A 57,671-nucleotide genomic window follows, 5' to 3' on the forward strand; every position below is an offset into this window, starting at 1 on the left:
TCCATCGCGATTGGAGCAATTAGCTCTACAACCATCTTGATGTTGTCGCCTGGCATTACCATTTCTACGCCTTCTGGTAACTCTACAGCACCAGTTACGTCAGTTGTACGGAAGTAGAACTGTGGACGGTAACCTTTGAAGAATGGAGTATGACGGCCACCTTCATCTTTAGAAAGTACGTATACTTCTGATTCAAACTTAGTATGTGGAGTGATTGAACCTGGCTTACATAATACTTGACCACGTTCTACATCATCACGCTTAGTACCACGTAATAATGCACCAACGTTCTCACCTGCACGACCTTCGTCAAGCAACTTACGGAACATTTCAACACCCGTACACGTTGTCGTTTGTGTTTCACGGATACCAACGATGGCGATTTCTTCACCAACTTTTACGATACCTGATTCTACACGACCTGTTACAACTGTACCACGACCTGAGATTGAGAATACATCTTCAACAGGCATTAAGAAAGGCTTGTCGATGTCACGCTCTGGTTCTGGGATATATGAATCTAGTGCTTCACCTAACTCAACAATCTTATCTTCCCACTCTTTTTCGCCTTGAAGCGCTTTTAAAGCAGAACCTTGGATTAATGGTAAGTCGTCACCTGGGAAGTCATATTCTGAAAGTAACTCACGTACTTCCATTTCAACTAATTCTAATAACTCTTCATCATCTACCATGTCACATTTGTTCATGAATACGATGATATATGGAACACCAACTTGACGTGATAATAAGATGTGCTCACGTGTTTGTGGCATTGGGCCATCAGCAGCAGATACTACTAAGATAGCACCATCCATTTGAGCAGCACCAGTGATCATGTTTTTAACATAATCAGCATGACCTGGACAGTCAACGTGTGCGTAATGACGGCTAGGCGTATCATATTCAACATGTGAAGTTGAAATAGTGATACCACGCTCGCGCTCTTCTGGAGCGTTATCGATTGCTGCGAAATCTTTAGCTTCACCACCATATACTTTTGCAAGTGTAGTAGAGATTGCTGCAGTTAATGTAGTTTTACCGTGGTCAACGTGACCAATTGTACCAACATTGACGTGCGGTTTAGTACGTTCAAATTTTTCTTTAGCCATCGTAGACCTCAAAATCCATAATCTAGGTAAAAACCTAATTTATTAATATTTAATATAAAGAAACTTTCTGATTTGATTTAATGGTGCTAATACCCAGATTCGAACTGGGGACCTCACCCTTACCAAGGGTGCGCTCTACCAACTGAGCTATATCAGCAACTGCACTAAACAATAGATGGAGCGGGTGGCGGGAATCGAACCCGCGTCATCAGCTTGGAAGGCTGAGGTAATAGCCATTATACGACACCCGCGTCGATCTTAACAAAACAGTCAGATTCGAGTCTTGAAAGTGGTGGAGGGAGCTGGATTCGAACCAGCGAAGGCAGAGCCGTCAGATTTACAGTCTGATCCCTTTGGCCACTCGGGAACCCCTCCGTTATTCTTTGTTTTTGCATTGGTGCCGGCTGCCGGAATCGAACTGGCGACCTACTGATTACAAGTCAGTTGCTCTACCAACTGAGCTAAGCCGGCACTGCAAAAAGAGGAGCGCATTCTATTTAATAGAATTGCACCTTGCAACCCCTTTTTGCTTTTAATTTCATTTTTTTGCAAAATAATTTTTCAAAGTCTATTTATCGTACACTTCTTGGATAAAATATCGTACCAAACCCTTAAAAAGTAAGGTTGGATCGATAATGACTTCAATTTTATCATCGATTATTTTTTTCATATGCAGCCCTAAAAGAGGGCCATCGCCGCCGGTAAAATAACATTTTAATTTTTTATTGGGTATTTCCATCAACTCAACAGCTTGTTTTATCGGTAATAACAAACTCAGTAAAATGCCATTTTTTACACATTCTTCTGTATTTAAGCCAAATTGAATTGAGTTTGTTAACTTTTTTTGCATGTGAATGGAATCCGTTTTAGCTAACAACGCTTTTTCACTGGTCTTTAACCCTGGAATAATCCAACCGCCTAAATGCTGCCCCAGTGTATTAATAGCATCGATGGTTAATGCCGTACCGGAATCTATGACTAAGCTCTGCTCATTAACTTGATAAGCGCCTAACATCGCTAGCCATCTATCAACGCCTAATCGAGTAGGGTCTTCGTAAGCAATCATCAATCCATTTGCGCTTTTTTGCGTCATTACTTGAATAACATTCTGTTTATTTTTAACAAACTGTTCAGCGAATGGCAGTAATAAAGCATCTTTTTTTACAGACGCGATCAAAACATAATCAAAATAGCCTTCAACCAATGTACTTTCTTCTATTAGTTGAATACTTTCATTAACAGCCCATTTAGCATATTTATTACGGGTGTTACCTTGGTCGATCATTAATATCTGTATATTCATTTTAAGCTCTATTTCATGCCTTATTTGCACGAACCGATATTTCGCCACCAATAAAACGTTCAACTTTGCCTTCATCTGTTTCTAGTAATAAGGCACCGCTTGGATCAATACCTTTTACTATTCCTGAGATCTCATTATTAGGCATCATTAATTTAACGGGTTGATTATAAAAGTAGTCAAGCTCAGACCAGCGTTCCAATTGATTATTTAAACCCTCATCACTAAAAACATGCAATGCGGCCACTAAATTACTGATGATTGTTGAACACAATTGGCTTCTATCAATATAACGACCACTAAATTGCGACAAACTAATCCATTCTTGTTCGATTTTATTACTGGCATCTATAGAATCTGCTTGCATATTGACATTCAAACCAATGCCCATGATCACGCGACAACTGGTATCAAAAGCCCCTTCTAACTCAACTAAAATTCCACCTAACTTTTTACCTTGTAAATAAATATCATTTGGCCACTTCAATTGTGCTGGGTAGCCTAGTTCAACTAATGTTTCAGCTAAACTAAGACCAATAGCAATGCTTAACCCCGAAAGCGCTGCCACAGGTAAATTAAGCTCGACACCTAATGACATATACAAATTTTGACCAAAAGGAGATACCCATTCGCGCCCTCGCCTACCTCGACCAGACACTTGCTGCTCAGTTATTGACAGCAGCATTTTATTGGCGCTGGCTAATCGCGATTTAACATTATCATTGGTCGACCCTGTCACAACATGGTAATCAATATCAATGTAATCTTGTAAAGCTCTTTTAATAACATTTACATCGAGCAGCCTAATGTGTTTTGCAAGTTGATAGCCTTTACCTTTTACAGAAAAAACCTTAATACCTAATGTATTAATATGTTTGACCCACTTAGATATAGCCGCTCGACTCACTGCAAAATGTTTAGCTAATGCATCACCCGAATGAAACTCGTTATCCGATAACAACGCTAATAACGCTTGCTCAATACTCGTCAGTTGACTCATTACAAAACACTCTCTGGATTAATCTCATCAATGGCATTAAAAAACCTAACCTCAGGCTCTAAAAGTATGCCAAATCTTTCAGACACGCTCGCTCTAATATGTTTTGCGAGCTCAATTACATCGCAATAAGTAGCCGCGCTTAGATTAACCAAGACCAAGGCTTGATCTACATGTACAGCCGCATCATTAACCGCAAAGCCTTTTAATCCGGCTTGGTCAATTAAATAACCAGCCGCAACTTTTACCTGATTATCATCGGCAGCAACAGGGTAAGTTGGTAAACTTGGCCAATGAATTTTTAGTTTTTCAGCTTCAACTTTACTTATTATCGGGTTCTTAAAAAAGCTCCCCGCGTTACCCAATTTTTTTGGGTCCGGTAATTTAGCTTTTCTGGTCTCGCAGACACGATCATAAATAGCTTGCGCTGTTACCGGTTGTGAAAGTGTTTGTAACGGCCCGTAATTTAAGACAGGTAGCCACTTTTTAGGCAAGTGTAAACAAACCGTTTCAATAACAAAGGTATGTTTACGTGCATGCTTAAATATTGAATCACGGTAAGCAAATTGGCAATCATTAGCGAGTAACGTTTCACGTTGTTTATTTACCAAATCAATACCGATAACAGCACGACAAAACTGTGAAAATTCGACACCATAAGCACCAATATTTTGTACAGGCGCGGCGCCAACAGTTCCAGGTATTAACGCTAAATTCTCTAAACCATAAATGCCTTGCGCTAATAAACGCGTAACAACACAATGCCAATTAAGTCCAGCACCTAAATGTACATTGTAATAATCATCAAATTCTATCACTTCAAATAAATCATGCTGACAACTTGCAAGGGCGAACTTAACTTCATTTGTCACAAATAAAATATTAGAGCCTTCACCTACCACAACCAATTTTTCAGGTAAATCACGAGGTTGAGTATTCGCATCTATATTAACTATATGGTTGGCTTTAACGGCTAAACCAAAAGTATTGGGGATAAGGTTATTCATAGATCACAGTTATCACAATAAACATAAAATCGGCAGGCTGCAGATAATAGCAGTTAACCTCAAGATAAAACCAGCCGCTCCCTTCAGATTTACAATAAAGCAAACAGTGTATTGAAAACGGGTACGACTTTCATAATAAAGGTTCTTACTGGAACTTAAACTTTATTGTTAATGCAAAAACGAACTTAAACAATTCAACATTAAAAATTGCGTCAAATCATAAAAAAGGTGATAAATCGAAATTAAATTGGCATAAAAGCCAACTGATCATTAGAATACGCACGGTTACTAATCAATATTAAGAAATGAGCTTATTATGGAAAACATGCTGAGCGCCTTAGAAGTTAACTTTATGTTGTTAGCTTTAATTTTGGCCGTTACTTTTACTGTATTAGGTGTTACTGAAAAATCAGATACTGCAACTAAATTACTTGAACTACGTATTGAAAATGGCTTTTTTGCTGTTTCAAGCCTAGTGGCTTTTTTAGTCGTATTTTTAATGTAATACCCATAGAGGCAAACCCCGTTTGCCTCTAATACTTTAAACGCCTCATTTACCCGTCACGCCTTATTAATAACTTTGTTACAACTCTCTAACAGTTCCCCTAACGAGCAAACTAAACTCTTTATATATTTTAAAAAATCAAGCGCCAAAGCTTAAAAATAATTAAGATTATTTCACTCTCATGACAGAGATCACCTTGACATAAAAAAAAATTCAAATTGCTTAATAAATAGACTTTTCAGGTTAAAAAAAAAAACGTACACTACCCGCCCTTTTTCGCAAGTGGTGATGTTTTAACCAATTTCGGTATGCAAATAGCATCTTATAAATTAACTGCACCCGTTATTCTAGCGCCTATGGCGGGGATCACCGATCGCCCGTACCGACAACTATGTCGTGATATGGGCTGCGGTTTAGCAGTAGGTGAAATGCTATCTTCAAACCCTGAAGTTTGGCGAACAGAAAAATCACGCTTGCGTATGGAACACGCAGGAGAGACAGGGCTGCGCGCAGTGCAAATAGCGGGTTGTGACCCTGATCTAATGGCTAAAGCCGCTCAGCATAATGTTTCAAACGGGGCAGATATAATAGATATCAACATGGGCTGCCCAGCTAAAAAAGTTAACAAGAAACTTGCCGGATCGGCTTTATTGAAAGATCCCAAGTTAATTGAGCGTATTTTAAAAGCGGTTACGAATGCGGTAGACGTCCCTGTTACTTTAAAAATAAGAACAGGTTGGGATCCCGACAATCGTAACGGCATACAAATAGCGCAACTAGCAGAAAAATGCGAAATACAGTCTTTAGCCGTACACGGTCGTACACGCGCATGTTTATTTAAAGGCGAAGCGGAATACGACACCATCAGAGCAATTAAGCGTGCGGTAAGCATTCCTATTGTCGCTAATGGTGATATCAATACCGCAGAAAAAGCGGCTTATGTATTAAAATACACAGGCGCTGATGCGGTCATGATAGGTCGAGGTTCTCAAGGCAACCCTTGGTTGTTTAAAGACATCAATCAGTATTTGCTAACCGGAACACATGCCGACAAGCCAGAGCTGTATGAAATTCGCGACACCATGTTAAAACATGTAAAACAATTACATGAATTATATGGTGAAGGTAAAGGGTTGCGTATCGCTCGCAAACATGTGAGTTGGTATTGCGCCGCACATTCACTAGGCAGTGAATTAAGATCCAATTTTAACGCGATTGAAGATGCTCTAGAGCAAATCGATAGCCTTCATCACTTTTTTGACAATTAGATAAAACGAGAAGAGTAGCCACTATGTTCGACCAAAATGTAACTCCTGAATTAGTCACAGGGCCTTTATTGAGTTCAGAAGCCAATAACAAACCTTTACGTTCATCAGTTAAGCAAGCAATCAGTAATTACTTGTCTCAATTAAACGGTCAAGATGTAGAAGAGTTTTACGAGTTAGTATTAGCCGAAGTTGAAGCTCCGTTATTAGAAGAAGTAATGCAATATACACGTGGAAATCAAACACGAGCAGCATTAATGCTTGGGATAAACCGTGGTACTTTACGTAAAAAGCTTAAAAGATACGGCATGAACTAAGCCATTTCAGGCCATAAAAAAGTACCGAAAGGTACTTTTTTTATTTACAGCATTTGTATTACATAAGCCACTCAAAAGCAGACGACAATTTAGTTTTTTTGTTTCAAGCCTGTGGCTCTAATTTCACTATTTTTAAGGTATAAATAAACAATGGATCAAGCTCGACCAATTCGCCGTGCACTTATAAGCGTTTCAGATAAAACCGGTATTGTTGAATTTGCCCGTGAACTCGCAAATAACGGTGTAGAAATTTTATCGACAGGTGGTACTTTCCGCCTACTTACCGAAAACCAAATCAAAGCAGTTGAAGTATCAGACTATACTGGTTTCCCAGAAATGATGGATGGCCGCGTTAAAACATTGCATCCTAAAGTTCATGGCGGCATTTTAGGTCGTCGTGATATCGATCAAGATATCATGTCAAGCAACGACATTAAGCCTATCGACATTGTTGTTGTTAATTTATATCCATTTGCTGCAACCGTTGCTAATAAAGATTGTAAATTAGAAGATGCTATCGAAAATATCGATATTGGTGGACCAACGATGGTTCGCTCTGCCGCTAAAAACCATAAAGATGTAACCATCGTGGTTAATGCCTCAGATTATGATCGCGTATTAAAAGAAATGAATGACAATTCTGGCTCATTAACCTATCAAACACGCTTTGATTTAGCGATAGCTGCATTTGAACATACCGCTCAATACGATGGTATGATCGCAAATTACTTCGGTAAATTAACGCCTGATTATCACACAGAAAAAGCAGAAAATAGTGCATTCCCACGTACTTTTAATACTCAATTAATTAAGAAGCAAGATTTACGCTATGGCGAAAACAGCCATCAGTCAGCCGCTTTTTATGTTGAAAAAAACCTAACAGAAGCATCAGTATCAACCGCTAAGCAGTTACAAGGTAAAGCTTTATCTTATAACAACATCGCCGATACCGATTCAGCGCTTGAGTGTGTTAAACAATTTGAAGAACCCGCTTGTGTGATCGTAAAACATGCTAACCCATGTGGTGTTGCTATTGGCGACAACATTTTAGCGGCATACGAAGGTGCTTATCAAACAGATCCAACATCAGCGTTTGGTGGCATTATCGCGTTCAATAAAGAATTAGATGCAGAAACAGCTGAAGCAATTATTTCTCGTCAATTTGTTGAAGTTATTATTGCGCCTAGCATCTCACCTGCTGCGGCGCAAATTGTTGCCGCTAAAGCCAACGTACGTTTACTTGAATGTGGTGAATGGGCGGCAAGTGCAGGTCAAATTGATTACAAACGTGTAAACGGTGGCTTATTATTACAAGATAGTGATCAGGGCATGGTTACATTAGATGACCTTAAAGTGGTCACGAAAAAGCAACCAACTGAAGCTGAACTTAAAGATTTACTATTCTGTTGGAAAGTCGCTAAATTTGTTAAATCAAATGCGATTGTATACGCTAGAGGCGCACAAACTATTGGTGTTGGCGCAGGTCAAATGAGCCGTGTTTACAGTGCCAAAATAGCAGGTATTAAAGCAGCAGACGAAAACTTAACGGTTGCAGGTTCTGTTATGGCATCAGATGCATTTTTCCCATTCCGTGATGGCATAGATGCAGCAGCAGAAGCAGGGATCACCGCTGTAATTCAACCTGGCGGCTCAATGCGTGATGACGAAGTTATCGCAGCAGCTGACGAACATGGCATGGCAATGGTATTCACCGGCATGCGTCATTTCCGTCACTAAATAGCCATAACAAAAAAGAACAGCCTCGCTTTTCTTTTTTGTTTTATATCTAAGTTATTTCAATCTACTGAACCCCGTGTTTTGAAGTAACTTGGGTATATCCAAACATTTCAAATTTATATTGCAGCAAAACCACCTATCATTTGATAAACTTATCAGCCACCTTATTATAAAATGAGATCGCCGCGTGATAAAAACAACATTAACAAAAACGCTGTTAACGAGTGCCAGTTTACTTATATTAGGTTGCTCATACACCGCAAAAACAAATAACTCAACAAAACAATTACCAACAAACACGACTGCGCAAACAACGCCTGTAAATAAAACACAGAATACATCGCAATTAACAATGGCGATAAACAGCCCATTACGCAGCGACAAAAATAAAAACCGCGATCAATATCGTCACCCCGAACAAACCTTAGCGTTTTTTGACATTCAACCCGATATGACGGTCGTCGAAGTATCGCCTGGTGGGGGCTGGTATACCGAAATACTTGCACCATACTTGCAAACATCTGGGCAATTTTATGCAGCTCATTTTCCCGAAAATGCAAAGAGCAAGTACTACCAAAAGAATTTGAAAAAATTTAAGTTAAAGATGCAATCTAACCCCGCATACCAAAACGTAAATATTACCGAATTCGCCGCAGACCGAGATTACGACATAGCCCCAACGGGCACAGCCGACCGTGTATTAACCTTCAGAAATTTACACAATTGGTATATGCAAAAAAATACTCAAGGTTTACAACAAGCATTTAAAACATTTTACCGCGCTTTAAAACCCGGTGGTATTTTAGGCATTGTTGATCACCAATTACCAGAAGATCGTGATCAAGAAACATGGATAAAATCAGGTTATTTAAAGCAAAGTATCGCGATCGAGTTTGCAACCCAAGCCGGTTTTCAACTAGTCGGCATAAGCGATATAAACAGCAACCCCAAAGACACAGCCGATCACGAAAATGGCGTTTGGAGCTTACCGCCTTCTCAACGTGGTGGTAATAAAGAATTACTTAAAATAGGTGAATCAAATCGATTTACGTTAAAATTTATCAAACCGATTAATTAATTGAACAACAAATAATTTAGAGAACAGTAAATGAAAGTATTAGTAATTGGCGGCGGCGGCCGTGAACATGCATTAGCATGGAAAGCAGCACAATCAAATGACGTTGAAATCGTATATTTAGCCCCAGGAAATGCGGGTACCGCTATCGAACCTAAATTAGAAAACGTTGCAATTGATGTTGAAGACACAGCGGGTCTGGTTTCATTTGCCCAAGAAAACAAAATTGAATTAACTATTGTTGGCCCAGAAGTTCCTTTAGTTATTGGAGTTGTTGATGCATTCCAAGCTGCGGGTTTAACTATTTTTGGTCCAAGTAAAGCAGCCGCTCAACTCGAAGGCTCAAAAGCATTTACTAAAGATTTCTTAGCTCGTAATAACATACCAACAGGCTATTATCAAAACTTCACCGAGATTGAACCAGCCTTAGCTTATGTTCGTGAACAAGGCGCACCTATTGTTATTAAAGCCGATGGCTTAGCCGCAGGTAAAGGCGTTATTGTCGCATTAACATTACAAGAAGCTGAAGACGCCATTAAAGATATGCTTGCCGGTAACGCTTTTGGTGATGCTGGTCATCGTGTCGTGATTGAAGAATTTCTAGACGGTGAAGAAGCAAGCTTTATCGTGATGGTAGACGGTAAAAACGTATTGCCAATGGCAACAAGTCAAGATCACAAACGCGCCTATGATGGTGACGCAGGCCCAAATACAGGTGGCATGGGTGCTTATTCTCCAGCTCCGGTTGTGACTGATGTTATCTTCGACCGCATTATGAACGAAGTGATCATGCCAACGGTTGAAGGTATGGCGAAAGAAGGTAATCCATATGTGGGCTTCTTATATGCGGGCTTAATGATTGACGAAACCGGTACCCCTAAAGTTATTGAATATAACTGTCGTTTTGGAGATCCTGAAACTCAACCGATTATGCTACGCATGCAATCTGATTTAGTTGAACTTTGCTTATTGGCAACTCAAGGAAAATTAGATAACGCTGAAGCTAAATTTGATACTCGTGCATCAGTTGGTATTGTATTAGCTGCAGGAGGTTATCCTGGTGCATATAATAAAGGCGATGAAATCACGGGTATTCCAGACCAAGCAGAAGGTTTAAAAGTATTTCATGCGGGCACTAAAAATATCGATGGTAAAATCACCACTAACGGCGGTCGAGTTTTATGTGCAACCGCTTTAGGTAACACCGTAACTGAAGCACAAGAAGCGGCCTATAAACTCGTCAAGCAAATCAAATGGCAAGGCGTGCAATATCGAAACGATATTGCATACCGCGCAATTGCAAGAGAGCAAGAAGCCAACAAATAGCCTAAGATAGTGATATACCCGAGTAACGCTTAACCCGTGTTTTGCAGTGACTGGGGTATAAACCTAAACCTTAGTTAGGATGACGACATGCTGACAGTAGTTGAATTAATCGAACAAATAAGACCCAGTGTTAATGAAGTAAGCGTTGCCGATTTTAAAAAGCGGCTCAAGCAAGCAGGTGCACTCTTAATAGATATAAGAGAACCAAATGAGTTTGCCGCGGGCGCAATTGAAGGCGCGATCAATATTCCACGCGGTATATTAGAGTCTCAAATAACCGCTCTGTGTCAAAAAATATCAGTAACTGCACCTGCTGATGTCGATATTTTAATTTATTGTCGTAGTGGTGCTCGTGGTGTGTTAGCTGCCGAAAGTCTACAAAGAATGGGTTATAACCACGTAGTTAATTTAATTGGCGGTATTGTGGCTTGGCAGCAATAGTTTTATACGCAAGTAACTTGGGTATAACCATCGTCTGAATACATATTTCAAATAACCAAAAACCAGCGCCTGCTGGTTTTTTTATACCTAAAAATAAATGAAGCAATAAAACGACTATAAATCTGAATTTACCGTTAACTCACCGCTTAAAACGCTTTTTTAGTTTGCATTCGTATACACTCAAGCGCAAGTTGACTTTAAAGTTAACACCATAGAATACTAAACAAGAAAGTAATCTGGCCATTAATCACTAAGGGCAAAATAGATTCGAGTTACTTGAAGATATAGCAGGTTACACTACACACATAAAATTTAAGTTATAAGGTAAAATTAAACGTGACGATTTGGCAAAGGATACCACTCACATTAAAAATATTAGTTCCAGGTTTAATCGCGGTCTATTTAATTTCAACAATGAAACCCAAGCCAGAGCCCGATACAACGCCCCCACCTGAAAAACCAAAACCTAGCGTTAATCGTGTATATGCCTCGCCGGTTACTGAAAGCTTAACGATAACCGCACAGGGAACAGTAGAGCCACGACGAAAAATTGATTTAATAGCTCAAGTAGCAGGTGAAATTACACATGTTCACCCTGCATTTGTTGCTGGCGGCGCATTCAACAATGGCGATATATTAATAAAAATAGAACCCATCGAATATGAGCTAGCACTGGCAAGAGCCAATGCAGAATTAGCCCAAGCAGAAATGCAATTTGCGACCGAAAAAGGATTAGCTCGACAAGCGAAACAACAATGGCGCGATTTAAAAAATGAAGAAGCGAACCGCTTATTTTTGCGCAAACCTCAATTGGCGGCAGCAGCGGCTAATGTGGATTCAGCAAAAGCGAGTGTAAAGATGGCCAAACTCAATTTACAACGCACAACCGTTAAAGCGCCTTTTACGGGTCGAATTATTAATATACACGCTGATTTGGGGCAAATAATCGGCAAAAATAACGCCCTAGCTGAAATTATTGATACCTCTGTTGCACAAGTCACTTTGGCTTTACCTCAAAGTCATGCCGCTTTAATTAAATTACATCACCACCACGCCGTAACATCAAACAAAAAATCAAGCAAAACACCGGCACCCGAAGTATTAACAACCGTTACATTAAGCGCTCAAATAGGTGATCAACAATTTGAATGGCCAGGTAGCATAACCCGCTCACTGGCGAGTATAAACCAACAATCACGCATGTATTATGTCGTCGCCGAAATTCAGCAACCCTATGCATTTAAACAGCCATTACCCATGGGGTTATTCGTTACCGCACATATAAAAAGTAAACCATTAACTAATCTAATAAAATTACCCAAAGAAGCCGTATTTAAGCGTAATCAATTGTATTGGTTAAATAATAATATAGTGAATCAAAAGCAAGTTAATGTATTAAGCCAAGATCAATCTTATGTCTGGTTTCAAGACGAAAGCATCGAACCCAACACCGCAATTGTTGCCGACCGACAAGGCTATATACTACCGGGCGTTGAAGTACTTTCAGTCGCAGAAGCGCAAACGAAAGTAAATAAGATACAACCCACCGCAACGGCTGGAGAATAATATGCAAGGTTTAATCAATTGGTTTGCCAACAACACAGTAGCAGCCAATTTACTCATGTTGATGATCTTAATTGGTGGTTTTGTCGGCGTACAGACCGTTGAAAAAGAAGTTTTTCCTGCGCAAGAAATAAACATGGTTAATGTACAAATGAGTTACCGAGGAGCAGGACCTCGTGAAGTCGAACAACAAATTGTCGTGCGTATCGAAGAAGCCATCGCCGATCTAGTTGGTATTTTTCAAATACGATCAGAAGCTTATCAAGGTGGCGGTAGAGTCAGCATTGAAATCATTGATGGCTACAACATCAAAGATGTTTTAAACGACATAAAAGCACGGGTCGATGCCATTAATACATTTCCGAGCAGTGTTGAACGCCCGATTATCAGCCAAGTCATTAATCGCACACCCTTGATGTTTTTTACACTTTACGGCGATGCCGATCCACGAGTGCTAAAAGCAACAGCACAACAAATAGCCGATGATATGGCACTACTTGATGGCATATCAAAAGTCACTTATCGAGGCGCTAAAGCCGCAGAGATGAATATTGAAGTTTCAGAATTCAACTTAAAACGCTTTGACCTCACTTTTGATCAAATCGCCCAAGCAATCCGCAATTCATCACTCAATTTACCGGCGGGTAGCATTAAAACTAAGCTAGGCAACGTGCAAGTTCAAACACGAAGCCAAGCATACACCAGTGAAGATTTCGCACAAATCCCCGTTTTAAGTTTAGCCGATGGCACACAACTCAAATTAGGCGATATCGCCAATATTAATGATGCTTTTGCCGATCAAGATTTAGAGGTCAGCTTTAAAGGTAAAAAAGCGATCGACTTTCAAGCGTTAATCAGCGACCAACCAGACTTATTTGCCGGCACTGAAAACGCGCGAAACTACATCAAAGACCAACAAAAGATATTACCAGCCGGGTTAAACATTAATATCAATTATGAAATGCGTGAGCTATTCGATAGTCGGTTAAATTTATTAACCAGTAATGCAATGGGCGGTTTATTACTGGTCTTTATTATTCTGATGTTATTTTTACGCCCATTGTTAGCCATATGGGTTTGCGTGGGTATTGCGACCGCCTTTGCGGGTGCAATATGGCTCTTACCCTATGCCGGTATTAGCATTAACATGCTATCTATGTTCGCTTTTCTTATGGTGCTCGGTATCGTTGTAGATGATGCAATAGTGGTAGGTGAAAGCATTTATTCCGTTCAACAAGATGGCGTAACAGGCGCGCAAAGTGCCACACAAGGCGCTCAACGCGTCGTAAAACCGGTATTTTTAGCGGTTTTAAGCACTATGATATTTTTCTTACCGATGGCCGATGTGCCAATGGAAGTTGAACCTTATACCTTATCTATTTTCTACGTTGTGATTTTTTGTTTGTTATTTTCATTAATCGAATCACTCTTAATATTGCCTGCCCATTTATCCCATTTAAAACCTGAAAAACCAAGTCGCTTTAAATTGATTCAACAAGTCACGGCTGTTAGAAACTGGTTTTCAAATAAACTCCGTGCATTCGCTTACAACTTATATCAACCGGCATTAGTTAAAATGCTGAATAAAAGCAGCGCGACCATCACTGGATTTGTGATTGCTTTTGCATTATCAGTTTCACTCTATATAGGCGGTTGGATCAATTCCTCTTTTTTCCCACAAGTACCACAAAGCTTTATTATTGCCGATGTAACCTTACCCGAAGGGTCGGCCTATGCCGATGCTTTACGCATTGCTAATCACATAGAAAAAATCGCGCATGAAATGCAAACCGATGAAACATTAATCAAATTAAACGATGGCGGAAATTTTTTAACCGAAATAAAAAAAACCGCAACAACAAACAACGCTAATATTTTTGTTGGTTTAGCGCTTCCCGAAACAAGAACCGTTAGCGCAAAGCAAGTCAGTGAACGTTTTAGAGAATTAATAGGCCCTATACCTGAAGCTAAAAATTACTCACTCGCGTTTAGCTTTAGTGGAGAGGCCGCTGATATAACCCTAAATTTAAACATTAACTCTAACCTGCTTAGCGATCAGCAAGCCGCGGTTGAAGCGGTAAAAGAAACGCTAAGCGCTTACCCAGGCGTGATCAATACTCGCAGCAGTTTAGAATCAGAACGTATTGAAGTTGAATTAGCACTCAAACCTTATGCTGATAATTTAGGTATTAGTTTACAAGAAATAGCTCGCCAACTCCGACAAGGTTTTTTTGGTGAAGAGATCCAACGTATTCCACGTGGTAAAGAAGACGTACGCGTTATGCTCAATTACCCCAGAGCAGACCGCACTAATTTAGATTTGCTCAACACCATGCGAATACGCACTAAAGAAGGCATTGAAATTCCACTTGAAGAAGTCGCACAAATAAAATTAGTGCCCGGCTACACCCGTATTCAACGAGTTGATCGCAAGCGCAATATTACAATCACCGCCGATGTAAAAGAAGGACACGATGCCAAATTCATTACTGACGAAATGATTAAGCAATACCTCCCTAAATGGCAACGCCAATTTATTGGATTTACATTAAGCACAGATGGCAATTTACGCGCTCAAGCGAGCTTTGAAAGTGGCTTACTCAGTAACTTTTTATTCTCAATGTTTGCCGTGTATATTTTAATGGCGATAGCTTTTCGTTCGTATACCGAACCCTTTTTAATTTTAACCGCCGTACCCTTTGGTTTTATGGGTGCGATAATCGGCCATAAATTACTGGGTCAAGATATCAGTATGATGTCATTTTTAGGGTTTTTAGCCTGTGCTGGGGTTGTCGTTAACGATAACTTAGTCTTGCTAGACCGAATAAATCAACTACGCGCGGCAGGCGTTAAAGCTAAAGAAGCAATATTACGAGCAGGCCAAGATCGATTCCGTGCCATTATACTCACCTCGCTCACAACCTTTGTTGGCTTACTGCCCATCTTGTTTGAAAAAAGTGGGCAAGCACAATTTTTGATCCCGATGGTGATCTCATTAGGCTTTGGCGTTTTACTCGCTTCAACCGTCACGTTAATATTAGTCCCCGCTTTATATTGGCAAGGCCATAAAACCCATACCTTTTATAACCAACAACGTAAAAGTTTAGTCACTTGGTTTAGCCGGTATGAACAAAAAACAGAAAACAAAATAAGCAAACAGGAAGACGTATAATGTTTATTGCCACTGAGTGCAGCGTCTTGGAGTCACTTGGGTATTTATATAACAAGCATTTGATTATTAAATATAGTCAAAGCGATCGGGTTTTAGGGGCAGGTTTCTAGTTCCAGACGAAACCTAAGTACTTACATCCATGTAAGCAAAGCCGTCAAAGCTACCGCGTCCTGCTCTCGCCCCTTACCTGCATCCATGCAGGCAAGCTTCGAGACCCCATGAGCATATGCTCTATTATGTGATTGGGGCGAGTAAGCGCTGACAATGAACCATAAAACCTGAGCGAGAAGACTATAGAAAATGGCCGCTATCAGCGGCCATTTTTATAAAAGGCAATAACGAATCAATAAATACGTTAATTAATGAATAAGACCCGCTAAACTCAATAATGCGACCAAAGCCACACAGAATAAAACAGCGCGTTTAGCTAATTTAACTAACGTACAAGGTTCAGTTAGCATATCATTTTCAGGCGCTTCTACTTCTTCAGCCGCCACGGCAACTTGCGTTAAATAGTCTCGTGGTTCGATGGCTAGATCTAATAAATGTTTCATCCATAACGGAAATGCTTGACTAAAATTACCCACAAATAAATAGGCAAACCCAGCAATACGCACCGGAACAAAATCGAGTATTTTCATTAATCTTAAATTAACGTCATACGCTTGTGATAAGTCATCTTGCTGCGCTAAAAAATGATTCAACGTGCGTGAAACAACATACAAAATCGCACCACAAGGCCCTAACACAACAAACCAAAAAATAATCGCTAAGTAATATTTAAAGTTTATCCAAATCAATGTTTGGCCTAATGTTTCATTGGCTTTAGTTTGTTCACATCCATTACCTAGCGCGAGTGCGTGCATATCACAAGCTTGTAAATCGCCACGATTAGCCGCCTCTAAATAACGCTTATAACCCGCTCGCTGCTCTGTACAGCCCATGCAGGTATATAAAACAAAAATAGCAAATAACAAAGCAAACAAAGTTGCCCCAAGCCACATTTGAATAGCGCCAACTACCACAACAGGTATAAACACCCACAATAAGGTGTTTTGATTAACACGCGATGTAGATGACAAATTTAGGCGAGATTGGATGAAATCATTATAACGTTGATAATAATATTGATAATGCCAAATACCGGAGGCCGTATTTGAACGTTCTAAAAAAATAACGATTAGCAAGCTAAGCAAGATCATAATTTTCCTTGTTTAATACATAACTATTTATGAGCTGAAGATTATATACCTAAAGTTATAACAAAAGCGCCCGTTTTCAACGTTAGTTTTTTAATTATTGCCATGGTTTTAAAGTTGAGCAATGCGTGATTTATACAAACGCCAATCAAAAGCAACACCCGGATCGGTTTTTCGCCCTGGCGCGATATCACAATGCCCAACAATACGATCGAGTGAAATAGCCGGATACGCGCGCATAATCGCTAGAGTCGCAACCACTAACGCATCGTATTGTGCTGCGGTATAAGCAATTGAATCAGTTCCTTCAAGCTCGATCCCAATTGAGAAATCATTACAATTATTTTTATCGCCAAAAACCGAAACACCCGCATGCCAAGCACGTTTATTAAACGGCACATATTGGGTTATTTGACCATCACGCTGAATAAACAAATGACTTGAAACTTCAACACCTTGTAAATCACAAAAGCTAGGATGAGCCGTGCAATCTAAACTCCCCATAAATAAATCATTAACGTAAGGCAAACCAAATTGCCCAGCCGGTAATGAAATATTGTGGATCACCAATAAGCTGATATCGGTTTCTACCGGACGCTCATTGAAAAAGGACGACGCTTCAACTCTGGCGCTACTCAGTATATGATGTTGCTTATCAATTTTAGTTAACATGAGATCCTCAATAATGGAAGAACAATCACCTCAGCCTAAAGACAAAACCAAGGCGATGGGTCAATGGATGCATTATGCCGCGTGGATCGCCGGTTTACTATTATTAACCTTATTTTTTGATGACACGATCGAGCAAAAACATAACCCGAATCGCGCACCGCAAAGTAATAAAGATGCCTACGGCAATATTGAAGTTGTATTGCAGCGTAATCGGCAAGGCCATTACATAATGAATGGTTATATAAATGACACACTGGTTACATTTTTGCTTGATACGGGCGCAACCAATGTATCGATACCTGAGCACGTTGCACAAAAAATTGGCTTAGAATATGGTCGAGAGCGCCGAGTAAACACGGCTAACGGTAGCGTTACGGTATACCAAACTAACCTAAACACATTGCAACTAGGTGATATTGTTTTACACAATGTACGAGGCAATATAAACCCACACATGGACAACGATGCCATTTTATTAGGCATGAGCGCATTAAAACATCTTGAATTTACCCAACGGGGCGACACGTTAACCCTAAAATATTATTAGCTAATGCTTGGGCGCACCGCGCCCATGATTTACAATAACCGCATATAGCATCAAATAAACCAGTCAAAATGAATTTACAACAAACCAGAATTACGCAAGTTACCACCGCATTACAAGAAGACTTAAATGGCCTTGATGCACAATTAGATATTACAGCACAACTCATACCCGCCAACCACCAAGCAACCGCAAATTTAATCACCCGAGAAGCCTGTATTGTTTGTGGTACTGAATGGGTAGATGAAACCTTTAAGCAATTAAACAGCAAAACAGAAAATAAAGTGAGCATTGAATGGTTTGTCAAAGATGGCGATAGAGTTACCGCAGACACCTTGTTATGTAAATTAACCGGTTCTGCTCAAGTTATTTTAACCGGTGAACGCACCGCGATGAACTTTTTACAAACGCTATCGGGCACTGCAACGGCAACAGCAACTTATACCGACTTAATAGCGCATACCCAAACAAAATTACTTGATACCCGTAAAACAATCCCCGGCCTGCGCCTGGCGCAAAAATATGCGGTTAAATGTGCTGGCGGCGAAAACCACCGCATTGGTTTATATGACGCCTTTTTAATAAAAGAAAATCACATTGCCGCCGCCGGCTCAATTAGTAACGCGGTTAAACAAGCGCATATTATTGCGCCTAATAAACCCGTTGAAGTCGAAGTCGAAAATAATAATGAATTACAACAAGCAATCGATGCGGGTGCCGATATTGTTATGCTCGACAACTACAGCCCTAAAGATATAGCAGAAGCCGTTAATATCGCCAACAAGCAAATAAAAATAGAAGTCTCGGGTGACATCGATTTAAATACTATTGTTAGTTACGCCCAAACCGGCGTAGATTATATCTCGTGCGGCGCTTTAACTAAACATGTTAAAGCAGTGGATTTGAGTTTGAGGTTGGTTTAGTTACACTCAATATAAAGTTTCTGGGTATATTTTTAAATAGGAAATAAACATCATTGTTTATTTCCTATTTATTAAAACGGGATGACTACGCTATATTTACTTCGTCTCAGCTTCCAAGATCAATTTTTCCTCTCTCTCTGCAATTTTGTCTAAAGCTAACGTCTTATACTCACTCCAGTCATCTTTGTAGTAATAGGCTTGTGCTTTATCAATATTTTTAAGCGCATCGTCATATAATTCTAAATCAAGCTGAAAACGGATCGTCATTTCAAGCTCATTACGCCAAGGATACAATGAAAGAAATGCTTCACTATTAGCTACAAATTCCTTTTTTTGTTCAATATCTTGGCCAAGCCCACCTTCGAGAGAGCGGATATATTGTCGATAATAGGCTATATTTCGACTAAAAGGTGCTTCAAACCAAATATTATCCAACCATTGCGCTTCTAACTTACCCGTCGTTTTAAATGTATAAACATAACTAAAGCCCTGCCAAACAATAAACATAAAACAAACAGAGAGTAATGCCAAAGGTTTAAATATATGATTTACAGCTGATGGCATATTAATATATGACTTACTTGATGCACCATAAGCACTGGCTAACGCTAAAAATATAATAAAAAAAACATAATGCAACGCCGAAATATACATAGGAAACTCCACTAAGCTGTGGAACAAAACCGGAAAAAATAAACCTATAAATAGAAGTTGCTTAGAACGATTAACATCAAAAATCGTTTTTACTAAAAAAGCAAAGACCAGCAACAAACCAATTACACCTAAAACGCCAGTTTCAACCCACCTAAATAATACTTCATTATGTGGATGTGACATCATTTGATGATCCTGATAATACCAACGATCAGCTTTTTCCTCTTCTGTAATATTATACATAACATCAAGCATTGCTTTTCGGGTGGATCCAACACCATAACCCAAAATAGGAGCTGCTTTAATTATTTCGATGGAATCACTATAAGTTTGGAGACGTGTATTGGCACTTGTTAATTTATCTGCATGCTCAGTACCATAGTTACTTTTAATAAGAATAGCACCAACAACCCCCAATAGAATAAACAGCACATAAGTATTTTTTAATTTGATCTTCCTAGTGTTTATATAGCCTAACAGACAAACAACAATAAAAGTTATATACCCGGTTAATGATTCAGCAAAAACCAATACAAATGCTGTTAAAGTAAAACAAAGACAACTATAAACATTAAAAAGATTCCAGCCAGATTGTCCCATTAAACTGCGAAATCGTGCAGCTAAAAACCATATACAAGCAGCTTGTGTCGCTAAAAAAGATGATAAGACATTACGTTGACCAAAAGCACCAACAGGCACATGTACACCCATTCTAACCCAGCCGCTTTCATTATTAAGCTGTAGTTTAATTTGTAACAAACTGATCCCAACTTCAATAACACCGCCTAACAACAAAATACACAAAATAAAAAACAAGATATAATGTTTATGAGGCGTAGCAAATTGCCTAAATAAATAAAAGATAAAAAAACCAGCTAATATACCCAACAACAGTAAAGCGTGTTCATTCAGAACCGTTACATTAATTAAAGTAGCAACACAAAGAAGCCCGACACCTATTAATAAAAAAGAGTCTTGCTTATAAAGTATTCTTCCGGCAATGACTTGATGAATAAAGACTAAAATAAAAAAGCACAATGCGACACCAGACCAGGTAATAATGTTAACAAATATATTTAGGGCTGAACCGGAGAAGTTAGCTAAAGGAAAATGAGATAAAAGCCCTAAAGATATAATTAGTGGCAACAGTATAAGTTTTACTTTTTGAATTTGCTTCAACAAGTTGTTCCCTTAATAAAAAATAGCAACCCTTGTTTCATTAAAACAAAGTACATAGGGTCAATTATATTTCTTGTAGTTATTTTCGTTATAGACTAATCTTAAAATTAACGTCTGTCTAACTCAAACTCAAATAGTTGAACGGAAACAGGCGGAGTGTAAGAAAACATTCATCTTACACATGTAGTATCGCCCTAAATATTATTATTGGAGTATTATATAATGCAAAAATCACTAAACAAAGGTTTTACCCTAATTGAATTAATGATCGTTGTAGCGATCATTGGTATTCTAGCTGCTGTAGCAGTACCTGCTTATAATGATTATTTTGATTCAGCTCGTTCAACCGAAGCAAAACAACAAGCTGAAGCGTTAAAAAAATCAACATCTGCTTGTTTAGTAAAGCAACAAGCAATGGGTGTAGCTAATGCTAACGCTTGTGATTCAGGGGCTCAAGGTATCCCTTCTGCGGTTTCAACTGCTCTAGCGGGTTCTACAATTAGATGTGCTGCCGTTAATAACGGTGTTATTACAGTTTCATCTGAACGTGGGGCAGCAGCAACAGGTGCAGGCACTGCTGATTACACTATCACTTTAACACCAATTGTAAGTGCAGGTCAGATTACTTGGGCTAAATCTGAAATTGCAAGTAACATGACAGTTGAAAGTGATTCAGGCGCTGTAGCTGCAACTATCGCTAATACTTGTGCTCTTACAAAAACCGTTACTTTATAATTTTCTATAATTTAGTTGTTGAAGCGACTCCGGTCGCTTTTTTTGTATCTTTAACTAACTCGGTGTACATTATACAAAAGGAATAAACGGCTTATTTATAACAATGCAAAAAAACCTCATACATTCATTAACCAGTAGTGGTCAACTCAACGCTGTGTTGGCAGATAAAATCAGCCAAATGGAAGACGTTAAAACCGGTATCGACTTCATTCAAGCTTTATGCCGCTTAAATGACCATACAAATGAGCAGCAAATAGCCGAAAGCTTAAGTCGTTTACACCAAGTGCCTTATTGCGATATCAGCCAAATTGACCTTTCACAAATTAATAAAGAAAAGCTCAACGAAAAATTAATCCATAAACATCAATGTTTACCGTTATTTACTCGCGGTCGTATTCAATTTTTAGCCACCGTTAATCCGCAAAATTATGCCGCATTAGAAGACTTTCAATTTAGCACCGGCTTTTCTGCCGATTTTATCTGCGTGGAAGCCTCGCAACTGCATAAAGCGATCGACAGTATATTTGATCATGATGATGGCTTAGGGCTCTCTGATTTTGATGAAGAAGAACTTATTGGGGTAGAAGTTACCGAAGAGAAATCCCAAGACGAAAAAGACGCAGAAGATAAAGATGATGCGCCTATTGTTGTTTACATTAATAAGATTTTATTAGATGCCATAAAAAAAGGCGCATCCGATTTACATTTTGAACCTTACGAATATAAATACCGCATTCGTTTTCGCATTGATGGCGTATTACAAGAAGTCGCAAGCCCGCCGGTTAATTTATCATCACGTTTAGCGGCGCGCTTAAAAGTCATGTCGCGTTTAGATATTGCTGAAAAACGTAAACCACAAGATGGTCGTATTAAATTAAAAATATCTAAGAAAAAATCCATCGATTTTCGTGTTTCATCGTTACCTACCATGTGGGGCGAAAAAATTGTAATGCGTATCTTAGATTCATCCAGTGCCATGTTAGGTATCGATGTTTTGGGTTACGAAGAAGAGCAAAAGCAACATTATTTAAGCGCCTTAGAACAACCGCAAGGCATGATACTCGTAACAGGACCTACCGGTTCCGGTAAAACGGTATCTCTATATACCGGGTTAAACATTTTAAATACTGAAGAGCGTAATATCTCGACAGCAGAAGATCCGGTTGAAATAAATCTAGAAGGCATTAATCAAGTTCAAATAAATGTAAGAGCTGATTTAACCTTCGCCAATGCATTGCGTTCATTCTTACGGCAAGATCCAGATATTGTCATGGTCGGTGAAATTCGAGATTTAGAAACCGCCGAAATTGCGATTAAAGCAGCGCAAACAGGTCACTTAGTTATGTCGACCTTACATACCAACTCGGCCGCTGAAACCTTAACACGTTTGATCAATATGGGCGTACCTGCCTTTAATATCGCCAGTTCAGTATCGCTTATCATCGCTCAACGTCTTGCTCGTCGTTTATGTAAACACTGCAAAGTACCTGAAGATATTGTTCCGCCACAACAAGAATTAATAGATTTTGGTTTCAAACCCGAACAGTTGCAAGGATTAACCTTATATAAACCCGTAGGCTGTGATCTCTGTTCAATGGGTTACAAGGGTCGAGTGGGTATTTACGAAGTTATGCCTATTACCCCGGCTATTGGTAAAATGATCATGGAACACGGCAATTCAATTCAAATAGCAGAAAAAGCCACTGAAGAAGGCGTGGACAATTTAAGAATGTCAGGTATTCGAAAAGTTGTGCAAGGCATGACCAGTTTAGCTGAAGTTGCTCGAGTGACAAACCACTAAACGTAGTGCAGTAGTTCATATCACTAAACGCATAATATAAGCCGTTTAGAAAAAGAAACTGAAAACTAACAGTTCTATTAAATTACATTTGCTAATTCAAGCGTTTGGCTTTAGGGTTAGCGTTATAAAATATTCATATAATAGTGTTCATATATGGCGGCCAATAGAAAAAAGAAAAAGCCAAGTAATCAGCAAGATACCTATGTCTGGAAAGGCGTTAATCGCCGTGGAGATAAAGTTTCAGGCGACATGCTGTCTGATACAGCAGCATCTGCTCGTGCTCAATTACGCGCACAAGGTATTTTACCTTCTTTAGTTAAGAAAAAACCCAAATCTTTTTCATTAGGGTCAGATAAAGTCACTAGTGCTGACATCTGCGTTATAAGCCGCCAACTCGCTACCATGCTCAGTGCGGGCGTACCTTTAGTTCAAGCCGTAGAGCTAATTTCTAAAGGTCATGAAAACACCGCAGTAAGAAAGCTACTGAGTGATGTTATTACCGATATTGCAGCCGGTACACCTTTAAATGAAGCCTTGCGCCGACATCCATTACATTTTGATGATTTATATTGTGATTTAGTGATGGCGGGTGAGCAATCCGGTGCTTTAGAAGGTATATACGATCGGATCGCAACTTATAAAGAAAAAAGTGAAGCCTTAAAATCCAAAATTAAAAAAGCCATGACCTACCCTGTTGCTGTTTTGAGCATTGCGGGTATTGTTACGGTCGTTTTACTTGTTTTTGTTGTACCACAATTTAAAACGATTTTCTCTAGTTTTGGTGCTGAATTACCGGCCTTTACCCTTGTTGTTATCGGTATGTCTGAAGCATTACAAGCGCATGGCCCCAAGATATTGGTTGCCCTCGGGATCGGGATTTATTTCTTTTTACGCACATACAAACGCTCACGTAAATTACGTGATAGTTTGGATGGCTTGCTACTTAAACTGCCCATCGTGGGTATGATTTTAAATAAAGCGGCCTTAGCTCGTTTTGCAAGAACATTGGCAACCACTTTTGCGGCCGGTGTACCACTAATTGAAGCCTTAGATTCAGCCGCGGGCGCATCGGGTAACGCGGTATATCGTAAAGCCATTTTGAGTATTAAAAGTGAGATATCTGCCGGTATGCAAATGAATTTAGCCATGCGAAATACCAATTTGTTCCCGCCCATGGTTGTACAAATGGTGCAAATAGGTGAAGAATCTGGCGCAATAGACGACATGCTCAATAAAGTCGCCAATATATATGAAGCCGAAGTTGATGATGCGGTAGATGGATTATCTGCACTTATAGAACCCATACTAATGGCCGTTTTAGGTGTCATAATTGGTGGTTTGATTGTCGCGATGTACTTGCCAATATTCCAAATGGGTAAAATTGTTAGCTAATGATACTTGATAATATAAACTTAATGTTTGAGCAACACCCTACTAGTTGGGTTGTTACACTGGCTGTGATTAGCTTGATGATGGGCAGCTTTTTAAATGTGGTTATCCATCGTTTACCTAAAATGCTAGAGAAAAGCTGGTATTGTGATTGTCGTGAATTATTAGCCGATGAGTTATCGACTGATAAAGAAAGCAAAAACGCTAAATCAACTAGTAGTAAACCACGCCCGTATACCGCAACAGAAACGTACAACCTGGTTGTGCCCAACTCGACATGCCCAAAGTGCCAACAAGCGATTAAACCGTGGCAAAACATTCCAATTGTGAGTTGGTTATTTTTACGTGGCAAATGTGCTAGCTGCGCTAACCCCATTAGCATGCGCTACCCAGTTGTTGAATTAATTACCGGTTTAATGGGTGGCTTTGCAGCTTGGCATTTTGGCTATTCGTTTGCAGCCGTGGCGGCGTTAGTATTCACTTTTTGCTTGATTGCTATGACCTTTATCGATTTTGATACCATGTTATTGCCAGACCAACTTACCTTGCCCTTATTGTGGCTAGGGCTCTTGGTTAATACTCAAGCAACCTTTGTTAATTTAAACGATGCCGTGATTGGTGCGGTTATCGGTTATTTGTCGTTGTGGTCAATATTTTGGTTATTCAAATTATTAACCGGCAAAGAAGGCATGGGTTACGGTGACTTTAAGTTACTCGCGGCCTTAGGTGCTTGGATGGGGTATCAAGCGTTATTACCTATCATATTAATTTCATCTTTTGTTGGCGCTATTTTAGGTATTATTATTCTTAAAACCCAATCAGCAAATAAAGCAGAAGAAAATGAAAATGGCGCAACAGCTATACCCTTTGGCCCTTATTTGGCCATTGCCGGCTGGATTGCTTTTTACTGGCGTGATGATTTAATTCAATATTACGTTACTCACTTTTTATAAGCACAGAGAGCAATGTCGGCATTACGGATCGGTTTAACAGGCGGCATTGGCTCTGGTAAAACAGCTGCAACTCAAATATTTGCCGATAACAAGATATCAATAGTTGACGCCGATATGGTGGCACGTGACGTGGTTGATATCGGCACCCCAAGTTTAGATAAAATAGCTCAACGTTGGGGGCAAAAAATTCTTAATGCTGACGGCACACTCAACCGAGCAGAGTTACGTCATATCATTTTTAACTCCCCCACAGACAAACAATGGCTTAATGCCCTACTCCATCCCATTATCAATCAAACGATGCAGCAGCAAATAGCCAAAGCGAACTCTGCTTATGTAATTGTTGCAGTGCCTTTATTAATTGAAAATAAATCATTTAATTTGTGCGATAGAGTTCTAGTTATCGATTGTCCTGAATCACTGCAAATAGAACGTGCAATGCAACGCGACGGTAATACACAAAAACTCATTGAAAGTATAATAAAGTCACAAGCGAGTAGAACAGAAAGACAGGCTTTAGCCGATGATATTATCGAGAATGACACGTCATTAGCGCTACTTAAACAAAAGATCAATAAATTACATGAATTTTATTTATCAATGATCTAAACTCGGACTGTTCAAACAAGAGATCAGACAAGAAAATTAATGCGAAATAGGTTAATATTCACTCAGAGCCGCTAACACTAAATCAATAATAAGAATAAAGATCATCATGGTATTCACTAAATACGAATTTCCGTTAAACGAGAAAATCCGCACCTACCTTCGCATCGAACATTTAATGTTACGCATGCATGTGAATGCTCAAAATCTAAATGAAAAATCACTGATTAATTTTTTTGAAGCGTATTTCGCTATTTCAGAAGTGATAGAACGCGGAGACCTCCGTACTGACTTACTTAAAGATTTAGAAAAACATGAAAAAAACTTAGTCGCTTGGGCTCAACACCCAGATATTGATGATTCAGCCATAAGTGATTTATTACAACAAGTCATTGTCGCTACCGATGCTTTATCTAAATCGGGTCGTTTAGGCGCAGAAATCAAAGACGACAAATTTTTAAGTTCAATTCGTCAACGCTTTAATATACCAGGTGGCACTTGTTGCTTTGATTTACCGCACTTACATCATTGGTTAAATCTTGATGATGACAGTAAACAAGCAGACCTTGATAAGTGGTTAAAATATTTAGCCATTCTTGATCAAGTTGTTGGGCTTGAATTAAAATTTGTGCGTGAAGGCGGCAAAAAACGCCAAGAAGTAGCCGTTAATGGTAGCTTTCAAGACGCCACAGAAAATAACGAACTGATTCAAATTGAAATAGAATCAACAATGCAAACCTACCCAACAGTGAGTGGTAACAAGCACCGATATTCTATTCGATTTATGGAAATTTGTACCGAACAAGGCAAATCAGCTATAGATGACGATATCCCTTTTACGCTAACCTGTTGTTAAAAATACTAAATAAATCATGTTGAAAATAAACTGTCCAACCTGCCAAACTAAATTCACACTAGATTCAAAATCAACCTTTAAACCTTTCTGTTCAGAACGCTGTAAGTTAACGGATTTAGGTGAATGGGCTTCTGAAACGCGAGTTATTAAAGGTCAAACACAAAAACAAGCGATAATGGGTCAAGTTGACGAGTTTGATATTGAAGAAGAGCTACAACGTTTATCTAAAAACGGCGATGGCTTTTTTATTGATTAAACTCAGCCGAGTAAAAGCAGCCTAAGTTAAATAAACCTAAGTTAAAACACACTAACGTTAGCACTTTTTAACTTAGAGTGGATATCTTAAAGTGGTGTGTAATTAACGCTTGCGCTATCATAGGCCGCTTAATTTACCAATGGCAGTCAAACATGAACGCAACGGGCACCTTATATGTGATTTCAGCACCAAGTGGAGCTGGAAAATCGAGCTTAATTAAAGCCTATTTAACACAAGAACCAGATTCTGAAATAAGTAATATAACGAATGTTTCTGTGTCGCACACCACCCGAAAACCAAGACCCGGTGAAGAAAACGGCCAGCATTATCACTTTGTCGAACAAGCTGAATTTAAACGCTTGATCGCTGAAGATGCTTTTTTTGAATGGGCAGAAGTCTTTGGTCATTTCTATGGCACGTCAAAAAATGCAATTGAAGAACAGCTTGCTCAGGGCATCGATGTATTTCTGGATATCGATTGGCAGGGCGCGCGTCAAGTCAAAAAAATGATGCCAACGGCAAAAACTATTTTCATTTTACCGCCTTCAAGCGCCGAATTAGAGCAACGCTTAAATCAGCGAGGTCAAGACAGCGCTGAGATAATTGCACAACGCATGTCTCAAGCTAAAAGTGAAATGTCACATTATGATGAGTTTGATTATTTAATAATAAACGACGACTTTAAACAGGCTTTAGTTGATTTAAGTGCTATTTTGCGAGCTGAACGAACAAAACAAGCGAAACAAGCTAAAAAACATGCAAACTTATTAGCAGACCTATTGGCGTAATCGATTAGTTCAGCTAAACTAGCCAGTCTTATTTTAGACTTAATTTATGTAGCGGAGAATTCCATGGCTCGCGTAACCGTTGAAGACGCAGTAGAACAAGCAGGAAATCGCTTTGATTTAATTTTGACCGCAGCACGTCGTGCTCGTCAGATTGCTTCTGAAGGCAGAGAACCTTTAGTAGAAGCAGGTAATGACAAACCAACGGTTGTGGCATTACGAGAAATCGAAGCAGGTGTAATCAGCAACGAAATTATGGATGGTCATGATCGCGCTGAAACAGCACGTCAAGAAGCTGATGAATTAGCAGCGGTTGCAGCGATTGCTGGCAACAACTAATTTTATCCGTTATGAAAAAAACCGAGTGTTACACTCGGTTTTTTTATGCCTTGTAAAAATATACACGCCCGAGATTAAAAAGAAGCAATCGCAACTTTATCTCGTTTAACATCGGCTATATACTCAAATGTATGTGCGTATTGATAATCAATATTCAATACTAAAAGTGATTAAAAAACACCTCGGTTTTACCTAGATTATATTACGTTACTGCCTAACAGGCATAACCAATTTATAACGATAATATCGATACTGCGGAGCCCTAGTGCATTTATTTGAAGATTTACATGCGCAAGTTACTAGTTACCTTGCACCTGAACTCGTTAACCAGATCAAACAAGCTTATATTGTGGCGCGCGATGCACACACAGGACAAGAGCGAAGCAGCGGTGAGCCTTACATTACTCATCCAGTTGCCGTTACTCGTATTTTGGCCAATATGCACCTTGATCATGAAACGCTATCAGCCGCTTTGCTTCATGATGTTATAGAAGATACACATGTCACCAAAGATGACCTTGCCGAGCAATTTGGGCAAACGGTTGCTGATTTAGTTGAAGGTGTTAGTAAACTCGACAAAATTCATTTTAGGAATAAACAAGAAGCTCAAGCTGAAAACTTCCGTAAAATGATGATGGCAATGGTACAAGATATTCGAGTTATCTTAATTAAACTGGCTGATCGCACACACAATATGCGCACATTAGGCGCATTACGTCCTGACAAACGCCGCCGCATTGCTCTCGAAACACTTGAAATTTACGCCCCAATTGCGCACCGCTTAGGTATTCACGATATTAAAAATGAGCTTGAAAATTTAGGTTTTCAAGCAATGCACCCTATGCGTTATCGAGCATTAAACAGCGCGGTAAAAAAAGCACGGGGTAATCGCAAAGAAATAATTGAAAAAATTCGCTCTGAAATCAGTGAGCGTATTAAAGAATCAAACATAAAATGCCAAATTAAAGGTAGAGAAAAACACCTCTATAGCTTATATAAAAAAATGAAAAACAAAGAGCTACAGTTTGGTGAAATAATGGATATTTATGCTTTTAGAGTTATAGTTGAAAATATCGATACCTGTTATCGCACTTTGGGTGTTGTGCATAATCTATACAAACCGGTAGATATGCGTTTTAAAGATTACATCGCCATTCCTCGAATTAATGGCTACCAATCATTGCATACCAGTTTAATTGGCCCGCACGGTATTCCACTCGAAATCCAAATTCGCACCCAAGATATGGAAACCATCGCCGATATGGGGGTTGCGGCTCATTGGTTATACAAACAAGAATGCGATACCTCAGACACAACAGCACAAATAAGAGCCCGCCGCTGGGTGCAAAGTTTGGTTGAATTACAGCAAAATGCGAGTAGCTCATTCGAATTCATTGATACGGTTAAATCCGATTTATTCCCCGATGAAATATACGTATTCACGCCAGATGGTCGCATAATTGAATTACCTAAAGGTGCTACGCCGGTTGACTTTGCTTTTGCAGTGCATACAGATGTTGGCCACACCTGTATTGGTGCTCGAGTCGATCGTAAACCACACCCATTAAACTTAAGTTTACGCACCGGCCAAACCGTTGAAATAAAAACAGCCCCTGGTGCAAGGCCTAATGCCAACTGGCTTAACTTTGTTATTACCGCTAAAGCCCGATTAAGTATCCGAAACTACCTTAAAAACTTAAAAGGCGAAGAGGCCGTAGAACTGGGTAAGCGTTTATTAAAAGTAGCACTCGGTGATATGGAATTAAACAAAATTCCTGAAGCTCGTTTAGAGACTGTATTAGAAGAAGCCAAACTCAATACATTCCATCAATTATTAGCCGAAATCGGCTTAGGTAACTTAATGGCCGTGGTGATTGCCCAAAAGCTATTAGGTACATCGCGAGATGAAAATGATCCCACTAAACATAAAGTCACAATACGTGGTTCTAACGGTTTACTGGTTAGCTTTGGAAAATGCTGTCGACCTATTCCTGGTGATCAAATCATCGCTCACGTCAGTCCAGGTAAAGGCTTAGTTGTACACTTAGAAAACTGCCACAACGTTAAAGATCACGATGAATCGCCTTCTAAATACACTCAAGTTAGCTGGGACAATACATCAGAAGATGAATTCCCTGTTTACCTGCGTATTGAAATGCTCAATGTTCAAGGGGCATTGGCCAAAATAACGGCCGCAATAGCCCGTTTAGGCTCTAATATCATTAGTATGCATTCGGAAGAAAAAGATAGTTACTTGTATAATGTCGACCTCGTTACCACGGTAACGGATCGTGTACATTTAGCTCAAATACTTAAAAAAGTACGTCACATAGAAGAAGTTAGACGTATTTCACGCCATAAAAAATAATAGAGGTTTACATGTCTAAGCAAATTATATCAACCGATCGTGCACCAGCGGCTATAGGCACTTACAGCCAAGCAGTAAAAATTGGCACAACCGTTTATTTATCAGGTCAAATACCTTTAGAGCCAGAAACCATGGAATTAAACAGTGAAGACTTTGCAGAGCAAGCTGAGCAAGTTTTTAAAAACCTCGCAGCCGTTTGTGAAGCCGCAGGTGGAGAACTCAATAACATGGTTAAAGTTAATATATTCTTGCTTGATCTTGCTAACTTCGCCACCGTCAATGAAATCATGTCCAAACACTTTAAACAACCTTATCCAGCTCGTGCAGCGATTGGTATTAGCCAATTACCTCGCGGTGCAAAAATCGAAATTGATGGTATTTTAGAGCTACCTAGCACAAACTAAAATCAGGGTTCAATAAAAACGCAGAAAACCGCTTAAGGCGGTTTTTTTATATTCAGCCTAAATATTTATTTCTAAGTAACTCAGGTATAATTCTCACCAAGGTTAATGCGCTGATAACGTATTACAAACGACAATTATTTAAATAAACAAGATTTTGGTTAAACGTATTTATGACATCTCCACGTATTCAACGCATCAATCAGTTACTCGATAAACGTCAACCTGACCTGACCGTTTGTATGGAACGAGTGCATAAAGCTCATAATTTATCGGCCGTTGTTAGAACCGCCGATGCCGTTGGTGTTCACAGAATGCATGCCATATGGGCAAATGAAGATTCTCGTCTAGGTAATGCGACGGCAAGCGGTAGTCAAAACTGGGTTGATGTGGTTTCACATTACGATGTTGATAGTGCAATAAAAACCCTAAAAGCTGAAAACATGCAAATTTTAGCCACGCATTTATCTGATGACTCAGTCGATTATCGCGACGTTGATTACACCAAACCAACCGCAATCATGCTAGGTACTGAAAAATTTGGTATCTCAGAAAATGCGATCGCTCAAGCTGATCATTGCATCGTCATTCCTATGGTCGGTATGGTGCAATCACTTAATGTATCGGTTGCAAATGCACTTGTTTTATATGAAGCACAACGTCAACGCCAAGCGGCAGGCATGTACGACACTCCCAAACTGGCTAAAAGCGAACGAGATCGTGTCATGTTTGAAGGTGCTCATCCTATATTTGCCAATGCTTGTCACCGTAAAGGTTTACCTTACCCTGACATTAATGAATTAGGCGAAATAATAGCCAGTGATGAATGGTGGCAAAAAATGCAAATGGATAAATCGGCTTGGTAACCACTCAACCTTCAACAGGTTGCCTTACCTAAGAGGTACTCCCGCATCAGCAGATGTATAAAATGCATCCATCCGGTGCTCTAAAAGATGACCAGTCATCATGGTAGATAACATACCAATTTTTGGTTAATCAACAAATCCATGCTAACCTATAAAAAAGCATGGATAAATAAACAGTCTTATTATGAGTATAAGCAGCTTAGCTAACATTCCCGTGACCAACCTTTCTGGTGTTGGCCCTAAACTAGCCGAAAAATTAGCTAACCTGCATCTACATTCTATTGAAGATGTACTCTTTCATCTGCCTTATCGTTATCAAGACCGTACGCGCATTTACCCAATATGCGAGCTTATACCCGAAATATTCGCCACCGTTGAAGGTACAGTAGAAAAAACAGATATTGTTTTTGGTAAACGGCGCATGCTCACTTGCCGAATAAGCGATGGAACAGGCTCAATCACTCTGCGTTTTTTTAATTTTAATGCAGGTCAAAAAAATCAAATGCAGATAGGTAAGGTAATCAAAGCATTTGGTGAGGTAAAACGAGGTCATCATGGTTGGGAAATTATTCACCCTGAATACCGTTTGACGGAAGTTGAAAGCGGCACCGTAGAAGAACACATGACGCCGGTATATCATGCGACCGATGGTGTTAAACAAAACGTGTTACGTAAACTCACCGATGCGGCGCTCAAACACTTAAACACACAGACCGTTGAAGAGTTGATACCGAATAGCTTGTTACCTCAACAAATAACGCTCGTTGAAGCGATTAAACTTTTACATCGCCCACCCGCAAGCGTGTCTCTAGAAGAGTTAGAATCTGGCGAACATCCAGCGCAACAACGTTTAGCGATGGAAGAATTACTTGCCCATAACTTAAGCATGCTCAAGCTACGGCAACACAGTCAAAACCAACCGAGCTTAGCGATATCACTTAATGAGCCGCTAATAGATCAATTTTTGGCTGCATTACCTTTTAAACCCACACAAGCACAGCAGCGTGTCACCAACGAAATACAACAAGATATGCAAAACGCCTACCCCATGATGCGCTTAGTACAAGGGGATGTCGGATCTGGCAAAACATTAGTCGCATTATTAGCGAGCTTATCTGCATTAGCTCAAGGTAAACAAGTCGCTTTAATGGCACCGACAGAGATTTTAGCCGAGCAACACGTAATAACGTTTACCCAATGGTTAAAACCACTTGGCATTCAAGTCGATTGGTTAGCCGGTAAATTAACCGCAAAACAAAAACGCGAAGCACTTGCGCGAATTGCGAGCGGCGAAAGCAAAATGATAGTGGGGACTCATGCGCTTTTTCAAGCTAACGTCGAATTTGCCGATCTTGTTTTTATTATTGTCGATGAGCAACACAGATTCGGCGTGCATCAACGTTTGAGTTTACGTGAGAAAGGCACTCAGAATGGTTTAGTGCCGCATCAACTCATTATGACTGCAACCCCGATCCCACGAACCTTAGCAATGACCGCTTACGCCGATTTAACAACATCAATTATTGACGAATTACCGCCAGGTCGTACCCCCGTTAAAACGGTTGTTTTACCTAACACACGGCGAGCTGAAGTCATCGAAAGAGTGCATCAGGCTTGTTTAAACGAAAACCGTCAAGCATATTGGGTTTGCACGTTAATTGAAGAGTCTGAAACGTTGCAATGTCAGGCGGCTGAAGATACCGCTGAACAACTAAAAGAACAATTACCTCAGCTTTCTATTGGTTTAATACACGGTAGAATGAAAGCAGGTGAAAAGCAGCAAGTCATGCAGGAGTTCAAGCAAGGTAAAATGCATTTGCTTGTCGCGACAACGGTGATTGAAGTGGGCGTAGATGTACCCAATTCTAGCTTAATGATTATTGAAAATCCTGAGCGCTTAGGGCTAGCCCAGTTACATCAACTAAGAGGTCGAGTTGGACGTGGGGCAACCGCTAGCCATTGTGTACTAATGTATAACCCCCCTATTTCAAAAATTGCCCAACAACGCTTAGCGGTTATGCGTGAAAGCAACGACGGGTTTTATATTGCTGAAAAAGACCTAGAAATACGAGGACCAGGTGAACTACTAGGGACACGTCAAACGGGGGATATGCAATTTAAAATCGCCGATTTAGTTCGCGATAGCCAGCTTATTCAACCCGCCAGAAAACTGGCTTTATTGCTTATTCAACAATATCCAGATGCCGTCCCTCTCTTGATTTCTCGCTGGATAGGCGATCGCGCTATCTATTCTAACGCTTAATTTATAAAAATGAGCTCTCTACCCAAGTCACTGCAACATGCTAGTTCAGAGCACTTAAATCTAAATGATAATTATTTTCAATAAAACTTGATTTTATAATTGAGAGCCGCTAACCTAAACGCAATTGAGAATTAATATCAACAATAGAAAACTAAAAAGCGAAAGGATTTCGCGTGCTATTTACATAGATAAATGTGGTGAGTGCAGGTTCTCACTTTGGTTTACACAGGCTTTATGAGGCGTCTACTCATTAACGCCATAGCCATTTGAAAGTAAATAAAATAGGTTGTGTTATGTATGTAAATAGCAAGGAAAAGGAAACACACTTGAAATGATTCTTAAACCATCTCCGTGGCAAGCGACGCGTCTGAATGGCTCCAGGCGTCGGCGCTTTTTATTCAAGCAGCAGTAAACATTAACACTGCTGCTTTGCTTTATCGTTAAGTCATTAAACATAAAGCAAAACAGTCTCAACTGAGCTGCTAAGGACGGCGGCTATCTTCAAGTAACGCCAGTTAGGCTTGTACACCTAGCTGGCATGCTTTATCTCGCAATATTAACAGACTTCCTCCGTCAGAGGCTTTGCAACCACTAGCTTGTCAGTTAAACTTCACACCCGTTACTTAATCACTGTGTAAATCAGTGACTCTCCGTTTTATGATATTGGTTAAACTATGAAATTAAATCCCTCGCAAGATGAAGCCGTTAAATATGTTACCGGTCCCTGTTTAGTACTTGCGGGTGCCGGTAGTGGCAAAACACGTGTAATAACCACCAAAATTGCCCATATGATTCTAACCTGTGGCTATCAAGCAAAAAACATTGCCGCCGTTACATTCACCAACAAAGCGGCACGCGAAATGCGCGAGCGTGTTAGCCAGTCTCTACCTAAAGGTAAAGGTCGTGGACTCATTATTTCAACGTTCCATACCCTCGGGCTTGAAATAATAAAAAAAGAAATCAAAACACTCGGCATTAAAGCCGGGTTTTCATTATTTGATGCACAAGACAGCATGGCTCTTTTAAAAGAACTAACTGAAAAAACATTAGAGGGTGATAAAGATAAGCTGCGCATGTTACAAAGCCAGATCTCAAACTGGAAAAACGATTTAATATTGCCACCACAAGCACTCAAACACGCCGTCGGCCCTGATGAAATATTTTTAGCCGAAAGTTATGAAAAATATAATCGCTTACTTGCCGCTTATAACGCATTTGATTTTGATGATTTAATATTAGTTCCCACCTTATTACTTAAACAAAATGAAGATGTTCGTGATCGTTGGCAGCAAAAAATACGTTACTTACTTGTAGATGAATACCAAGATACCAACAGCAGCCAATATGAGTTGGTTAAACAAATTGTCGGCCGACGCGGTTTGTTTACCGTCGTCGGGGACGATGATCAATCAATTTATAGCTGGCGCGGTGCAAAACCACAAAATTTAGTTAAATTAGGTGATGATTTTCCGCGTTTAAAACTGATTAAACTCGAAGATAATTACCGCTCTTGCGGGCGGGTCTTGCATGCGGCGAATATTTTGATAGCCAATAACCCGCACGTTTACGATAAAAAATTAAAAGCGAATTTAGAATACGGCGAGATCATTCGCGTTCTCGTCGCCAAAAATGAAGAAAACGAAGCTGAACGCGTCGTCGCGGAATTGATTAGTCATCGCTTTATGAAGCGCACATCTTACAAAGATTACGCCATTCTTTATCGAGGCAACCATCAATCACGCGTTTTTGAAAAACTGCTAATGACTAACCGGATCCCCTACAAAATAAGTGGTGGGCAGTCATTCTTCGCGCGAGCAGAAATTAAAGACATCATGGCTTATTTGAGGGTGTTAGCGAACCCAGATGACGACAATGCCTTTTTACGCATTGTTAACGTACCCAAAAGAGAGATAGGCCCCGCTACACTCGAAAAGCTTGGGCAATACGCCAATATGCGTCATATAGGTTTGTTTGCTGCGAGTTTCGAGCTTGGTTTAGAGCAACACCTTAATGGTAAACGCTTAGTTAATTTACAACGCTTTACACGCTGGTTAGTCGAATTAGATGATCGTTCACAGCGAGGTGAACCCTTAGATGCAGTTCGTGACCTTATTAAGCAATCTGGGTATGAAGAATGGCTATACGAGACATCTCCTAGTGGAAAAGCAGCTGAAATGCGCATGAAAAACGTTAGCCAACTTTTTAGCTGGATCAGCGGCATGCTCAAAGGTGATGATGAACATGACCCAATGACGTTAAAAGAAACGGTTACCCGTTTAACGTTACGCGAAATGATGGAACAAAACGAAGGGGAAGATGAAGCCGATCAAGTACAATTAATGACGCTGCATGCCTCAAAAGGGTTAGAGTTTCCTTTTGTTTTTATTGTTGGAATGGAAGAAGGCTTATTACCTCATCAAGTGAGTATAGATGAAGGTAACGAAGAAGAAGAACGACGTTTAGCTTATGTTGGTATTACCCGAGCGCAACATGAACTCATTTTTACGATGGCAAAAGAGCGACGCCAATACGGAGAAACAATAAAAACGGAACCCAGTCGATTTTTACACGAACTACCACCAGATGATCTGGACTGGGAACTCACTAAACGCAAACAAACAGAAGAGCAACGTAAAGAAAAAGGCACAAGTCATATTGCTAATTTGCGTGCAATGCTAAAACCATAAGCGCCCTCAGGGTCAGTGTCGAGTGCACTGACCAACTCAACTGCCGATTGAAAATAACGTCCTTGCCCAAACTGACATCCTCGGTTTTGCAAACAAGTAAACTCTTGAGCGCTTTCAACCCCTTCAGCAATAACACGATAGTCAGCCGTTTTACCTATTTGTAACACAATATCGGTAAAATTTTGTATTTTTTCATCGACCGGTAATTTTGCAACGACCTGTTTATCAATCTTAACGAAATCGACCACCGCCGAAAATAAAATGTTCATAGAACCACTACCGGCGCCAAAATCATCTAGCGCAACTTTAACCCCAACTTTTTTAAGCAAAGCAAAAACCTGAATAGCAGAGGCATAATCAGCTAATGTATTTTCTGAAAACTCCAAAACTAAACGGCTATTATCAATATTAGCTTCATCAAGAAGCGCAACAACCGCTTTTAACTGTGAATTATTTTGTATAATTCGTCCGCTTATATTCACGGCGACTAACGTTTTTTCATCGGCAAAAGTGTCACTTTGAATAATCAGGATCGCGGCTTTAAGCGCTAACATATCAATATCAAAAATAACGCCAGTTTCTTCGGCTAACGCCATAAAATCATCTGGCAATAACAAACCTCGAGTGGGATGCTGCCAACGGGCAAGCGCTTCAACAGCCAGTAATTCTTGCTTTGAGAAATCAACAATGGGCTGAAAAGCAAATTCAACTTGTTCTTGTTTTAATGCACGACGCAGCTCAGTTTCTAACGATAACTTATCAACTAAAGCTTGGTGTAAACTTTCATCAAACACCACATAGCAACCGCGACCTAAATTTTTAGCTTCGTACATAGCCGCATCTGCGTCACGCAAAACGTCAGTTGAAGACGTATAGTTATGTAATGAGCTAGTCAACCCAATACTTGAACCGGCATATAATTCATTGCCCTGAATCGTAAAAGGCACCGTTAAAGCGTCAACAATCTGTGCTGCAATCGTTTCGGCATCTTTTAATGACAACGCAGAATTCAGCAAGATAACAAATTCATCACCACCTAGGCGCGCCAAAAGATCATCTTTTTGCAAACAACTCGCGATCCGTTGGCTCACTTGTACTAAAAACTCATCACCAACATGATGGCCAAAAGTATCATTTATAATTTTGAAGCGATCTAAATCAATAAACAAAACAAAATAAAGCGCGCAATCAGATTCGGAACACGTCACTATTTTATGGCGCAGAGCTTGACTAAAAAAAGCGCGGTTGGGTAAACCCGTTAACGTATCGTGATGCGCTTCATGGTATAGCTTAGCCTCGATTTTTTTACGTTCTTCAATTTGCAAAAACAAATCTTGATTTACATTATATAACGCTTGTGTACGCGCATTAACAATACGCTCTAGTTCTTCATTTGAACGAGTTAACGCTTGTTGCGACATGATTCTAAATATGGCTAAACCAATATGATTAGCAACATAACGAATAATTTCGATATCTTCTTTTTGATAGCGAATACCATGTTTATAACTTTGTACCGCAATAACGCCCGCAACTTTATCATCGATAACTAAAGGGGCACCTAACCACGCAGTAAAGCCCTGAGCTTGTAACTGATGTAATTCTGTGGGCTCATAAGCCACTTCACCTCGAAGATTAAATAACATTAAACGTTCATGATCAAACAACTGAGCCTCACCTGAACGAATGACGAATTCAATCATGCCATGTGCAAAGGCTCGCTGATTTGGCTTGCTTGTGAAGGTATCTTGATAATAAGGAAAAAATATATCGTGATTATCATCCGTTAATTGCGCTACATAAAAATTATCAGCATGAATGAGCCGCGCTAAGATCTCGTGCACATTTTTATAAAAATGGGCCAAACTTAGACTGGCACAAGATTGCTCACTAATTTCAATTAACGCATTTTGTACTTTTTCATAATGTTTACGCTGCTGAATTTCACTTTTTAACGCATAGTTAGCACGCTTGAGTTCGAGTGTTTGCCGCTGTATTTCAGATTCAAGCAATTGCTTTTGTTTAACTCGGTCTATCGCATGAATAATATGATCAGCAACAAACTGTAAAACATTGGTATCACGCGGGTTAAACGTAATAGCACAATCGTAAGACTGTATAACCAAAGCGCCGATCGCTTTATCATTTCTTAATAAAGGCACCCCTAACCAGCTATGTGATGCGGTACTCACTTGCGTGATTTGCCCTGACTCTAACAATTGTTTTTTATTTTCAGGGTTACAAAGTAAAGGCTTGTTGTTACGAACAACCCAACCGGTTAACCCGTATTCAAAGAGAGATGAGACTAAAAGATGATCACACGTCTCGTCTTGATGCTCATCTGAGAAGTAAGCAACTTTGATGTCTCGATTATCAGGGTCTCGAAAAACAATATAAAAATTAGGTACGGCCATCAGCTGAGTAACGATTTGATGCGCCTGAGGGTAAAAGTCATTAATATCAGTAACATGACTGGCAAGCTCTGACACTTGCATGAGTGCAGCTTGTACACTTTTAGCTCTTTTATACAATGTTGATACAAGCTTTGAACGAGATGCTCTTACAGGTAATTCCATTAGCCTACTAATTTTTATTATTATCGTTTGCAGCACGCAAATAAACATGACTAACTCATCAAACACCCTAAAAGAGTCAACCGTTTGTTATATTGCCATTATTTTGTCTTGTTATAGTATCGGCTAATACGGCATTAAATTTAACCCAAAATTAAACGGGTCACATTTTAAGCATATTAGACATATTTTTTAAACCATTTTGTGTCAACCAAGTCACAAAAAATTGAATTTTTTAAGATTTCAGACATAAAAAAAGCTGCCTAAGCAGCTTTATTACAAAACAAGATTTAATCTTGTTTATACACCTTCAAGCATATGCTCAATTGCGCCTTTTATTTCATCGTCAGAACAGTCCATACATGAACCTTTTGCTGGCATCGCATTAAAACCGTTTATGGCATGCTTAAGCAACACATCAAAGCCTTGTGCCTGACGTGGCTGCCAATCAGCAGAATTACCTGGTTTTGGTGCACCCATCACACCCGCACCGTGACAAGCAATACAAAAAGAATTATAAACATCAGAACCGGCTCTTGCTCCGCCCTTTTTTTCAGGCTCCGCACCGGCAATATAAACAGAGCCAACAGGCTGTGTTCTTTCGCTTACTGCTTTTTCGCTTAAATCAACTTCAGTAGCAAAAACACTGGCGCTGAATAAAGCTGCAACTAGGCTAGCTGCAATAAATTTTGATTGGCTCACTAAGATACTCCGTAACAAAGCTTTTAAAATTCTTAAAATCTCCCACAATTATACCTTAATAACTTCAAGATGCTAGAGAGTGTTTATTTTTCATCCCTTTCTATAGTCAAAGCGATCGGGTTTTAGGGGGAAGCAGTCAAGCTTCGAGACCCCATGAGCATATGCTCTACTATGTGATTGGGGCGAGTAAGCGCTGACAATGAACCATAAAACCTGAGCGAGAAGACTATATGTTGCAGCTCAATGTAAAGCTAACTATTTAAGGTTGTTCTCTTGCACCACACGATCGAACATCTTAATCACCCGATCGACACTGATAGCTTGCATTAAGTTTTCACCTTTTACGCGTTTCCCCCATTTGGCTTGCGCGGCCGAAACAGCAAATTGCGCTTGTAGCATCTGATGATAAACCTCAACGACATAATCTAAATAAAGATAAGGCCCCGTTCGAGCCGGGTTGCTGTGCGCGTACAAACCAATGACAGGAGTTTGTTGAGTCACCGCCATATGTGCAGGCCCGGTATCAGGCGCTAAAACTAAATCGGCTTCGCCGAGCAACGCAAGCAATTGCTTTAGCGTTGTTTGACCCACTAAATTAGTCACGGGTACTTGGCAGTTTTTTATAATAGCGGTCGCTAATGACGTTTCCATCGTCGTTGGCCCACCGCTTAATATCACGTTAAAACCTTGCTTAACCGCATGGTCAGCTAATTCGGCGTAACGTTCTGGCAACCAATTACGTTCAGCTTTGCTAGCCGCCGCAGCAATAACAAATAAAGGTTTGTCCGGCGATTTTTGTTCAGCAGCCCATGTTTTATCGGCTTGAGAAATGGGTATTTGCCACTTAGGCTGAAAATCAGGCACACCAATCGCGGCGGTAAATGCTTTAAAGCCATCATATACATGTGGCTGTACAACAGGTTTTATCGTTTTATTAACAGCCAAACTATGCAGCTCTTTGCTTAATGCGTTATTAAAACCTATTTTTTGCTTGGCTTTAATCACCATCGCTGCTAAGTTTGCTCGCAGAGCGACTTGCATATGTAACAACACATCGAACGTTTCCGGCAAATCGCGCCTTAATTTTTTATAGGCGGCGAGCCCCTGTTTTTTATTAAAAATAATAAACTTTACATTAGGTAAATCACCGATGAGCATCGCCTCAACTTGACCAATAACCCAAGTGATTTTTGCATCGGGATAATATTGCTGAATAGCTTGTACACTCGCCACCGCATGACACACATCACCAATAGCAGAAAGCCTGAGAATACAAATAGAGCGGTAAGAAGGTACAACACTAGACATAGAAACGTTTACGTTATGATAGTTTAAAATAAGCAGTATACCGACAGCCTTTAATTTTATCACTGCAGTTTATAAAAATAGTAGGTAAAATACCGTTATCCCTGATTTAGCAAAGATTGCAATCGTGCCAAGTATTTTACCCAAACAAGAAAAAGCTTACCTCATCACTGCGCAAGACAGCCCTGTCGACATTAATCTTGATTGGTTTAAACCATCGCATTGGCAAGCACAAAAAAAAATAACGGGTCATTCTGCAGGTCGAAATATTACTTATTTTTTTCAAGAAAATAAGACTCAATATGTACTTAGACATTACTACCGGGGCGGATTAATAGGTAAGATATTAACCGATGCCTATGTCTTTTTAGGCTTAAAAAATACACGCGTATATCGTGAGTTTGCTTTGCTAGAAGAAATGCAGCGACTTAATTTACCGGTCCCAATTCCAGTGGCAGCCAAAATAAGTCAAAACTTTCACCTCTACCGTGCCGATATCATTATGCAGCAAATACCGCATGCACAAGATTTATCACAACGATTATTAACCGACATACTCACAGATAATGATTGGCAAACGATTGGCACAACATTGGCTAAATTTCATAATGCTGGTATCTATCATGCTGATTTAAACATTCATAACATTATGATCGATGATGAAAAAAAAGTTTGGTTAATCGATTTTGATCGTGGGCAGAAAAAGAAGATTGCCACCCAATGGCAACAAGCCAATATGAGCCGACTTTTACGCTCATTTAATAAAGAAAAAATGAAAAACAGCCAGCTAAATTGGAATGAACAAGCTTGGCTTACATTAGAGTCAGCTTATTTTAACGCGCTAGTAGCGACTTAACTTCTTGCAAACATCGATCAACCGCACCTTGATTATGCTTAACAAACTGCAAGCCGGCTTCACCGCCTGTTTCAATTAAAGACGGGTTAGAAAACAAGATCTCAAGGTGTTCAGCTAGCTCGCCTTCATTGTGCACAAACTGTAATGCCTGTTCAGCATTAAGCGCTTCGGCTATTTCAACACAGTTACCATAATACGGCCCCATTAAAATAGGTTTACTTAATATCGCCGGTTCAAGCGGATTATGCCCGCCAATATCAACCAAACTACCTCCCACATAAGCAACAGAGGCCAGTTGATAAAATGGCATTGCTTCACCCATCGAATCAAGCAACCAAATACAATCGTTTGATGCCACGCTTTCGCCACTGCTGCGTGTTTTAAAGTTAATATTTTCATTAGCTAAATAACGAGCAACCTCACCAAATCGCTCAGAATGACGAGGCATCAGTAATAACAACGCATCAGGCTGAGTTTGCAGTAATAATTGATGCGCTTTAATAACCTGTTGATACTCCACAGGATGCACACTCGCCGCCATCCAAATTTTGCGTGGCGTTTCAACTAAATGACTCAACGCCTTTTGCTCGTGATCTAAGTGAGCTGAAACCGCAAGTTCAAATTTCATATTGCCCATGACTTCGACTTTAGGCACATTAAGCCATTTATAACGATCCGCTTCATTACTAGACTGCGCTCCAACCCAGTGAAGCTGACTAAACAAGGGATCAAACAAAGCGGGTTTAGCGGAATATTTTTTATATGATTTTTCAGTCATGCGGCCATTAACAATCATACAAGGTGTATTATTTTTAGCTAAAGCGGCAAACCAATTAGGCCACAACTCAACTTCAACAAAAATGGAAACACTCGGGTTAACTCGGTGACAAAAGCGTTTAACCGCCCCTAAAAAGTCAAGCGGCGCTAATAACTGCGTAACATCATGTGATGAAAATGCACGGCGAATTTCAGCCGAGCCGGCAGGTGTGGTGTTTGTCACAACAATGGTTGTTGAAGGAAAAGCCTTTTTAACCGCTTTTATTAAGGGAGTAGCAGCCTTGCTTTCACCTAATGAAGCACAATGAAAATGAATAACTTGCGTTGCGTTTTCAAACTTAAAAAAACCTAAGCGTTGAAAAAAACCACGAAAATAACGAGAATCTTTTAAACCACGTTTAATAAAATAAACTAAAACCAGCGGAAAAATTAAATATAAAAAAGCACTATAAAAAAAACGATTCAAAATAACGGCCTCATTAAAATAAGGCTGACATCATAAACCATTTAATACTTAATCTTTGATTATTAGTAATTAAATTTTGCATCCGACTTTGATCAACCCCAATTATCGAAATTTTAATATTTATAGCCTAGTAACTGAACGTCCTAGTTTCTTTGTTAATAGTTTAAGAACATTATTTCGCAGGGATGACAATTGTAGTCATCAGTATCGAAGAAAGAAACAGTATTATCATTAATTGCATGAGCAGCATCTATAAAATTTATTCCTAAAAACGCCGCGGAATGTCGAGTCGATTATTGAATAGACAGCATTTATCTAGATTGACAGCACAACAGTCAATCACAAACTTATTTTAAGGGGTTGTTTATTTTATGTAAATCTATACACTTCGCGTCGATTTTTATAATTAAGGAAAATATTTAAAATGAAAAAAACTATTTGTGCTTTATCGTTATGCATTTCATTTAATTCTTTTGCAGGTTGTTGTGATTGGGTTAAAAATTTAGAAGTTAAAGCTTATGGTACAACCTGGGATCCTTCTTTAATACATATTGAAACGATAAATTCCTCTCCGGTATATCGATTTTCAAACGGAGTTGTACTCGGTTGTTCTGCTGCTCAAGCGGGGCACTTCTATTATCCAAATATGGAAAATGCTCTTTCTGATAAAATAATTAAAGGGATAGCAGCAGCTTATCATTCAGGTAAAAAAGTAGATCTTTGGGTTACAAAATACGAGTATTGTAGAACGGAAGGTGCAAAAATCGAAGGATATAAAGTTCACGATTAATTAAAATTATTGAAACAGATAAAGAGTTCTTGGGAATTAACGAGAACTTTTTCAGTTAATTTTGAAGCGTAGTTAGAATTAAGGAAATAACAATAATGAAATACTTTTTTGCTTTATGCGTATTGTTTTCGCTATTCGCAGCTATTGAAGCAAAAGCTGAGTTTGGATCTCAACTTTATAACTTGTCACCTGAAATTAAAACGCCTGCAGGTTTTAAAAATCAAGATTTTGCTTTAATAGCCCCCCCGTTATTAGTTAAGAACCCTGAAAATATTAATCCATCATTGAAATCTAGAGCGCTACTTGAATTATATGCTTATGAGAAGGTTCCAGGCTATAGTGCTGTTTTTAATGTTCCTGCCCCTAAGGTTGAAGGGCTTCAACTCTCATTATCTGGTGGTGATTTCTCATATATTCGTTCTGATTATTTTGAATTAAATCCTAATATAGTACACCAATTCACACCTGAATTTTGGGGCGATGTAATAAGTATTCTTTGGTCTGCTACTTCTAACTTAGATTTAAGTGGGGGATCAAAGGCTCTCAAAGCTTTAGATTATGGTATTTTCAAGAAAGGAGATCATCACCCTAAATTAGAAGCAAAGAGAACTCCAGGTAAAAGTGGTGATAAAAACATTTTTTATTACATGGATCGAGGGTGGACTTGCACTCCTGATTTTATAGAAGAGCTTCTTCAGAGTTCAACATGTTTCCCACCTTGGGATGCTCCAAAAAACGATACCTTTCAGCTAGTGCGATTTTTTGTTGATTTTGATCCAAGAACTAATTACTACCGAGATCTCATATTGCGTGGTGAAGATCCATCTTTGAATCCTAAAATTGATGGTTCAATATCTACAAAACAAAAAATAGAAAATTTGGATAAAAAAATACCAACAATGCAAAGAGATGAAGCTTATTTCACTTATTTTTCAATAAGTGATTTGAGCAGTATAAGTAATTATGATAATAAAATAGGGGAAATTAAAACTAATAAAGGATGTTTGTTACAATTTGAGGAGAAAGGTTTTAAATCAAAATCCCTAAGCTACATTAATTTAAGTGATAACTCTAATACATTTGGTTTCACGCAATTCTCAGGCATTCCTGATTTGAGTGGTTTTTTTAATGTACCGCGAAGTAGTTTTGTTCCTAGAGAAGAACTTGTTAGCTCATTATTTCTAGATACATCCTTAGCTAACTTAGTAACCGGAGACACTAGCAAGCCATGCACTAAAGATTCATATGTACAACTGCATAAAAATAGCAATCTTACTGGAGAAGTGATTTTTATTCCGCCAACAGTTAACTTTGTGCCTTCACTTGATTCCTTTTCAAATTATAACGACCAAACACAGGGTGTTTCAATACCAGATAAAACATGCGTGCTTTTACATGCAGATAATGACTTTAAAGGTGCAGTTGAAGTATTTAATCGGCCTGGAAAGTTTGAAACTAAGCTTAAAAATAGTGTATCTTCTGTAAGTATATTCCCTTTTGATGGAATAAGCTCATATGCTGAGCAATCTAATATTCCATCAGCATGCTTTAATATTGAGCAGGATCCTAGGGAAAGAAACATAGCACTCTTAGATTTACTAACTACCATTATTCTATAATTTATTTCGGTTTGTTATGAAAATCAAGGTATAGAAGTGGGAGGGTTTAATATAATTCATCTTTATATTTGGATAAATATAAAGATGAATTATTCAGCTATAACCGACGTTTTCAAACAAAATAAAAAATCTATTTAGATGATAGGTTCGTTTGAGTTTAAAAAGCTCTATCTGATAGTTTATTTTTACAATCAAATAGTTAGACCAAGTTTTAAACAAAAGGTGCAGGAAATATTGATCAAGAAGGAAGGAACCAATTACTTTGTAATAGTAAATATCTAAGCCACTAGTCTATTATTAAAAGTGGGATTGTATTTTTCTTGGAACTAATCAAGACAATCTCATATTGCACGCCCTTTGTAATATTTACTTCGTGAGTTTGATTTACTAACTTCACAATCCGAAAACGATCAAATCAGATACTCCTTTCATTTTTATCTATATCATTTAAATTTAACTAAAGTTTTCAATGAAAAATTAATTTTAAGCTATTCGAAAAACACCGCTATGATAATATAGCATTCATAGTCAACAACAAACGACAATACGACATTCATGCAATACAAGATATTCATAATAAATTTACCCTCAAGCACCGAACGTTTAGCCCAAATAAAACAACAATGCGATGCTTTAGGTCTTCGATTTGATCGTGTTGATGCAGTCAGGGGAAGCGAATTACCCGCAAGTGAAAAAGCTAGATATTACAACCCCAACGTTAACAAACAAAAATATGATAAACAATTAAACGATGGGGAAATTGGCTGCTATCTAAGTCATGTAAGTTGCTGGCAACAAGTAGTTGATAACAAACTAGATTTTGCATTAATCTTAGAGGATGATGCGATTTTAACCACAAACATACCGTTATTCATACAAAAAATACAAACATTAACGCAAAATTGGGACTACATCAAATTATCGCATGGCAGTAAAACCAAGACTGTGAAGAACACACTGGCTTTAGGCGATAATCTAAGCTTACATACTTGTTTAAAATTACCATCAACAACAACAGGCCAATTTGTTTCTCAATCTGGAGCTCAAAAATTATTAGCTCATGCATTCCCCATTGCAAGACCTGTAGATGTAGATATACAGCACTGGTTTGAGAAATCATTAAAGGTATTTGTAGTGCGTCCCTTTCCTGTTTTAAATGGAGATTTTGGTAGTGAAATCAATAATGTAAAAGCTCGACTGTCTGAGCCTAAACGCCCGTTCGCTAAATTATGGCTTAAAATAAAATTTGAAAGCAAGTTATTACTTGCTCAGTACAGATTACCTCAATTACCAACTATACAAACAAAAAACAATGATTCTAAGGACTAAAAATGACAACTAGATCAGTATCACTAGTTATTACAAGCTGCAATCGATTTGACCTTCTTGAAGACACAATACGCAGCTTTATTGAATATAATACATACCCTATCTCACAATATATTATAATTGAAGATAGTCATAACGTTGATAAATTAAAAAAAGTCCTAAATAAATTTCCTAATATTGAATTTACCCACCTTTTTAACGATCCTCAATTAGGCCAAATGAAAAGCATAGATAGAGCTTATTCTGCTGTAACCTCTGAGTATATTTTTCATTGTGAAGATGACTGGGAGTTTTATCAACCTGGTTTTATTGAAAGATCATTCTCTGTTTTAGATACCGATGAGAAAATAATTACCGTCTGGTTAAGAGAACAAAATGATACCAATGAACATGCCATTGAAGCAGAAAAATTTACGACATCTGACGGCAGTTTAACTTATCAAATAATGCAGAGAAATCATAAAAGACGTGAAAAATCAGCACCTTGGCATGGATTCACTTTCAATCCTGGCCTTCGACGTCTAGCTGATTACAAAATATTAGCCCCTATCTCTCAATATACTGGCGAATTAACCGTTAGTGAAGCATATTTTAAGCTAGATTTTAAAGCGGCTATTTTAGAACATGGTTCGGTAAAGCATATTGGAGACCACCGAGGTATCAGATACAAACTTGATAAATCAAAATGGGCAAAAGACACTTCGGTACAATTAAGAAAAGTTAAAGCTAACATTTTAAAAATATTTAAAGTTTAGCCTAAGCCACTCTACTCTTTGTAAGCTATAAAAGCTAAATAGATAAATAGATAAATTAAAGGTAATTAATGAAACTCCCGATTAGTGTATTTATTATCACAAAAAACGAGCAAGAAAACCTAGAAAAGACACTTAAAAGCGTGCAAAGAATGGAAGAGGTTATTCTTGTAGATTCTGGCAGCACAGACAATACACTCGCCATAGCTAAAGAATATGGAGCCAAGATTTACCATCAAGATTGGCTTGGCTATTCAAAACAAAAACAATATGCGATGTCACTTTGTCAAAATGAATGGGTACTAAACTTAGATGGTGATGAAGCAATTAATGATGAAATAATTGAAAAACTCCATCAAATAATGCTAAATGATACCGCTGATAGTGTTAGATTGTGGCGAAACGATATTTTTATCGGTAAGCCACTTTCAAATTACAGTAAAAAACCCAATAATCACCGATTTTATAAAAAATCAAAATCCCACTTCGATCAAAGCCTATTAGCGCATGAAAGCGCAACAGTTAATGGTAAGGAAGTTTTTATCAATGAATGTTTTGATCACTATGGTTATGGTTCAATCAAATCAATTACAGAAAAAAATAACAATTACTCTTCGCTAAAAGCAAAAGAAAAATTTCAAAAAAGAAAATCTTTTTCGAACCTTAAACTTTTGCTCGTTTTACCTCTGACTTTTTTTAAAGAATACATCCTCCAAAGAAAATTATTTTCAGGTCGAAGGGGCTTTATTTTAGCCGTCATGGGCGCTTATTATGCGTTTATCAAAGAAGCAAAACTTTACGAGCATTACCAACAAAATATCGAAAATAAAAACAAAAATATATAAAAACCAATATTTACTAACAAATAAACCCATTAATCAACCCATAATATTGTTAACAATATATTGATTTTGTAACGCTTTCAGTAGAAGCCGTAAAGTAGTGTTAAGAAATGTTAAGCGGCCGAACTTTTTTTAATAATCATGTTCTACTCCCCCTGAAACCGCCAGAGAGCTTCATTGCTGAAGCTTGCTCAGGCTTTAAAATTCAGAGGATTTTTACATGTTTAAACCGTTCCACAATATTCAACGTCATGGTCTACGATGGTTAGTCACTCTCATTTGTTTTACTTTTTTAAGCGCTTGTAGCGACGATAGTACAGAAAGTGGCACATCGGGTTACTTGCAATTGTATAATGCATCAACCAATGCACCCACTCTATATTTACAAGTGGATGATTCTGTTTTAGCGGGTAGCCCCTATGGTGATACAAGCTCTTATTATGAATATGATTCGGGTAGTTATGAAGTCGAAGTTTTATGGCAAGACAGTGATGACAGCCTAGAAAGCATTAATACTCAAACAATCACTATTTCAGGCGATCAAACTCAACTACTTGTTGTTACGGGAGACATCAATCAACCCGATGTGCTGACTTATAACTACGGTAATGAAACACTTGACGATGTATTTAGCTTACGTTTTTTAAATTTAACCGCGCAAGACAACAGCAGTTTAGATTTATACATGTCAGCGGGTACCGATAGCTTTGCTGAAGCAACGCTACAAGGTTCATTTACTGTGCAAGCTTTATCCGATTCATTTCATTATGAAACAGACGATTATAAATTTTATATTACGGCAGCCGGTTCTGATGTTGTGTTATTTGAAACGGATGCAATTGAATTTCCTTATAACACTAAATACATAATTTCGATTATGCCTAACACAGGCCCAGGTGAATCACCCTATTCACTTGATCGCATTTCACAATCGTCCACGGTATTATCATTTGATGATATTAATTCAAGCGGTGCTTACCGCCTTTACAATGGCCTAGTTAATAAATCAATTAATACTTATATTGATACAATAGACGACACACCAGAAGTCGCTGCTTTACCAACAAGCGGTTTAAGTGAAAGCCACTCTCTGGCCTATGGTGATTACAGTTTAAATATTACCGATGCGGCAAACGACAGCGTGCTACTCAAAAACCATTTGATCACGTTAAATGCAAACAACGATAAAACCATTTTTGTATACGACGATACAGATGACGGGCTTTCAACTTTTATGCTTAATAACAACAAGCAAATAAGTTTGTATGATCACAGTGTACAAATAATTAACTTTTTACCTGAGTACGCGTCACTTGATCTATTTTTTGTTCGCAGCAGTGAAACAATTGATACCGCTGAATATCGATCGTTATCTAATAATTTCGCAACGGCTAAAAATATTATTTTACCCAATTCAACATTCGATATTTTCATCACCGTGGACCAAGGTGAAAGTCGATTATTGTTATTGAAAGAAAGCGTTACCTTCGATGAGGATTCAGGCCATTTATTCTTAACGATTGAAGAGCCTACTACCGGTGAATATTCATTAACCCTGAATAAACAATAAGCTCAATTAAATCTGTTGAGTTGATAACTCATACCAACTGTCGAGAATAATGGGTATCTGTATTGGTTAGTCAATAGTATTTTCCAATAACAAAACGCCGCGAAATACGCGGCGTTTTAGAGTTAATCCATTCGATTTTATATTGCTAACATATCAAGTTATAACTCTTGACCTGCATAGGCAATCAATTCATCCATCACTCGGCGCTTAATTTCTAATTGGTCTTCAGCAACTAAACCATAACGCTCCGCCAATAAAATATAATCAGCTGGCGTTAAAGACACCGTCAAACGAGGTCGTTTTGGACGTTTGTTATTCGGTAAACTTAAAATACTGCGAATTTGCTCAGCAGGCCCAACCCCCGCATCTAGCGCTTGCCGCCGAATAACATATTGTAATTTTTCATCCATATCAAAAGCCACTTGTGTCGCTTTTATCGCTTTGGCACTACTGGCCCATTTTTCTTTTTGGCTTTTATCCGACATCAGTTACTTTTCTCCTGGATACAGGCCAATAATGTCGGTAACAGGTCGATGAATGGTTAATATGACATCGGTTTCGCCGTCTTCCCACACTTCAACATCAACAGAAAACTTTTCATCGGCGCTGGATAAACCAAAATAATCAAAAGCAAGGCTCTGTCGGTCGTCATGCTCTGGCGGTTTAGCAGGTCTAAAGTCTTGTTTGTAAAAATACCCTCGCACAGCAGCAGCATGCTGAAAATAAACCGGCGCAACCCAATTCGAAAACTCAGTTAATTCCTCTTGTAACGCTAACTCTATGCGTGAATCATTTTCAAACATCAAACCAAATTGGTTTAAATCAAATAAAGCGCCAACAGAATCTCGATTCACCTTTAAACTAATATTTAGACCGTCATCATCATCTTTTTCATAAGACAAAAATAATTTTTCGGGGGTATTACCTTGTAAAACATATTCAATACTGTCACTACGCTCATATTGATACGTATTTACACTTTCGATGACAAAAGTTTGCTTACGCAAAAGTTCAGGTAAAGCAAATGAATCACTAAACTCTACGGCATCACCTTGTCGTAATTGACTAACATGTGTTACATGACGAATTTCGGTTTTATCGCGCCCCGAAAACAAACTTTTTAAAAATCCCATCTCAAGTTCCTTCAATGTACAGATACAACAAAGCCCCAATATATAATTGGGGCTTTAATTTTACAGTCATATTTTATCTAAAATACGATCCAACATACGCTATTCGCTAATGGTGGTTACTTTTTCTTCAAGCGAGCGAGCACTGCACTCGCATCAGACTGTTGAGAACCAATGCCCGCATCTTTCAATTTAGCTTCTAATGACGCATCGCCAGATTCAGCTTGCAAGGCTTCTGATGCTTGCATTCTGTCATCAAAATTTTGCTGCTTAGCTTTGATGCGCTCAAGCGATTCTTTAGCGTTAAGTAATTTGCTGTTACCAGAGACAAAATTGTCAGTAATAGCAGCCGTTGCTTTTTGCACGCTATCCGTCGTTTTCACCATGCTTAACTGACGCTTATATTCAGTCACTTGGCGTTCAGATTTCTTAATTAAATCTTTTAAGCGAACCACACTCGCCGAAAATTGATCATGTGCCGTTTGTTGATCGGCTAATTCAAATTCAAGCGCTGCAATTTTTTCTGCCACTTCAAGCGCTAAGGCTTCGTTGCCTTTTTCTAATGCTTGAGTTGCATAGCCTTCATGCTCTGCCACTTCACGCTTTAAACGCTCAACATCACGTGCTGTCGCCATTTGTTTAGCCATTACATCAGTTAAATCGCGTTTGGCTTTGGTTAAATGATTTTCTGCATCGCGAATTTCTTGTTCAAAGATGCGTGTTGAATTGGCATCAATAATCGCTTCGCCAGCTTCAGAAGCACCGCCACGTATCGCTGTTAAAATTTTCTTAAATATACTCATCGTTTATTCCCCAATTATTTTAAAAATTCTGACATATCATCAATAACATCAAGTGCATTTTCGCTCAGGACTAACAATTCGTGCTCAATGTCACTCATTGATGAATTAATTGATAGCGCACCAAATACAACATACTTCTCTTCGACTTTGGCAAATGATGAAAGCGGCATTGGAATATTCATTTCCAACATAGATTCAAGCATTTGGCTACGCTTGCCTTCTATAACCTCATCTTCGCCCCAAAGGTAAGTGATACATAAAACCTGATCATCCGTTACCGATACAAAAATAGGTAACTCTTCACGTCCTTCAACCGTAACTTGTAAAACATCGACCTCACCCGAAATAGGCTGGCAATCGAAGTTGTAACCGGAATTTGATTTATCGCCCAAGTCATTTAAATACTGCGCAATTGTGTGAATGTTCATAACTATCCTCAGTTGTTATTGATTTCAACATCAAAGACATAATATGTCATGGGTATTAAGATAGCACCAAGACATAATATGTCAAACTTTTTTTGTCATTCATTTTAAAATAATAAGTTTACTTTGTTTACAAAGCTATTCGCTTTAAAAAGCGGTGCCTATTTGTTGCCGCCATGCTTGGTAATGATATTTATACAAAACATGGCTACCCAAATCATTTACTTTTATCTGTTCAATTTCTTGGTAGTAATCATGCGGAAATACAAAAGCAGCTTGCAAGAGTTCAGGTGTGATCCATTCTGTTTGTTCCGGCATGGTTATTTGTTTTAACTTATCTTGCGGTGATTGTAATTTGCTCGCCAATGTCCACCCCCATTCGCCAAAACTTGGTACATTTTGATGATACTGCGATACATACTTAAACTCGGACGCTTTTACCGTTTTACCGATCGCTAAGAAAGCTTTTTTAGCGTGATAAGGCGATGTTGATTGGATCGCTAACATACCATCCGCACTCAATAACTGATTCAACCTTAAATAAAAATGGCGTGAATAAAGCTTATTTAAATCAGGATGATTAGGATCAGGTAAATCAACAATGATCGCATCATATGTTTTATGTTGTTTAAGCAGAGAGTCAACGGTGATAAACGCATCTTCAAAAATAATATTAACACGTGGATCCGCAAGAGCGCCTTGTGTTAAATGGTTAATATCATTAGCTAAGCGAGCAGGCAACCGTGTTTCGGGCTGTTTAAATAAAGTGATTAAATCGGGGTCTAAATCCACTAAAGTAATATGCTTAGGTTGCCACTTTAAAATCTCTCGCACCGCCAAACCATCACCACCACCAATGACTAAAACGTTATCTTTGCGTGCTGATCCCGCCATGGCTGGGTGAACTAACATTTCGTGATAAATAAACTCATCCTGACTAGAAAATTGCAACCGACCATTAAGATAAAAGTGATAAACAGGTTTTATTTCTGGACCTAATTTACGCTCGGTAAACACCAATTGCTGGTAACGTGTTTGCTGCTGATACACAACATCATCTTTATAGAGTGCATCAGTAAATGATTGCAACCATGTTTTACCCTGTAAACCAAGTGACACAATTAAAGCAAATAAACCAAAATGTAATACCAGTAGTATTCTGCGGTATTTAATATGTTTCCAAAACAAAAATAGAAAGATGAGCCCAGCTAACGCATTCACACTTGCGGTCCATGCGGCGGCACTGCTAATCTCCATGCTCATGAGTAGGCCAACCCATATAGCCGCGCCAACACCAGCCCCTATATAATCAGCACCGTAAATAGTGCCGGCATTGTGATCAAGATGCTCGCCATAAAGCCGCTCACGTACACGAGCTATAAGTGGAATTTCCATCCCGATGAATAAGCCTAATGCAACACCAGCTACATAAGGTAATTTCATCGATAATTGATTGAGCTTGCCCATCCAGCCGCCCATTGGTATGGCATCAGGCGGGATCCCAAACGTATCAGCTAAAATTTGCGGTAACGTATAAGTCCAACCTATCATAGCGGCGATAATCAAAACCGAACTAGAGCCCAGTACCGCAATAATAATCTCTAACCATATAAACCCTTTATAAGGATCTTTTATGCTGCGTGCGGCAAAAGCCCCCACCCCCATTGAAACAATCATTAAACCAATCATTGTAAAAACAGCAGATTCAAACGCACCTAATACTCGTCCGGCATAGTGCGATAATAAATACTCATAAACTAAACCACAGCCAGCTAACATGGCCATGACACCAATGAGCAAAGCATCTTTAATAAATAATTGGGTTTTAGCAGAAGGTGAAAACATGGAAGAAACTCTGTTCATAGAAAAGACGGCATTCATCTATAATTGAATGCCGTAAATTGGACTAAGCCATTAGTGCGCCTAAAAGCAAGGCAATTGATATCATTACGGCCATTTCAATCGCTGCAAGACCAATATTATCCTGCTGATCAATTTCTTCAGCCGTATTAATTCCCATTAATAAAACGGCCTTAGCAACACGACTAATTAAAAACATAATAAGCGCCATCGCAATCGAAATAACAAACCAACCGATCAAATTAGTCACGATAGCCGTAGGTTCATAAACTAAGAAATAACTTGCTGCTTTAACCGCTAAGGCCGTACTAATAAGATGCCCAGCATGACGTAAAGCAAGTGCAACCTGGCCACCTTTCAACGCTTCTTGTAATGAGTCGCCTTGATTATATTTAGCATATAAATTTTCACGCAGGCGTGTCACAACAACTAATAGAGCTTGGGCTACTACAAAACCAGAAATAACGGCAATAACCGTATACATATTTAGGCCTTCTACCCATAACAATACGGCTCGAATCACGATAGCCGTCGCGATTGTCGCCGCGGCATCAACAATAGCGACAGCCATGTTTTCTTGCTTAATTTGCGTATTTTTATCAAATTCATTCAAGGCTATTTTATCATGCAAAAAACGGCCTAATTTAATAAGCGCGATTCCTAATACCCCATAACTCAGCACTCCCACCGCTTCAGTTATATAGCTATTAGCTGTTTCCCCCGTGATAGCGCCCGTTAAAACAATACCCACGCCGGCAACACTACCCGCCATGCTAATACCAAAGGCATAATTATCTTTTTGTGATAATTCATCACGCGTATTCACGCCCATCCATAAACCCGCTAAGTAGCGCACTGCCGTCAATAATAAAACAGCGATGACCAAGTCAATCGCTAATAGCGTGAGTAATTCAGGACTGATATAAAAATGTTCGTTAAAAATGTTCATTATGATTCTCTATTCTTGTTATTTTCCACCAAAGCCACCACGCGAGCTACTTTTGCTACTTCGAAAACTCGAGTTGTTAGCAAAATTGCTAGACTTTTGGCTAGTGGTTGATTTGTATGTTGAAGTCGACTTAGTCGAAGGCGCGGTACTTTTATAAGTTGAAGGCTTAGCATAAGCACTTTGAAACGACTTAGCCGCTCGCTGCGAAGTTAAACTGCTAGAAGACACTCGACTCGCCCCCGTTTTACTGGTGGCATACGCACTTTTAAATTGACCCTTGCCTCGGTAATTTTTAGCTACACGTTGTTCTGTTTGCACTTGCTTTTTTATTTGTCCAGGCGATGAATAACGATAGCGTCCATAATCATGGTAATAACTATAATCTCGGCGGCTAGACCAATCGCTGTAATGAATGCGGCGGCGAGAATCAAACATATCACCCACATTACTAATCAACGCATACATGCCATACCATTCCCAAAAAGACATGCCTGAATTATCGGTGCGCCAATTTCCATAAGCCGGATTACCAACGAGCTGACTACCCGCACCAAAATCGGCTGCGCCATTGGCTTTTATGCTGGCTTCACGACTAATCGCATTAACACGAGCAAGTTTGCCTTCACTCAAATCCGCTAATACATTTAACGGATCTGATAACACGTCATTAAATAATTCAGGGCTCGCCGCTTGGTACAAGTTCTCTAACTCATGTAAACGTTCTTCAGGTACGCTAAAAGCAGCCGGGTTGTGCTTAGCCACTTGGAAGCGATCAACTAAATTAGTATAAAGCGGACCTTTTAGACCACTATCTTTCGCTAATTCTTGCGTAATTGTTTTCAACTCCGGACGGAGTATCTGCAATTGCGAGGCGTAATCACGAATTAGATTAGCATTACGAACTTGCCCATCTGATAATCGCTGTGATAATTTTTTTATTTGCATGTCTACTAATTCGATCTGTGTTTCTATTTTAGCTTGCAATGGATCACCACAACCTAAAAGCACAAATACGGGTAAAAACATGATTAACCATTTAAATACTGGCAATGCTATTGACCTCCCTTTAAAAAAACTCAAAATACTTGCTATTATTTTTATTGAGTATACCTAAGCTTCTACTAATAAGTAATTTATAAGCAATACAAATTACTCTCCAACACTACACAATGTCGTGTATTTTATAAAATGAAAATTGAGCGCTAACTATGACGATAACGGATAACACCCAATGGCGACCGAGTATTACCCAATGGTCAGCATTACCAGCCACTTTACAATCGCAAGCCGACTTGCCTTGGCAAGCATTAACTCAAGCTCACCCCGCATTTTTAAACTTACCCGCTTCACAAATAGATTTACTCAAATGGCATTTTTCAATGAGTCAATTTATAGCGGATTCTTGCATAAAAGCGAATAAATGTTTAATACCTTTACTCAATAATACACTGTCATCAGAACGCTTAGCCGACATTGAACAAGAGCTAAGCACTCAACTGCAACAAATTACGACAGAAGATGAATTACGAAAGCTCATTCGCCAAATTAGACGCGAACAAATGCTCATTATTGCTTGGCGTGATCTCAATGGTCAAGCAACATTAGATGAATCATTCAAACACATCTCAGGCTT

Annotated in this window: 51 protein-coding genes and 4 tRNA genes (1 of these 55 running past the window's edge); 33 read left to right on the plus strand and 22 right to left on the minus strand. The window is 39.0% G+C overall.

What is annotated here, in order from left to right:
• The 8 genes from tuf to murB form a co-directional block, all read right to left on the minus strand.
• Positions 1–1,109, minus strand: a 1,109-nt coding sequence (tuf, locus tag DPX34_RS09540) for an elongation factor Tu (protein ID WP_111978202.1), incomplete at its 3' end; no start/stop codon positions are given.
• Between the two features lie 81 nt (positions 1,110–1,190).
• Positions 1,191–1,266 (minus strand) — tRNA-Thr (locus DPX34_RS09545).
• A 19-nt stretch (positions 1,267–1,285) separates the two neighbouring features.
• Positions 1,286–1,360: transfer RNA gene (locus tag DPX34_RS09550), tRNA-Gly, on the minus strand.
• A gap of 39 nt (positions 1,361–1,399) precedes the next feature.
• Positions 1,400–1,484: transfer RNA gene (locus DPX34_RS09555), tRNA-Tyr, on the minus strand.
• Positions 1,485–1,504: 20 nt separating this feature from the next.
• A tRNA-Thr gene (locus DPX34_RS09560) sits at positions 1,505–1,580 on the minus strand.
• Between the two features lie 97 nt (positions 1,581–1,677).
• Entirely contained in the window at positions 1,678–2,412 is a 735-nt protein-coding gene (locus DPX34_RS09565; protein WP_157964680.1) for a type III pantothenate kinase, read from the minus strand.
• 13 nt (positions 2,413–2,425) lie between these two features.
• Complete coding sequence (birA, locus tag DPX34_RS09570; protein ID WP_111978204.1) at positions 2,426–3,409, minus strand: bifunctional biotin--[acetyl-CoA-carboxylase] ligase/biotin operon repressor BirA; 984 nt, start codon at positions 3,407–3,409, stop codon at positions 2,426–2,428.
• The gene (murB, locus tag DPX34_RS09575; RefSeq protein ID WP_111978205.1) at positions 3,409–4,413 is read right to left on the minus strand and encodes a UDP-N-acetylmuramate dehydrogenase; all 1,005 of its coding nucleotides are present in this window, start codon (positions 4,411–4,413) and stop codon (positions 3,409–3,411) included. Before murB ends, birA begins: the two co-directional genes overlap by 1 nt.
• A 316-nt stretch (positions 4,414–4,729) precedes the next feature.
• Here murB and DPX34_RS09580 point away from each other — a divergent pair, with 316 nt between their 5' ends.
• The 9 genes from DPX34_RS09580 to DPX34_RS09620 all read left to right on the plus strand — a co-directional run bounded on the left by DPX34_RS09580 (position 4,730) and on the right by DPX34_RS09620 (position 15,814).
• Positions 4,730–4,918, plus strand: coding sequence for a hypothetical protein (locus DPX34_RS09580; RefSeq protein ID WP_111978206.1), 189 nt, complete (start codon positions 4,730–4,732; stop codon positions 4,916–4,918).
• Between the two features lie 308 nt (positions 4,919–5,226).
• Positions 5,227–6,186 (plus strand): tRNA dihydrouridine synthase DusB, encoded by a 960-nt coding sequence (dusB, locus tag DPX34_RS09585; protein WP_111978207.1) that lies wholly within the window; start codon positions 5,227–5,229, stop codon positions 6,184–6,186.
• Positions 6,187–6,209: 23 nt separating this feature from the next.
• Complete coding sequence (fis, locus tag DPX34_RS09590; RefSeq protein ID WP_111978208.1) at positions 6,210–6,500, plus strand: DNA-binding transcriptional regulator Fis; 291 nt, start codon at positions 6,210–6,212, stop codon at positions 6,498–6,500.
• Positions 6,501–6,650: 150 nt separating this feature from the next.
• Positions 6,651–8,237 (plus strand): bifunctional phosphoribosylaminoimidazolecarboxamide formyltransferase/IMP cyclohydrolase, encoded by a 1,587-nt coding sequence (gene purH, locus DPX34_RS09595; protein ID WP_111978209.1) that lies wholly within the window; start codon positions 6,651–6,653, stop codon positions 8,235–8,237.
• 238 nt (positions 8,238–8,475) lie between these two features.
• A complete protein-coding gene (locus tag DPX34_RS09600) occupies positions 8,476–9,315 on the plus strand; it encodes a class I SAM-dependent methyltransferase (RefSeq protein ID WP_438938516.1) in 840 nt (279 codons plus the stop codon).
• Between the two features lie 30 nt (positions 9,316–9,345).
• Positions 9,346–10,638, plus strand: coding sequence for a phosphoribosylamine--glycine ligase (purD, locus tag DPX34_RS09605; protein WP_111978210.1), 1,293 nt, complete (start codon positions 9,346–9,348; stop codon positions 10,636–10,638).
• An 87-nt stretch (positions 10,639–10,725) separates the two neighbouring features.
• Positions 10,726–11,079 (plus strand): rhodanese-like domain-containing protein, encoded by a 354-nt coding sequence (locus tag DPX34_RS09610; RefSeq protein WP_111978211.1) that lies wholly within the window; start codon positions 10,726–10,728, stop codon positions 11,077–11,079.
• A 336-nt stretch (positions 11,080–11,415) separates the two neighbouring features.
• On the plus strand, positions 11,416–12,645 hold the full coding sequence (locus tag DPX34_RS09615) for an efflux RND transporter periplasmic adaptor subunit (protein ID WP_111978212.1): 1,230 nt from the start codon (positions 11,416–11,418) through the stop codon (positions 12,643–12,645).
• Between the two features lies 1 nt (position 12,646).
• On the plus strand, positions 12,647–15,814 hold the full coding sequence (locus DPX34_RS09620; protein ID WP_111978213.1) for an efflux RND transporter permease subunit: 3,168 nt from the start codon (positions 12,647–12,649) through the stop codon (positions 15,812–15,814).
• Positions 15,815–16,173: 359 nt separating this feature from the next.
• Here the strand turns inward: DPX34_RS09620 and ampE are convergent, their stop codons facing one another.
• Both ampE and ampD read right to left on the minus strand, forming a co-directional pair.
• A complete protein-coding gene (gene ampE, locus DPX34_RS09625; RefSeq protein WP_111978214.1) occupies positions 16,174–17,016 on the minus strand; it encodes a beta-lactamase regulator AmpE in 843 nt (280 codons plus the stop codon).
• Between the two features lie 108 nt (positions 17,017–17,124).
• Positions 17,125–17,685 (minus strand): 1,6-anhydro-N-acetylmuramyl-L-alanine amidase AmpD, encoded by a 561-nt coding sequence (ampD, locus tag DPX34_RS09630; protein ID WP_111978215.1) that lies wholly within the window; start codon positions 17,683–17,685, stop codon positions 17,125–17,127.
• A 13-nt stretch (positions 17,686–17,698) separates the two neighbouring features.
• Here ampD and DPX34_RS09635 point away from each other — a divergent pair, with 13 nt between their 5' ends.
• A complete protein-coding gene (locus tag DPX34_RS09635) occupies positions 17,699–18,232 on the plus strand; it encodes a retropepsin-like aspartic protease family protein (RefSeq protein ID WP_111978216.1) in 534 nt (177 codons plus the stop codon).
• Between the two features lie 68 nt (positions 18,233–18,300).
• Positions 18,301–19,152 (plus strand): carboxylating nicotinate-nucleotide diphosphorylase, encoded by an 852-nt coding sequence (gene nadC, locus DPX34_RS09640; protein WP_111978217.1) that lies wholly within the window; start codon positions 18,301–18,303, stop codon positions 19,150–19,152.
• Between the two features lie 96 nt (positions 19,153–19,248).
• Here nadC and DPX34_RS09645 read toward each other — a convergent pair whose 3' ends face one another.
• Positions 19,249–20,985 carry a PglL family O-oligosaccharyltransferase gene (locus tag DPX34_RS09645; RefSeq protein ID WP_111978218.1) on the minus strand — a complete coding sequence of 579 codons (1,737 nt, stop codon included), beginning with the start codon at positions 20,983–20,985 and terminating at the stop codon, positions 19,249–19,251.
• Between the two features lie 222 nt (positions 20,986–21,207).
• Here DPX34_RS09645 and DPX34_RS09650 point away from each other — a divergent pair, with 222 nt between their 5' ends.
• From DPX34_RS09650 to rep, 14 genes are all read left to right on the plus strand, one after another.
• A complete protein-coding gene (locus DPX34_RS09650) occupies positions 21,208–21,720 on the plus strand; it encodes a pilin (protein WP_111978219.1) in 513 nt (170 codons plus the stop codon).
• 103 nt (positions 21,721–21,823) lie between these two features.
• Positions 21,824–23,521 carry a type IV-A pilus assembly ATPase PilB gene (pilB, locus tag DPX34_RS09655; RefSeq protein ID WP_111978220.1) on the plus strand — a complete coding sequence of 566 codons (1,698 nt, stop codon included), beginning with the start codon at positions 21,824–21,826 and terminating at the stop codon, positions 23,519–23,521.
• A gap of 153 nt (positions 23,522–23,674) precedes the next feature.
• Positions 23,675–24,913, plus strand: a complete 1,239-nt coding sequence (locus DPX34_RS09660; RefSeq protein ID WP_111978221.1) for a type II secretion system F family protein — start codon at positions 23,675–23,677, stop codon at positions 24,911–24,913.
• Complete coding sequence (locus DPX34_RS09665; RefSeq protein ID WP_269815519.1) at positions 24,913–25,863, plus strand: prepilin peptidase; 951 nt, start codon at positions 24,913–24,915, stop codon at positions 25,861–25,863. The genes DPX34_RS09660 and DPX34_RS09665 overlap by 1 nt, the downstream gene beginning before the upstream one ends.
• A gap of 12 nt (positions 25,864–25,875) precedes the next feature.
• On the plus strand, positions 25,876–26,472 hold the full coding sequence (gene coaE / locus DPX34_RS09670; protein WP_111978222.1) for a dephospho-CoA kinase: 597 nt from the start codon (positions 25,876–25,878) through the stop codon (positions 26,470–26,472).
• Between the two features lie 106 nt (positions 26,473–26,578).
• The gene (gene zapD / locus DPX34_RS09675; RefSeq protein ID WP_111978223.1) at positions 26,579–27,325 is read left to right on the plus strand and encodes a cell division protein ZapD; all 747 of its coding nucleotides are present in this window, start codon (positions 26,579–26,581) and stop codon (positions 27,323–27,325) included.
• 13 nt (positions 27,326–27,338) lie between these two features.
• The gene (locus tag DPX34_RS09680) at positions 27,339–27,581 is read left to right on the plus strand and encodes a DNA gyrase inhibitor YacG (protein ID WP_111978224.1); all 243 of its coding nucleotides are present in this window, start codon (positions 27,339–27,341) and stop codon (positions 27,579–27,581) included.
• Positions 27,582–27,733: 152 nt separating this feature from the next.
• Positions 27,734–28,369: a guanylate kinase gene (gmk, locus tag DPX34_RS09685; RefSeq protein WP_111978225.1), complete on the plus strand. Its 636-nt coding sequence runs from the start codon at positions 27,734–27,736 to the stop codon at positions 28,367–28,369.
• Between the two features lie 63 nt (positions 28,370–28,432).
• On the plus strand, positions 28,433–28,705 hold the full coding sequence (gene rpoZ, locus DPX34_RS09690) for a DNA-directed RNA polymerase subunit omega (protein WP_111978226.1): 273 nt from the start codon (positions 28,433–28,435) through the stop codon (positions 28,703–28,705).
• Positions 28,706–28,970: 265 nt separating this feature from the next.
• The gene (spoT, locus tag DPX34_RS09695) at positions 28,971–31,073 is read left to right on the plus strand and encodes a bifunctional GTP diphosphokinase/guanosine-3',5'-bis pyrophosphate 3'-pyrophosphohydrolase (RefSeq protein WP_111978227.1); all 2,103 of its coding nucleotides are present in this window, start codon (positions 28,971–28,973) and stop codon (positions 31,071–31,073) included.
• A gap of 11 nt (positions 31,074–31,084) precedes the next feature.
• On the plus strand, positions 31,085–31,477 hold the full coding sequence (locus tag DPX34_RS09700; RefSeq protein WP_111978228.1) for a RidA family protein: 393 nt from the start codon (positions 31,085–31,087) through the stop codon (positions 31,475–31,477).
• Between the two features lie 170 nt (positions 31,478–31,647).
• Positions 31,648–32,340, plus strand: coding sequence for a tRNA (guanosine(18)-2'-O)-methyltransferase TrmH (trmH, locus tag DPX34_RS09705; protein ID WP_111978229.1), 693 nt, complete (start codon positions 31,648–31,650; stop codon positions 32,338–32,340).
• 184 nt (positions 32,341–32,524) lie between these two features.
• On the plus strand, positions 32,525–34,603 hold the full coding sequence (gene recG, locus DPX34_RS09710; protein WP_111978230.1) for an ATP-dependent DNA helicase RecG: 2,079 nt from the start codon (positions 32,525–32,527) through the stop codon (positions 34,601–34,603).
• A 674-nt stretch (positions 34,604–35,277) separates the two neighbouring features.
• On the plus strand, positions 35,278–37,290 hold the full coding sequence (gene rep, locus DPX34_RS09715; protein WP_111978231.1) for a DNA helicase Rep: 2,013 nt from the start codon (positions 35,278–35,280) through the stop codon (positions 37,288–37,290).
• Here the strand turns inward: rep and DPX34_RS09720 are convergent.
• The 3 genes from DPX34_RS09720 to DPX34_RS09730 all read right to left on the minus strand — a co-directional run bounded on the left by DPX34_RS09720 (position 37,254) and on the right by DPX34_RS09730 (position 41,873).
• Positions 37,254–39,866: a bifunctional diguanylate cyclase/phosphodiesterase gene (locus DPX34_RS09720; RefSeq protein WP_198673671.1), complete on the minus strand. Its 2,613-nt coding sequence runs from the start codon at positions 39,864–39,866 to the stop codon at positions 37,254–37,256. The two genes, rep and DPX34_RS09720, sit on opposite strands and share 37 nt — an antisense overlap.
• A 297-nt stretch (positions 39,867–40,163) precedes the next feature.
• Entirely contained in the window at positions 40,164–40,565 is a 402-nt protein-coding gene (locus DPX34_RS09725) for a c-type cytochrome (RefSeq protein WP_111978233.1), read from the minus strand.
• A gap of 255 nt (positions 40,566–40,820) precedes the next feature.
• On the minus strand, positions 40,821–41,873 hold the full coding sequence (locus DPX34_RS09730; RefSeq protein WP_111978234.1) for a glycosyltransferase family 9 protein: 1,053 nt from the start codon (positions 41,871–41,873) through the stop codon (positions 40,821–40,823).
• Between the two features lie 124 nt (positions 41,874–41,997).
• On the opposite strand from DPX34_RS09730, the gene DPX34_RS09735 reads away from it, so the two are divergent.
• A complete protein-coding gene (locus DPX34_RS09735; protein ID WP_111978235.1) occupies positions 41,998–42,726 on the plus strand; it encodes a 3-deoxy-D-manno-octulosonic acid kinase in 729 nt (242 codons plus the stop codon).
• On the opposite strand, the gene DPX34_RS09740 is transcribed toward DPX34_RS09735, so the two are convergent.
• Positions 42,704–43,969 (minus strand): 3-deoxy-D-manno-octulosonic acid transferase, encoded by a 1,266-nt coding sequence (locus DPX34_RS09740; protein ID WP_157964682.1) that lies wholly within the window; start codon positions 43,967–43,969, stop codon positions 42,704–42,706. The genes DPX34_RS09735 and DPX34_RS09740 overlap by 23 nt on opposite strands.
• Positions 43,970–44,393: 424 nt before the next feature.
• Between DPX34_RS09740 and DPX34_RS09745 the strand changes: the two genes are divergently transcribed.
• From DPX34_RS09745 to DPX34_RS09770, 6 genes are all read left to right on the plus strand, one after another.
• Positions 44,394–44,759 (plus strand): hypothetical protein, encoded by a 366-nt coding sequence (locus DPX34_RS09745; protein WP_111978237.1) that lies wholly within the window; start codon positions 44,394–44,396, stop codon positions 44,757–44,759.
• Positions 44,760–44,854: 95 nt separating this feature from the next.
• Complete coding sequence (locus DPX34_RS09750; protein ID WP_111978238.1) at positions 44,855–46,378, plus strand: hypothetical protein; 1,524 nt, start codon at positions 44,855–44,857, stop codon at positions 46,376–46,378.
• Positions 46,379–46,933: 555 nt separating this feature from the next.
• On the plus strand, positions 46,934–47,707 hold the full coding sequence (locus tag DPX34_RS09755; RefSeq protein WP_111978239.1) for a glycosyltransferase family 25 protein: 774 nt from the start codon (positions 46,934–46,936) through the stop codon (positions 47,705–47,707).
• Between the two features lie 2 nt (positions 47,708–47,709).
• Positions 47,710–48,462, plus strand: a complete 753-nt coding sequence (locus DPX34_RS09760; protein ID WP_111978240.1) for a glycosyltransferase family A protein — start codon at positions 47,710–47,712, stop codon at positions 48,460–48,462.
• Between the two features lie 68 nt (positions 48,463–48,530).
• Entirely contained in the window at positions 48,531–49,304 is a 774-nt protein-coding gene (locus tag DPX34_RS09765; protein ID WP_111978241.1) for a glycosyltransferase family 2 protein, read from the plus strand.
• Positions 49,305–49,521: 217 nt separating this feature from the next.
• Positions 49,522–50,871 (plus strand): DUF4397 domain-containing protein, encoded by a 1,350-nt coding sequence (locus DPX34_RS09770; protein ID WP_111978242.1) that lies wholly within the window; start codon positions 49,522–49,524, stop codon positions 50,869–50,871.
• A 158-nt stretch (positions 50,872–51,029) separates the two neighbouring features.
• On the opposite strand, the gene DPX34_RS09775 is transcribed toward DPX34_RS09770, so the two are convergent.
• The 7 genes from DPX34_RS09775 to DPX34_RS09805 all read right to left on the minus strand — a co-directional run bounded on the left by DPX34_RS09775 (position 51,030) and on the right by DPX34_RS09805 (position 57,088).
• A complete protein-coding gene (locus DPX34_RS09775) occupies positions 51,030–51,356 on the minus strand; it encodes a hypothetical protein (RefSeq protein ID WP_111978243.1) in 327 nt (108 codons plus the stop codon).
• A 3-nt stretch (positions 51,357–51,359) separates the two neighbouring features.
• Positions 51,360–52,004: a hypothetical protein gene (locus tag DPX34_RS09780; RefSeq protein WP_111978244.1), complete on the minus strand. Its 645-nt coding sequence runs from the start codon at positions 52,002–52,004 to the stop codon at positions 51,360–51,362.
• 116 nt (positions 52,005–52,120) lie between these two features.
• Positions 52,121–52,804 carry a PspA/IM30 family protein gene (locus tag DPX34_RS09785; RefSeq protein WP_111978245.1) on the minus strand — a complete coding sequence of 228 codons (684 nt, stop codon included), beginning with the start codon at positions 52,802–52,804 and terminating at the stop codon, positions 52,121–52,123.
• A gap of 14 nt (positions 52,805–52,818) precedes the next feature.
• Entirely contained in the window at positions 52,819–53,232 is a 414-nt protein-coding gene (locus tag DPX34_RS09790) for a YjfI family protein (protein ID WP_111978246.1), read from the minus strand.
• A 144-nt stretch (positions 53,233–53,376) separates the two neighbouring features.
• The gene (locus tag DPX34_RS09795) at positions 53,377–55,074 is read right to left on the minus strand and encodes a polyamine aminopropyltransferase (protein WP_111978247.1); all 1,698 of its coding nucleotides are present in this window, start codon (positions 55,072–55,074) and stop codon (positions 53,377–53,379) included.
• Between the two features lie 61 nt (positions 55,075–55,135).
• Complete coding sequence (locus DPX34_RS09800; RefSeq protein WP_111978248.1) at positions 55,136–56,038, minus strand: DUF350 domain-containing protein; 903 nt, start codon at positions 56,036–56,038, stop codon at positions 55,136–55,138.
• An 18-nt stretch (positions 56,039–56,056) separates the two neighbouring features.
• Positions 56,057–57,088: a hypothetical protein gene (locus tag DPX34_RS09805; protein WP_232824701.1), complete on the minus strand. Its 1,032-nt coding sequence runs from the start codon at positions 57,086–57,088 to the stop codon at positions 56,057–56,059.
• Between the two features lie 158 nt (positions 57,089–57,246).
• Between DPX34_RS09805 and glnE the strand changes: the two genes are divergently transcribed.
• Positions 57,247–57,671, plus strand: the 5' portion of a protein-coding gene (glnE, locus tag DPX34_RS09810; protein ID WP_111978249.1) for a bifunctional [glutamate--ammonia ligase]-adenylyl-L-tyrosine phosphorylase/[glutamate--ammonia-ligase] adenylyltransferase. The gene runs 2,488 nt beyond the window's last position; 425 of the gene's 2,913 nt are visible here — the first part of the coding sequence; the start codon lies at positions 57,247–57,249; its stop codon lies off the right edge, out of view.

It is taken from the genome of Algibacillus agarilyticus, assembly GCF_003286125.1.
GTDB classification, from domain to species: domain Bacteria; phylum Pseudomonadota; class Gammaproteobacteria; order Enterobacterales; family Alteromonadaceae; genus Algibacillus; species Algibacillus agarilyticus.

Excerpts from the sequence above, each read along its gene's own strand:
- zapD (WP_111978223.1), top strand. The coding sequence starts at position 26,579 with ATGGTATTCACTAAATACGAATTTCCGTTAAACGAGAAAATCCGCACC.
- DPX34_RS09785 (WP_111978245.1), bottom strand. The coding sequence starts at position 52,804 with ATGAGTATATTTAAGAAAATTTTAACAGCGATACGTGGCGGTGCTTCT.
- ampE (WP_111978214.1), bottom strand. The coding sequence starts at position 17,016 with ATGATCTTGCTTAGCTTGCTAATCGTTATTTTTTTAGAACGTTCAAAT.
- DPX34_RS09765 (WP_111978241.1), top strand. The coding sequence starts at position 48,531 with ATGAAACTCCCGATTAGTGTATTTATTATCACAAAAAACGAGCAAGAA.
- rpoZ (WP_111978226.1), top strand. The coding sequence starts at position 28,433 with ATGGCTCGCGTAACCGTTGAAGACGCAGTAGAACAAGCAGGAAATCGC.
- purD (WP_111978210.1), top strand. The coding sequence starts at position 9,346 with ATGAAAGTATTAGTAATTGGCGGCGGCGGCCGTGAACATGCATTAGCA.
- DPX34_RS09745 (WP_111978237.1), top strand. The coding sequence starts at position 44,394 with ATGAAAAAAACTATTTGTGCTTTATCGTTATGCATTTCATTTAATTCT.
- pilB (WP_111978220.1), top strand. The coding sequence starts at position 21,824 with ATGCAAAAAAACCTCATACATTCATTAACCAGTAGTGGTCAACTCAAC.
- rep (WP_111978231.1), top strand. The coding sequence starts at position 35,278 with ATGAAATTAAATCCCTCGCAAGATGAAGCCGTTAAATATGTTACCGGT.
- murB (WP_111978205.1), bottom strand. The coding sequence starts at position 4,413 with ATGAATAACCTTATCCCCAATACTTTTGGTTTAGCCGTTAAAGCCAAC.
- DPX34_RS09700 (WP_111978228.1), top strand. The coding sequence starts at position 31,085 with ATGTCTAAGCAAATTATATCAACCGATCGTGCACCAGCGGCTATAGGC.
- dusB (WP_111978207.1), top strand. The coding sequence starts at position 5,227 with ATGCAAATAGCATCTTATAAATTAACTGCACCCGTTATTCTAGCGCCT.
- birA (WP_111978204.1), bottom strand. The coding sequence starts at position 3,409 with ATGAGTCAACTGACGAGTATTGAGCAAGCGTTATTAGCGTTGTTATCG.
- gmk (WP_111978225.1), top strand. The coding sequence starts at position 27,734 with ATGAACGCAACGGGCACCTTATATGTGATTTCAGCACCAAGTGGAGCT.
- DPX34_RS09580 (WP_111978206.1), top strand. The coding sequence starts at position 4,730 with ATGGAAAACATGCTGAGCGCCTTAGAAGTTAACTTTATGTTGTTAGCT.
- ampD (WP_111978215.1), bottom strand. The coding sequence starts at position 17,685 with ATGTTAACTAAAATTGATAAGCAACATCATATACTGAGTAGCGCCAGA.
- DPX34_RS09790 (WP_111978246.1), bottom strand. The coding sequence starts at position 53,232 with ATGAACATTCACACAATTGCGCAGTATTTAAATGACTTGGGCGATAAA.
- DPX34_RS09780 (WP_111978244.1), bottom strand. The coding sequence starts at position 52,004 with ATGGGATTTTTAAAAAGTTTGTTTTCGGGGCGCGATAAAACCGAAATT.
- DPX34_RS09770 (WP_111978242.1), top strand. The coding sequence starts at position 49,522 with ATGTTTAAACCGTTCCACAATATTCAACGTCATGGTCTACGATGGTTA.
- DPX34_RS09650 (WP_111978219.1), top strand. The coding sequence starts at position 21,208 with ATGCAAAAATCACTAAACAAAGGTTTTACCCTAATTGAATTAATGATC.
- DPX34_RS09620 (WP_111978213.1), top strand. The coding sequence starts at position 12,647 with ATGCAAGGTTTAATCAATTGGTTTGCCAACAACACAGTAGCAGCCAAT.
- recG (WP_111978230.1), top strand. The coding sequence starts at position 32,525 with ATGAGTATAAGCAGCTTAGCTAACATTCCCGTGACCAACCTTTCTGGT.
- nadC (WP_111978217.1), top strand. The coding sequence starts at position 18,301 with ATGAATTTACAACAAACCAGAATTACGCAAGTTACCACCGCATTACAA.
- DPX34_RS09720 (WP_198673671.1), bottom strand. The coding sequence starts at position 39,866 with ATGGAATTACCTGTAAGAGCATCTCGTTCAAAGCTTGTATCAACATTG.
- DPX34_RS09730 (WP_111978234.1), bottom strand. The coding sequence starts at position 41,873 with ATGTCTAGTGTTGTACCTTCTTACCGCTCTATTTGTATTCTCAGGCTT.
- DPX34_RS09755 (WP_111978239.1), top strand. The coding sequence starts at position 46,934 with ATGCAATACAAGATATTCATAATAAATTTACCCTCAAGCACCGAACGT.
- DPX34_RS09775 (WP_111978243.1), bottom strand. The coding sequence starts at position 51,356 with ATGTCGGATAAAAGCCAAAAAGAAAAATGGGCCAGTAGTGCCAAAGCG.
- DPX34_RS09565 (WP_157964680.1), bottom strand. The coding sequence starts at position 2,412 with ATGAATATACAGATATTAATGATCGACCAAGGTAACACCCGTAATAAA.
- DPX34_RS09750 (WP_111978238.1), top strand. The coding sequence starts at position 44,855 with ATGAAATACTTTTTTGCTTTATGCGTATTGTTTTCGCTATTCGCAGCT.
- coaE (WP_111978222.1), top strand. The coding sequence starts at position 25,876 with ATGTCGGCATTACGGATCGGTTTAACAGGCGGCATTGGCTCTGGTAAA.
- purH (WP_111978209.1), top strand. The coding sequence starts at position 6,651 with ATGGATCAAGCTCGACCAATTCGCCGTGCACTTATAAGCGTTTCAGAT.
- fis (WP_111978208.1), top strand. The coding sequence starts at position 6,210 with ATGTTCGACCAAAATGTAACTCCTGAATTAGTCACAGGGCCTTTATTG.
- trmH (WP_111978229.1), top strand. The coding sequence starts at position 31,648 with ATGACATCTCCACGTATTCAACGCATCAATCAGTTACTCGATAAACGT.
- DPX34_RS09635 (WP_111978216.1), top strand. The coding sequence starts at position 17,699 with ATGGAAGAACAATCACCTCAGCCTAAAGACAAAACCAAGGCGATGGGT.
- DPX34_RS09800 (WP_111978248.1), bottom strand. The coding sequence starts at position 56,038 with ATGAACATTTTTAACGAACATTTTTATATCAGTCCTGAATTACTCACG.
- DPX34_RS09610 (WP_111978211.1), top strand. The coding sequence starts at position 10,726 with ATGCTGACAGTAGTTGAATTAATCGAACAAATAAGACCCAGTGTTAAT.
- DPX34_RS09795 (WP_111978247.1), bottom strand. The coding sequence starts at position 55,074 with ATGTTTTCACCTTCTGCTAAAACCCAATTATTTATTAAAGATGCTTTG.
- DPX34_RS09660 (WP_111978221.1), top strand. The coding sequence starts at position 23,675 with ATGGCGGCCAATAGAAAAAAGAAAAAGCCAAGTAATCAGCAAGATACC.
- DPX34_RS09665 (WP_269815519.1), top strand. The coding sequence starts at position 24,913 with ATGATACTTGATAATATAAACTTAATGTTTGAGCAACACCCTACTAGT.
- DPX34_RS09760 (WP_111978240.1), top strand. The coding sequence starts at position 47,710 with ATGACAACTAGATCAGTATCACTAGTTATTACAAGCTGCAATCGATTT.